Below are 47,637 nucleotides of genomic sequence, written 5' to 3' on the forward strand. Positions count from 1 at the left end.
GTGGAAGAGCTCCTGGGCGGGTTGAACTGAGCGACTGCTCGGCCTCCGGTAGTGGGATGGGAACAAGGTCGATCCGGGTGCGGGGGAAGTATGTGACAGCACCGCGGGCGCGGGGGAGCTTGCCGAACCCCGACCAGCTCGCGGACCTGGCAGCCTAGCTGCCGGCCGGTACCTGATCCTCCTCGGACAGCATCGCCCCGGCCGGGGGAGGCGAGAGTCGGGCGGAGCGGTCGAGCAGATACAGCGCGGCTACACATACCGCCCCGACGACGGTCAGGGCCACCCAGATCAGGGCACCCAACTGTGCGTCGCTGAGGATCCCGAACACAGCGCCGGTGCCGAGATTGCCGAGCAGAATGCCGATCCCGACCACCGTGTTGTAGAAGCCGTAATGGGTAGCTACGAGCCTGCTACCGGAGAGGGCGACGACCGTGTCCATCTCGAACGGAAACACCGCCGCGGTGCCGACGGCCAACAGTGCAGCGGTCAACACCAGCGCGCCCGCGGCGGCCCACCCTCCCAGCGCGGCCGGACTGGGCAGCACCATCAGCGGAAGGAAGGCCAGCGCCATGATCGCCATGCCGGCGACCAAGCTTCGCCCCGAACCCCACCTGCGGGAGAACCAGGACGTGATCCGCAACTGCCCAGCGATCGCCACCATCCCCGACACCACGAACAGCGAGGTCACCAGGGCGGTGTCGGACCGGTCGTCACCGACCACCACCGCGGCCTGCAGCGGCAGCGCCAGATAGATCTGGAACGAGAGCACATAGGACCCGATCATCGCCAGAGCGAACAACACGAAGGGCCGGTTGGCCACCACCACACGCCAATCCTCGAGCACCGACGTCTTGGCCGCGGCCGTCTCGGCCCGATGCGCGGGCAGCGCCCAGATCTGCACGATCGTCAGCACGGCGAAGACCGCGGCCGCCGCCAGCGAGGTGACCCGGAAATCGAGGGTGGTCAGGGCGAGCCCGATCAGGGGGCCCAGCAAGATCCCGGCCTGGTAGAACACGTTGAAGACCGCGAACGCCTCAACCCGCCGTGGCCCTGCGTCGGCGGCCAGATACGCCCGCACGGCGGGGTTGAACAATGCACCGGCGAACCCGGTGGCGACCGAGGCGAGCAGGATCGCCGGCAGTGATTCCACGGCCGCGAGTAGCACGAAACCGGCGACCCGCAGCAGGCAGCCGGCGACAATCAGGGGTTTGTACCCGAGCCGGTCGGCGAGGGTGCCGCCCACCAGGAACATCCCCTGCTGGGAAAAGTTCCGCATGCCCAGGACCAGCCCGACCGCCCACGCCGCCAGGCCCAGTGGGCCTGCCAGGTACCCGGCCAGATACGGCATCAGCATGTAGAAACCCACGTTGATGGAGAACTGGTTGACCATCAGGACCCGGCTGGGCCGGTCGAAGCTGCGGAACTGGGTCAAAAGGTTCTTCATGAAACGCTCTCTGTGGGATCGACCACGGTGGCGCACCGGGTCCAGGACTTCACGACGTGGTCGGTCGGGTGGTCGATGGTCGCCGGTTCGGTCGGTGGGTTCGCGTTCAGCAGGCCGTGCGCGGCGCAGTAGTCGTCGTTGTAGACGGTGTCGAAGTAGCGCTGCGGGCCGTCGGGGAAAATGGCCGCGACCCGGGTCTCCGGGGCGCTGGTGCGGGCGATCCACCCGGCCGCCAGTGCCACCGCCCCCACGCTCCACCCGCCGCTGGCGTGATGGGTGGCGGCCAGGGTGCGGCAGGACCAGACCGCTTCGGGCGGGGCCACCCAGTGCACCTCGTCGAAGGCGGGGTAGTCGACGTTGTCGGGATAGATGCTCGAGCCCAGCCCGCGCATGAGCCGGGTACTGGCGGGTTGCCCGAAGATCGTCGAGCCGACGGTGTCGACGCCGACCAGTTTGAGTTCCGGGCAGAACCGGCGCAGCACCCGGGCCACCCCGGCGGAGTGCCCGCCGGTGCCCACCGAGCAGACCAGTGTGTCTACCCGGCCGACCTGGGCGATCAGTTCCAGGGCGAGGGACTCGTACGCCTCGACGTTGTCCGGGTTGGTGTATTGATCCGGGCACCACGAGCCGGGGTGCGCGGTCAGAAGTTCGCGGACCTTGTCCCGGCGGGCCTGTTGCCAGCCGCCGGTCGGGTGCGGGTCGTTGACCAGTTCGACGGTGGCGCCGTAGGCGGCGAGCATCCGGTGCACGATCGGCTCTAGGCCGGGGTCGGTGACGAGGGTGACGGGATGGTGGTGGGTGATCCCGGCCAAGGCCAAGCCCAGGCCGAGGGTGCCGCTGGTGGATTCGATGATCATCGCGCCGGGGGCGAGGTCACGACGGGCCTTGGCCCTTTCGACCATGTGCAGGGCGGGACGGTCTTTCATCCCCCCCGGGTTGGAGCCTTCGAGTTTCGCCCAGAAGCCCCGCCCGGCCTCGGCGAACGGCTCACCGATCCACAGGACGGGGGTGTTGCCGACCATGGTGCTCGGTTGCGGGCAGCGGGTGGCGGTGATCGGCAGAGGGGTCGACGACGGTGGGGCGAGGGCGGAGGGAACAGCACTGTTCATGGAGATAATCCCTGTATCCGACTGCGGCTATGCAGTGCATGAGTGATGGGCAGCACGACGAGGGCCACGAGGAGGAAGTCCCCGGTTGGCCTGCGGGCTGCTGCTCAACACCTGTTGATACAGAGTTCGTTCAAAACGGTCCGGCCGTGCCGGATGGGAATGGGCAGATCCGGCGGAGCCCGCGGAGTTCGCGGCGCCGACATCAGCACCAGCACCACGGCCATAGCCATCGCCGCGACCGCGCCGACGGTCAGCGGGCGGAGCGGATTGTCCGAGCGGGGCATCGCTACGACGCTGTGAGCCTCGTGGGCCACATGGGTCGACCCGTTGTCGATGTGCGGCGTGCCCGGGAGTCTGCTCCTCTGCCGGCAGCCCCGACGAGGAGGAAATATGAACGTCTTCGCTCTGATGATCGTGGGCCAGAGAGATGCCACATTGGGCGATCGTGTGCGCCAGCAGATAGAGGGCAGCGGCGACCGCAACTACCGTCCGCATACGCGGGAGGCGTATCGCAAGAGCCGTCACAACTTCTCGACTGTAGCAGCCGTGACCTGGGCGTTGGTCCAAGTCGCAAGGGATGCCGGGGGTGTGGGGTGACGTGCTGCGAGAGCGTCAGCTGCCTTCGCCGGCGAGGGCGAAGAGGCCGTCGTCGGTCTGTTCCACCAGACCGTCGACCAGGAGTGAGTGGAGGGCGCGGTCCCGCTGTCCCGGATCGCTGAGCCAGACCTGATCGAGATGCACGCGTTCGACGGGGGCTGAACTGCCGCGGAGCACAGCCATCAGCCGACCTCGCACCTGACGGTCGGTGCCGGCAAACTTCTGCACCTTGCGCCGCTCACCCGTATGTGCGGGGCGGCCGGCTTCCACCCAGGCGCAGCGGGGCAGGGGGCATCTCGAACACTCCGGTGACCGTGCGGTGCACACGGTGGCTCCGAGTTCCATCAGCGCGGCCGAGAACGTTGCGGCTCGTGGACGGGTCCGGGGCAGCAGTTCCGAGACATCCGCGAGGTCCCGTGTGGTCGACGGATTTCCCGGCTCGGCGTTGCCGTGGACGGCGCGGGCGACGACGCGTCGAACGTTGGTGTCGACGACGGGCACGCGTTGTCCGTATGCGAAGCAGGCGACTGCGCGAGCCGTATAGGCGCCGATTCCAGGAAGGGCGAGAAGTGCGTCGACATCGCTCGGCACGATGTCACCGTGCTCGTCGGCGAGCACCCCGGCACACTGGTGAAGCCTCAGCGCCCGACGGGGATAGCCGAGCTTGCCCCAGGCCCGCAGGACGTCGGCCTGGCTCGATGCCGCCATGAGTGACGGCACGGGCCAGCGCTGCACCCATTCCTCCCAGAGGGGAGCGACCCGGACCACCGGGGTCTGCTGGAGCATGATCTCGCTCATGAGGATGTGCCACGCGCTCACGCCCTCGCGTCGCCACGGCAGATCGCGCGCCTCGGCGTCATACCATCTGATCAGCGCAGACGGATCTACCGACACTTTTCCTCACACGTCCTTTCGCTCTGTTGCGAACCGGATGTTCCGTTGCCGTCACGCTCCCGCCTGCTCGGCGTAACAAGCCGGGTGCACAATAGCCCTATGCCCAACTCGAACCCGATTTCTGCGTGGAAGTCCCTACGTCAGGGTAACGAGCGCTTCGTCAACGGAGTCTCTCTGCACCCGAGTCAGGGAATCGCCGATCGTGCCAAACTCGTCAACGAGCAGCACCCCACCGCGGTGCTGTTCGGATGCGGTGACTCTCGTGTGGCTGCCGAGATCATCTTCGATCAAGGTCTCGGTGACATGTTCGTCGTGCGGACGGCAGGCCACGTGCTCGACGATTCCGTCCTCGGTTCCATCGAGTACGCGGTGGAAATCCTCGATGTACCTCTCATCGTCGTCCTCGGACACGACGGTTGCGGCGCAGTGAAGGCAACCCTCGACGCGCTCGACAAGGGCGAGGTGCCGAACGGGTTCATCCGCAGCGTCGTCGAGCGGGTCGCGCCCTCGATCCTGATGGGCCGTCGGGAGGGTCTGACCACTGTCGACGAGCTCGAGGGCCGTCACGTGGTGGAGACGGGATCGCTACTGATGCAGCGGTCGCGCATCATCGCGGAACGCGTCGAGCGGGGTGCGTGCGCCATCGCCGGTGTCACCTACAAGCTGTCCGACGGTCATATGCACCTGCAGGGAGCGGTCGGGGAGATCGGTGAGCTCGGCGACTGACCGCGACACGCCGTACCCGCTGAGCGCTTGCCGCACAGCCGCGAACTACCGTTGACTTCGTGCTGGAACCGAATGGACCGTTGCCGCCCGAAATCTACTGGCGCCGCCGAGCGCTGGCGATCGGCTGTGTCGTCGTCGTGTTGCTGCTGCTGGTGTGGCTGATCAGCTCGATCGCGGGTGGGGACGACTCACCAGAGTCCGAAGCGGCCGCCGCCAGTTCGTCATTGACCACACCCGTGTCCATTTCGTCCACGGCCTCGGGTTCGTCGTCGGCCGGTGGAGGTAGCGGTTCCGGTGGCAGCGGTGGCGGCGGCGCTGCAGCGGCCGGTGATACCTCGGGCGAAAAGGGTTCGTCATCGAGCGGTGCAGGGTCGAGCACAACGACAGCGAGCGGTCAGCCGGTCGCGGCGGGGCAGTGCCCGGATCAGTCGCTGGCCATCAAGGTGGCCGCCGACAAGCCGACGTATGCGGCAGGCGAAGAGCCGAGTTTCACCACGGTGATCACCAACATCGGCACGGTCGCCTGCGAGCGCGATCTCGGGAGCAGCCTCCAGCAGGTTCTCGTCTACACCATTGACGGCAGCGGGCGGCTATGGTCCAACATCGACTGCTTCCCGCAGTCCGCACCCGATGTGCGCAACCTCGCTCCGGGCCAGCAGGCCCAGTTCACCGTCAAGTGGTCGGCCAGGACCTCGGCACCGGATTGTCTCACCCAGCCGGAACCGCGGCGGGATCCGGTGGGGCCGGGCGCGTACACGGTGGTGGGCCAGCTGGGCCAGCTCCGCAGCGCCCCCGAACCGTTCAACCTCGCCTGATTTACCGGGCTCAGTCGTAGGGGCCGGAGATCGACGTCTCGGCCAGCCGCGACAACCCCTCGCGAATGTGGCGGGCCCACAGCCCGCCGATGCCCTCCACCGACTGCAGATCGGATGCGGTGGCCGCGAGCAGCGACTGCAGGTTGCCGAACGAGCCGATGAGTCGGTGGATCTGACCGAACTGAAGTCGGGGCACGCGCGTCAGCACGCGGTAGCCGCGGGGATTCATCGGTGCTTCCAGCGCCTCGATGGTGCCGGGATATCCGAAAGCCCGCGCCAGTACGGTGAGGTCGAGCAGGTCGGCGTCGGTGATCCTGTCGAGGGCGGTGAGTGTCTTCTCGACATCGACCGCGGCGGCCGGACCGACCCCGGCGAGGTAGTCGCGGACGATGAGTTCCCGCGACTCGTCGTTGTCACCGACGAGTTCTTCGAGCTGAAGTGCGAGCTGGCGGCCGTCGGTGCCGAGCTCGAGGACGTCCTGCTCGATCTCGACCGACACCCGGCGCACCATTTCGAGTCGTTGCACCACGGTCAGGGCGTCGCGTAGCGTGACGAAGTCCTCGATTTCCACCACGGAGAGCTGCCGCGTCACCCCGTCGAGCCTGGCCTTGTACCGCTCGAGTGTGGCGACTGCCTGATTGGCGCGCGACAGGATGGTGGCCGATCCGTCGATCACGTGCCGAATGCCGCCGACGTAGACGCTGACGATGCTCATCGACTGGCTGACCGACACCACGGGATACCCGGTCTGCATCGCGGTCCGCTCGGCGGCGCGGTGCCGCGTGCCGGACTCGACGGTGGGAATCGTGTGGTCGGGAACCAGTTGGACGTTGGCACGCACGATCCGTGAGCCGTCGGTGGACAGGACCACGGCGCCGTCCATCTTCGACAGTTCCCGCAGGCGGGTGGGGGCGAACTCGACGTCGAGGACGAACCCGCCGTCGCAGATCTCTTCCATCTGCTCGTCGTAGCCGAGAACGATCAACGCGCCCGTTCGACCGCGCAGAATGCGCTCCAGACCGTCGCGCAGAGCGGTGCCGGGAGCCAGCCGGGCAATCGTCTCGCGCAGTGCAGACGACGACACGGCATCGTTCATCGCGCAATACTCCCGCTGAGGTAGAAGTCACTTCCTGGGGGACCGTGGTGAAATTCGGTTCGGACCCGCGTTTAGATTACCTAGCCATGAGTAGTACCTGGACGTTGCCCGACGACCTGACCCTGCCGAAGCCGGTCGATTCCTTCCCCGCTGCAGGTCAGCCGTTGCCGCAGCACTGGAATCGGTGCTTCGGGTGCGGCGAACAGTCGCCCGACGGCATGGCGATGGCCTTCACCGCGGGGGACGGTCTCGACGCGTGGTGCCGGATGGAGGTGGCCAAGCGCTATCAGGGTGGCCCCGGCGTGATCCACGGCGGCATCCTGTCGGCGGCGTTCGACGAGGCGCAGGGGATGGCCTGCCGGGCCGCGACCGACGGTCCCGTCGTGACGGGTCATCTCGAGATCGATTTCGCGCGGCCCATTCCACTCGGGTCGATCCTGGAATTCCACGCTCATATCGACGGCATGGTCCGGCGCAAGGTCTACACGAGTGCGGAGGCCCGGATCGTGGCAGGACCGGGCGCCGACCCGGACGTCGTGGTGGCTACCTCCCGCGGCCTGTTCCTCACCGTGACCGCGGAGCATTTCGTGAAGACCAACGCATTTGTGGACGGCGTCCCCGACTCGCCCACCGGAACGTCGTCCATCTGAGAATCAGACGCGCAGGGCCGCGATCGCGGACCCGAGATTCCCCACCTCGGTGACCTTCATTCCGGGCGGTGCCGCCCCGGAGTCCAGCGGCACCAATGCCTTGGTGAAGCCGAGCCGTGCGGCCTCGGCGAGGCGACGGCCCACACCGGGTACCCGCCGGACCTCCCCGGCCAGACCCACCTCGCCCAAGATCACGAGTCCGTCCGGGACGGGTTTGTCCTTCACCGCCGAGGCCACCGCGAGCGCCAGTGCGAGGTCGGCCGAGGGTTCTGTCATGCGCATTCCGCCGACGGTGGCCGCGTAGACGTCGTTCTTCGCGATGGGGACTCCGCAACGCCGGTCGAGCACGGCGAGGACCATGGCTACGCGGGCGCTGTCGAGACCGCTCACGGCCCGTCTCGGCGCCGGCATGGAGGTGGCTGCCACGAGCGCCTGGACCTCCCCCAGCAGCGGCCGTTTGCCGTCCATCATGACTGTGACCGCGGTTCCCGGTACCGCCTCCCCGCGGTGATGCAGGAACAACCCGGACGGGTCGCTGATGCCGGCGATGCCGTCTTCACGGAGTTCGAAACACCCGACCTCGTCGGCGGCGCCGAATCGGTTCTTCACACCGCGCACCATCCGGAGGGTGGAGTGCTTGTCACCTTCGAAGTGCAGGACCACGTCCACGAGGTGCTCGAGCGACCGCGGTCCGGCCACTGCGCCGTCCTTGGTGACGTGACCGATGAGCAACACAGGCACACCGCTGGCCTTGGCGAGCGAGGTGAGGGCGCTGGTGACCGCCCTCACCTGGGTGACGCCGCCGACAACCCCGTCGACATCGGCCGCGAGCATGGTCTGCACCGAGTCCACGATCAGCAACGTCGGACGCACCTGCTCCACGTGCCCGAGCACGGTCGCGAGATCCGATTCGGCAGCGAGATACACACGTTCGTGAACTGCCCCGGTCCGATCGGCACGCAGCCGTACCTGACCGGCCGATTCCTCGCCCGTGACGTACAGAGACCGGTCGTCGGGGCCCCGCCGCGCCCACTGGTGGACGACCTCGAGGAGCAGGGTGGACTTGCCGACTCCGGGTTCACCGGCGAGGAGCACGACGGAACCGGGTACGACGCCACCGCCGAGCACGCGGTCGAGTTCGCCGATTCCCGTCGGCTTGGCCTTGGTCGACGTGCTGTCTATCTGGGTGATCGGGGTTGCGGGCGTGGAGGGAAGTACCGCGCCCGTTCCGGCTTTCGCGAGAGACGCACCCGGACGGCTGGGGATGGATGCCAGCACGGGGGCCTCGTCCATCGAACCCCAGCTACCGCAGTCGGGGCACCGTCCCACCCACTTGGGGACGGTGCACTGACATGAGGAACAGCGGAAGTTGGACTTCGGTTTGGCCACCCGGTCAGCCTAGGGAGCGGGTCCGACAGGGCCCGCGGCGCGGACTAGTGTCCGCTGCCCTCGACCGGGGACTTGTCGGACACGTGGCGCTCGGTCTCGTGACCGGCGTCGACGGGGACCTGCACGGTGACGTCTCCGGCCTTCGCGAACGTGAAGGTGACGGGGAAGGTGAGCCCTGGGCGGACGCCTTCCTCGAGGTCGTTCAGGACCACCAGTGCGACGTCGGTGGGGGCGTCGGCCGGCTTGTCCTTCTCCTCGCGGGCTTCACCGGTTGCGGCGGCGTCCTGCTCCGGAGTGCCTGCAGTAAGGGAGGTTTGGGGTTTGATCTCCAACCCGCCGGCCGACTCGCCGATCTTCACGGACTTCGCGAAGTCCGTGCTGATCTTCGTCAGCTTGTCGGGGGTCGCCTCACTGTCGTTTATGACGGTGAAGGCGAGGACGGCGTTGCCGCCGGGCTCGATGCTGTACTCCTCGGAGTTGGGGTACACCACGTGCACGTTGCGCAGTGCCAGGTCCCCGAGGTCTGCGGTGTTGCCGTTGACGGCAGCGACCTGAGACGAGGTCTGGGTGATCTGGCCCGAACCGCATGCGGACAGCGTGAGGGCTGCGCCGGCGGCGAGAGCGACAGCGGTAGCGACTCGGCGAGTCGACTTGTCGAAAGCAGTCACGAGTTGTCCTCCATGGCGTCAGTGTCACACTCCACTAGGGAGAGTAGTAGTTGGCTCGCGCGGCGTGCTCGCTGGGTACTCACAATGGTTGTCTGCGTGCGGTTTCGGTGCTGCGGGACGGGCTGTTTCGGCCCTCCGGAATGCACGTATCGGGGGCCCTGTCAACCCCTGCGGTCAGGCAACCGTGCCCCTGACCTGCACCGTTGATGCGACCAACATCCGGTCACGTGTTAAACTCGTAAGATCGAAAGGGGCACGGGACAGATGATTTTTAAGGTCGGAGACACCGTCGTATACCCCCATCACGGTGCGGCGTTGATCGAAGCAATTGAAACCCGCACCATCAAGGGTGAGCAGAAGGAATACCTCGTTCTCAAGGTTGCTCAGGGCGATCTCACCGTTCGGGTTCCCGCAGACAATGCCGAGTATGTAGGCGTACGTGACGTAGTCGGTCAGGAAGGCCTCGACAAGGTCTTCCAGGTATTGCGGGCTCCGCACACGGAGGAACCCACCAACTGGTCTCGCCGTTACAAGGCGAATCTCGAAAAGCTGGCGTCCGGTGACGTCAACAAGGTCGCCGAGGTCGTTCGTGACCTGTGGCGCCGTGAGCAGGATCGTGGATTGTCTGCCGGTGAGAAGCGCATGCTTGCAAAGGCGCGTCAGATTCTCGTCGGCGAGCTCGCTCTGGCCGAGGGCACAGACAACGACAAAGCTAACACCATTCTCGACGAGGTCCTCGCGGCCGCGTCCTAGACAGTCGCGAATTCACAGTGGCCGAGCATTCTGGTCCTGTAGTCGCGCTGGTTCCCGCCGCTGGTCAGGGAGTGCGCTTGGGCGAAAATACGCCCAAGGCGTTCGTTGAACTCGGCGGGACGACCATGCTTCAACGCGCGGTCGACGGGCTTCTCCGGTCGGAGGCCGTCGACCGCGTCGTCGTCATCGTGCCGGAAGAACTCGTGGGTTCCACGCGGACCCTGCTCCCGGACACCGTGACAGTGGTAGCGGGTGGCAGCGAACGTACCGATTCGGTGCGAGCCGGGCTCGCTGCTGTGGAGGACGCCGAGTACGTGCTGGTACACGATGCTGCCCGGGCGCTCACGCCGCCGTCGCTGATCGCGAGGGTTGTGGCAGAGCTTCGCGCCGGGCGCAATGCGGTGATTCCCGTCCTGCCGGTATCGGACACCATCAAGACCGTCGACGTGCTCGGTGCCGTCACCGGGACACCCGAACGCTCCGAACTGCGAGCCGTACAGACGCCGCAGGGTTTCACCGCGGAGCTGCTCCGGCGGGCTTATGCCGACGCGGACGGCGTCGCCACCGACGACTCCGGTCTGGTCGAACGACTCGGCGAGCGGGTTCGGAGCATCGTCGGAGAACCCACAGCATTCAAGATCACCACGCCGCTGGACCTCGTGCTGGCCCGCGCACTGGTCGAAGAGGGAGCGGGCTAGTGCGGGTCGGAATCGGAACCGATGTCCATCCGATCGAAACCGGCCGGCCGTGCTGGATGGCCGGTCTGCTCTTCGAGGGTGAAGACGGCTGCGCAGGTCATTCGGACGGTGATGTGGCCGTACATGCGCTGTGCGACGCCCTGCTCTCCGCAGCGGGGCTGGGTGATCTCGGGTCCGTCTTCGGGACCGGCAGGCCCGAGTGGTCGGGTGTGAGCGGCGCCGCCATGCTCGCCGAGGTACGTCGCCTCCTGGAGGAAGAAGATTTCGGTGTGGTCAATGCCGCAGTCCAGGTGATCGGTAACCGTCCGAAGATCGGGCCGAGGCGCGCCGAAGCGCAAAAAGTCTTGAGCGACATTCTGGGCGCACCGGTTTCGGTGTCCGCGACCACCACGGACGGGCTCGGATTGACCGGCCGAGGCGAGGGGATCGCCGCGATGGCCACCGCGTTGGTCATCGCCGGTCATAGCGCCAGGTAGGATGGCTGGTCGTGACCCTGCGCCTGTTCGACACCGAGACGCGGGCCGTGCGCGACTTCGTTCCGCTGGCCCCTGGACATGCGTCGGTGTATTTGTGTGGTGCCACCGTTCAGGGTGAACCCCATATCGGTCACGTGCGCAGCGGCGTCGCGTTCGACGTGCTGAGGCGCTGGTTGCTCGCGCACGACTTCGACGTCGCGTTCGTCCGTAACGTCACCGACATCGACGACAAGATTCTGAACAAGGCTGCCGAGGCCGCGCGTCCGTGGTGGGAGTGGGCTTCGACGTTCGAGCGTTCCTTCGCCTGGGCGTATCAGCAATTGGGTGTGCTGCCGCCGTCCATCGAGCCGCGCGCCACCGGGCACGTCACCCAGATGGTCGAGATGATGCAGCGGCTCATCGACAACGGTCATGCGTATTCCGCCGGCGGTGACGTCTACTTCGATGTCCGCAGCTATCCCGAATACGGCAGCCTGTCCGGGCACAAACTCGACGATGTCCATCAGGGCGAGAGTGCCGGTGAGTGCAAACGAGATCCTCGCGACTTCACGTTGTGGAAGGCGGAGAAGCCGGGCGAACCTTCGTGGCCCACACCGTGGGGTCGCGGCCGCCCGGGCTGGCACCTCGAGTGCTCGGCGATGGCCGAGTTCTATCTGGGGGCGTCGTTCGACATCCACTGCGGTGGACTGGACCTGGTGTTCCCTCACCATGAGAACGAGATCGCGCAGGCCAAGGGAGCGGGTGACGGGTTCGCCCGGTATTGGCTGCACAATGGCTGGGTCACCATGGGTGGTGAGAAGATGTCGAAGTCGCTGGGCAATGTGCTGTCGGTCCCGAACGTGTTGAAGAGGGTCCGCCCGCAGGAGCTGCGGTACTACCTCGGCAGTGCTCACTATCGGTCCATGCTCGAGTACTCCGACACCGCACTCGACGAGGGTGCGGCGGCCTTCCGTCGGATCGAGTCGTTCATTCACCGGACCCGGGAGCGGGCCGGTGAGGTCACCGTCGGGCAGTGGACCGAAGCTTTCGCTCACGCGTTGGACGACGATCTCGCAGTGCCTGCGGCGCTCGCCGAGGTGCACGGCAGGGTGCGTGAGGGCAACATCGCGCTCGAGGCGGGTGAATTCGATACTGCACGCGAGATCGCGTCGCAGGTGCGGGCGATGCTGAAGATTCTCGGTGTCGACCCGCTGGATCCGCACTGGATTCAGGAGACCGCGGATGCGTCCGCGGCAAACGAGGCTCTGGACGTTCTGGTCCGGGCCGAACTCGAGCGCAGGCAGGTTGCCCGCGCCGAGAAGAACTGGGCGGTGGCCGACGAAGTGCGTGACCGGTTGATCCGGGCGGGCATAGAGGTAACCGATACCCCCAATGGGCCCGAGTGGTCTCTCAAGGCAGGACAGTAATGGCTGGAAATTCGAGCAGGCGCGGAGCGGTCCGCAAGGTCGGTACCAAGAAGGGGCAGGTCGCAGGTTCCGGCGGGAATCGCCGCAGAGGGCTGGAAGGCCGCGGTGCCACGCCGCCTGCCGAGGCTCGCACGAAGCATCCGGCGGCCAAGCGGGCTGCGCGTGCCACGCGAGAAGCGGAGAAGCAACAGCAGGGGCGTGGTCGGCAGACCGGGGGCCGCAAGGTCCTCGACGGTCCCGAAACAGTGCTCGGGCGCAATCCCGTCGTCGAGTGCTTGCGTGCCGGTGTTCCGGCAACAGCGCTGTACGTCGCGGTCGGCACCGATACCGACGATCGTCTGACGGAGTCCGTGCAGCGAGCAGCCGACGCGGGTATCTCGATTCTCGAGGTTCCCCGTACCGATCTCGATCGGCTCAGCGCCAACGGCATGCACCAGGGCATCGCGCTGCAGGTGCCGCCGTACCGGTACGCGCACCCCGATGATCTCATTGCCGAAGCGCGCAAGCATCAGGAGGCGCCGCTGCTGGTGGCTCTCGACAACATCACCGACCCCCGCAACCTCGGCGCTGTCGTGCGTTCGGTGGCTGCGTTCGGTGGACACGGTGTGGTCATCCCCGAGCGGCGCAGCGCTTCGGTCACCGCGGTGGCGTGGCGGACGAGTGCCGGTGCCGCCGCGCGGCTGCCGATCGCACGCGCAACCAATCTCACTCGCACACTGAAGGATTGGGCCTCCAAGGGTGTTCAGGTCGTAGGCCTCGATGCGGAGGGTGACACCACGCTCGACGAGTTCGACGGCAGCGGTCCGGTGGTGATCGTGGTCGGGTCGGAAGGGAAGGGTCTCTCGCGTCTGGTGCGTGAGAACTGCGACGCCATCCTCAGCATTCCGATGGCCGGACCGGTGGAGTCATTGAACGCCTCCGTCGCAGCCGGTGTCGTGCTGGCGGATATCGCCCGCCGCCGGCGCAGCTAGTCACCGCAGTCAGCCGGCGCGAACCCTTCGGTGGAAGCGGACGCGGTGCCCGGGTCGTAATTGGGCTACCGCAGAAACCGCCGCCGGGGAGATGACGGCGATCACCGGGTAGTCGCCCGTCACCGGGTGATCCGCGAGGAACAGGATCGGCTGCCCTTCCGACGTCACCTCGATCGCGCCCGGCACGATCCCGTCGCTCGTGTGTTCCCCGCCGATGGCGCGGTGCAGTGGTCCCGGGCCCAGGAGTCGCGCGCCCACTCGGTTGGTGTCCGGGCTCACCGTCCACGTTTCGTGGAGGAGGGCGTGCACGGATGCGGGTGTGAACCACCTGTCCTGCGGGCCCAGTCGCACCTCCATCTCGAACGGGTCGTCGGGGGGCGTGGGAGGGGGAGCGAACTCGTCCGCGGGCCAGTCGGCCGCCTCGGCGTTCACCAGAATTTCGTCGCCTTCCTTGACAGGCTCCGGACCGATCCCGGTCAGGGTGTCGGTCGACCGGCTGCCCATCACGACCGGCATGTCGATGCCGCCGCGCACGCCCAGGTAGGTGCGTACACCCTCGGTGGGGAAACCCATCTCGATCAGGTCTCCCGCCTCGAGGTGCAGCATCGTGTAGTCGGGCACTGCCTGCCCGTTGGCGGTGAGGGGCACCCGGGCGCCGGTGACGGCCACGGACAGCGCCCCGACTGCGCGGGCGGCGAATCCTCCCAAGGTGATCTCGAGTGTCGCGGCCCCGGGCTGGTTGCCCACCAGACGATTGGCGCAGTCGTGGGCAACGCGGTCGGCGGCACCGGACTCGCCGACGCCCTCGGATGCGTGTCCGGGACGTCCTCGGTCCTGAACAGTCGTAAGTGGTCCGCTGCGCACGATCTCGAGCCAAGCCATCGTCCGATTGTCTCGCACTGCCGCCACCGGGACCGCTGGTTCGGCCCTGTTCGCCCAGGTTCGCTGAACCGATGTCACAGTCGTCTAGTCAGAATGGACCGATGTCGCATTCGGCGGATTTACCGGGCCGTATCCGCCGCCGCCCGGCGTCTCGATGACCAAGACGTCACCGGGTCGAACGTCCACCGAGTCACAAGCGTTCATGTGGTGGGTGGTGCCGTCGACGCGCTCGACGCGGTTGCTGCCCAGGCCGCCGGGGGAGCCGCCGGCCATTCCGTAGGGCGGCACGCGCCGATGTCCGGACAGGGTGCTCACCGTCATCGGTTCCTGGAACCGCAGTCGCCGAGTCGCGCCGTCGCCGCCCCGCCAGCGGCCGTCCCCGCCGCTGCCGCGCCGGATCGAGAAGTCCTCGAGAAGAACCGGGAGGCGCCATTCGAGCACCTCGGGATCGGTGAGCCGGGAGTTGGTCATGTGCGTCTGTACCACCGACACTCCGTCGAAGCCGTCGCCCGCCCCCGAGCCGGAACCGAGCGTCTCGTAGTGCTGGTGCCGTTCGTTTCCGAACGTGACGTTGTTCATCGTCCCGGATCCTTCGGCCTGCACAGCGAGGGCGGCGAACAGCGCACCGGTCACCGCCTGCGAGGTCTCCACATTGCCGGCGACCACCGCGGCCGGATAAGTGGGCGCGAGCATCGAGCCCTCGGGGATGATGACGTGCAATGGACGAAGACAGCCGTCGTTGAGAGGGATGTCGTCCGCGACGAGGGTACGGAAGACGTACAGCACGGCGGCTGTCGCCACCGACGACGGTGCATTGAAATTCGAGTCGAGCTGTGGCGAGGTGCCACCGAAGTCGATTGTTGCCGAACGGTTCTCGCGATCAACCGTGATCTTCACGGCAATCACCGCCCCCGAGTCCATCTCGTATCGGTACGAGCCCTCGTCGAGGACGTCGAGCACCCGGCGGACGGATTCTTCCGCATTGTCCTGCACGTGCCGCATGTAGGCTTCCACGACGTCGAGGCCGAAGTGGTCGATCATCTTCCCGACCTCGGCGACTCCCTTGTTGTTGGCGGCGATCTGGGCGCGCAGGTCGGCGAGGTTGGTGTCCGGATTCCGTGACGGGTAGGGCGCGTCCGTCAGCAACCGCAGCGTCTCGGATTCCCGGAACCGCCCGTCCTCGACGAGTAGCCAGTTGTCGAACAGGACGCCTTCTTCGCGTATTTCCCGGCTGATCGCCGGCATCGACCCGGGGGTGAGCCCGCCGATCTCGGCATGGTGACCGCGGGATGCGACGTAGAACAGGATCTGGTTTCCATACTCGCCGAACACCGGTGTGATGACGGTGATGTCGGGAAGATGTGTTCCGCCGTGGTACGGGTCGTTGACGGCGTAGACGTCTCCGCGACGCATCGACCCGTCACGGCGGCGGACCACTTCCTTCACGCTTGCGCCCATCGAGCCGAGGTGCACGGGGATGTGCGGGGCATTGGCGATCAGGTTTCCGTCGGGATCGAAAAGGGCACAGGAGAAGTCGAGCCGTTCCTTGATGTTGACCGACTGCGCTGTCGATTCGAGGGCCGCCCCCATCTGTTCGGCGATCGACATGAACAGATTGTTGAAGATCTCGAGCATGACCGGATCCGCTTCGGTGCCGACCTTCGCATCTCCGGAGGCTGTGACCCGTTGGAGCAGGATGTGTCCGGCTGTCGTGAGCGTGCCCTGCCAGCCGTGGTCGACGACGGTGGTGGAGTTGGCCTCCGTGAGAATCGCGGGACCGGTGACGGTGTCGCCCGGTCGCATCAGTTCCCGCTCGTACAGCGGTGTCTCGTGCCAGGTTCCACGGGCGTACATCCGCACCGTGTCGATAGCCTTCGGTGTGGCGAGCGGCTCCGTCGGCGTGCCGGCCGCTGTCGGTGCGCCGACGCCGGACAGGTCCGGCTGATCGGTGAGACCGGTTGCCTCCACCGCGACCGCGTCGACGATCAGTGTGCGTTCCATCAGGAACGAGTACGTCCTGAGGTGAATCTCCTCGAACTGCGCGACCATGACGTCCAGATCGGTGAGGGCAACCGGAACGGTGGTGTCCGTGCCGTCGTAACGCAGGTGCGCATGACGCGACATCCGGATCCGCTCGGCCGCGATCCCCTCGTCGAGCAGTTCGGCGCGGGCGGCAGATTCCAGGGTTTCGGCCACCTCGGCCAGCCGGCGCATGTGAGCAGGCTCGAGCGGTGTGACCACCGATTGCTCGCGCATGGCAGTGGTGTCTGCCAACCCCATGCCGAGCGCCGACAGGACGCCGGCCATCGGCGGGACGAGCACGGTCCGGATGCCGAGCGACTCGGCGACCGCGCAGGCGTGCTGACCGCCGGCGCCGCCGAAGGTGGTCAGTGCGTATTCGGTGACGTCGTGGCCCTTCTGGACCGAGATGTGCTTGACAGCGTTGGCCATGTTCGCCACCGCGATCTGCAGGAAGCCCTCGGCCACCTGCTCGGGCGTGCGGTCGTCGTCGGTGGAGCGGCGGATCTCGGCGGCCAACTCGGCGAACCCGCCCCGCACGACGTCGCGGTCGAGCGGTCGGTCGTTGTCCGCGCCGAATACGTGGGGAAAGTGCTCGGGCTGGATGCGGCCGAGCATGACGTTGGCGTCCGTGACGGCCAGCGGCCCACCGCCCCGATAGCAGGCGGGTCCGGGGTCTGCGCCGGCCGAGTCCGGACCCACTCGGTACCGGCTGCCGTCGAAGTGGAGGATCGAGCCGCCGCCGGCGGCCACGGTATGGATGTCGAGCATCGGCGCCCGCAACCGGACCCCCGCCACCTGGGTGTCGAATACCCGCTCGAACTCGCCGGCGAAGTGGGACACGTCGGTGGAGGTGCCGCCCATGTCGAAGCCGATCACCTTGTCGAAACCCGCCAGCTGCGACATCCGCACCATGCCGACGATGCCGCCTGCCGGGCCGGACAGGATCGCATCCTTGCCCCGGAAGTGACCGGCCTCGGCGAGCCCGCCGTTGGACTGCATGAACATCAGCGGCACGCCCGGCAGTTGCTGTGCCACCTGGTCGACGTAGCGGCGCAGGACGGGGGAGAGGTAGGCGTCGACGACGGCCGTGTCGCCGCGAGGAACCAGCTTCATGAGCGGGCTCGCCACGCTCGACAGGGAGATCTGCGAGAACCCGATCTCCTGCGCGAGCTCACCGACGGCCGCTTCGTGCTCGGGGTACAGGTGGCTGTGCATGCACACGACCGCGAGTGCGTCGATGCCGTCTTCGTGCACGCGCCGCAACTCGGTGGCCAGCCGATCGAGATCGGGTGTGCGCAGAACGGTGCCGTCGGCGGCGATGCGTTCGTCGACCTCGATCACCCGCTCGTACAGCAGTTCGGGAAGGACGATGTGCCGATCGAAGATGCGGGGCCGATTCTGGTAGCCGATGCGCAGGGCATCACCGAACCCCTTGGTGATGACCAGGACCGTGCGTGCTCCGGCGCGTTCGAGCAAGGCGTTCGTGGCCACGGTGGTGCCCATCCGCACCTGCCTCACCTGATCGGCGGTTACCGCCTCGTCTGCGGCGAGGCCGAGCAGGGCCCGGATTCCGGCGACGGCGGCGTCGGAATAGCGGGACGGGTTCTCGGACAGCAACTTGTGGGTGACGAGCGTGCCGTCGGGTCGGCGACCGACGACGTCGGTGAAGGTGCCGCCGCGGTCTACCCAGAATTCCCAGCCCACACCAGCCACCAGTTCTCCCTTGTCCGAGTGATCGGCGTCAATCCTAGGCAGTCGGTCGTGTGGTTGCCGGGACGGTGATCCGGCCCGCGTTCTTTCGTCTCGTCGATCCGGTCAACCGGCAGATCAGGTAGATCACGAAGGAGATCGTGGTGACGAAACTCGATACGGGTATGCCGGGTGCGAGGGACAGCAGGATGCCGCCGACGGCGGAGAGTTCCGCGAACACGATCGCCAGGATCGTTGCCTTCAGCGGGCTCGCGGTGACGTAGGCGGCGGCCGCGGCCGGGGTGATGAGCAGGGCCATCACCAGCAGTGCCCCCACGATCTGCACACCGAGAGCGGCGGTGACGCCGACCAGCACGGCGAACACGATCGACAGCGCACGCACCGGAACGCCGCGGGCCACGGCGACGTCGGGATCGGTGCTCGCGAACAGCAGTGGACGATAGATCGCGACGAGGACTCCGATCACCACCACCGCGCAGAGCAGCAGCAGTTGGAGACCGGTGCTGCCCGGTGCAACGATCTGCCCGATCAGCAGGGAGAAACTGGTCCCGGTCCGGCCTTCGTACGACCAGATGAACAGCACGGAGAGGCCGAGTCCGAAGGCCATGATCACGCCGATCACCGAATCCCGGTCGCGGGCTTTCGCTCCCAACAAGCCGAACAGCACCGCCGCGACGACCGAACCGGCGATCGCGCCGAGCCCCACACTGACACCGACGAGCAGGGCCGCCGACGCACCGGTCAGGGAGAGTTCGCTGGTGCCGTGCACGGCGAACGACATCTGCCTGCTCACGATCAGCGGGCCGATCGCGCCGGCCAACAGCCCGAGGATGGCGCCGGCGATCAACGCCTGCTGGACGAAGTCGTACTGCAGAAGGTCGAGGGTGGCCGAGACGTCGAACATGCGGGACATCGCGTCGGTGAACTTGTTGCTCATGCGTGGTCCTCGCCTGTGTGGTGCACGCCTTCACCGGGGCGCAGTCCGCCTGCGCTGCCGAGGGCGTCGATGGCGTCACCGCTCCCGATCACGACGAGCCGGCCACGTACCTTCAGCACCTCGACGTCGGTGCGGTACAACTCGGACAGCGCCTCCGACGTCATGACGTCTCCGGGTGTGCCGATGCGGAATTGTCCGTCGACGAGATACAGCACCCGGTCCACCAACGGCAGAATCGGATTGATCTCGTGGGTGACGAACAGCACGGCGGTGTCGTGGGTGCGGCGTCGTCGGTCGATGAGACTCGAGACGCGGCTCTGGTTGGCCAGGTCGAGGCTGAGCAGCGGCTCGTCACACAGCAGGACCTGTGGGTCACCGACGAGTGCCTGCGCGATTCGGAGCCGTTGCTGTTCGCCGCCGGACATCGACCCGATGGGCGCGTCGGCGTACCTTTCTGCGCCCACCTGGGCGATCGCGTCGTCCACGATGGCGCGCCTGCGTTTGCGCCGCAGGAAGCCCGTGCCCCACTGGTGCCCGTCGACGCCGAGACCGACGAGGTCCCGGCCGCGCAGTGGTAGCCCCTCGTCGAGCGATTTCTGCTGAGGGATGTATCCGACGTGCGAATTGCCCGCGCGGGCAGGCATTCCTGCGATCTCCGCGGTGCCCGCACTGAGGGCGAGCTGGCCGAGAAGCACTTTGAGTAGCGACGTCTTGCCTGAACCGTTGGGCCCGAGTACGGCGACGAATTCGCCGGGTTCCACAGTGAGGTCGAGGTCTTGCCAGAGCGTGCGCTCGCCGAAGGACAGCCGCGCCCCCGTCAGTTGCACTGCGGGGACGCGGCCGCTTCCGCTGTTTGTCGAAGTATGTTCTGTCACAAGTTGATCGGTTCTATTGCAGCGCCGAGGCGAGCGCTTCGGCCGTATCGGTCTGCCATTGAATGTAGTCCAGCCCCTCGGGCAGGGTCTCGGTCACCTCGACGACGGGGATGCCGGCCGTCTCCGCTGTGGCCCGGATGTCCTGGGTGACCCTGTCCTGTGTCTGGGCGTTGTACACGAGCGCGGTGACCTGCTTGTCGGTGAGCAGCTGCCGAGTGGCGGCGATCGCGGCGGGTGCGGGATCGTTGCCGTTCTCGATGGCATCGGTGAAGTCTTCGGGTGTCACATCGTGCAGTCCGGCGGCCTGGACGAGGTAGTAGGCGATGGGCTCGGTCTGCGCGACGGGGGCATCCCGATGCGTCGCGGCGATGGTGTCGGTGATGGCCGAGATCTGCTGGAGCCGACCGGAGAAGGTATCTGCGTTGGCCCGGTAGGTATCGGCGTTTTCGGGGTCGAGGTCGCCGAGTTCGTCCGCGACTGCCTGCGCCACGGCCTCCACGGTGTGGACGTCGAACCAGACGTGCTCGTTCACGCTTCCGTGTGAGTGACCCTCGTGTGCGTCACCGTTGGCGGTGTCCTCTTCGCGCTCGCCGCTCCCGTGGAGTTCGAAGGCATTGACGGTGAGCTGTTCGCCGTTGCCGGTGCCGACGATGTCGTCGACGAACTGGTCGTATCCACCACCGTTGTAGACGATGAGGGAGGCGTCCGTCAGCTCGGCGGCGTCGGCAGGGCTGGCTTCGAAGGAGTGCGGGTCGGAGGACGGCTCGGTGATGATGGAGGTCACGTCGATCTTGTCTCCGGCGACGGCCTGCGCGACGCTGCCCCACACGTTCGTCGACGCGACAACGGTGAGGGTGCCGTCCCCGCCCGCGTCGGAGCTGCAGGCGGTGAGGCCGAGGGCCGCTGCGGCGGAGAATCCCGCTACCGCGGCAGCGATGCGAAAGGTCGGGGAAGCGCGCACGGAAAACTCCTGACAGAGACGAGAACTAAATGCTATTGGAAACCGTTACCGTTGCACTTTAGCGGATAGGGCCTGGTAGTGCACTTTCGGTGCTGGCCCCCCACGCCTCGAGGCGCGACAAGTACTACCGTCCCCCGTATGCCCCGGTCCCGACAGCCTCGTCGCCAGGCGACACTGGCCTCACTCGCGGCCGAGCTCAAAGTCTCGCGAACGACGGTGTCCAACGCCTACAACCGGCCCGACCAATTGTCCACCGAACTACGTGAGCGGGTGCTGGAGGCGGCCAAGCGCCGCGGCTATCCCGGACCCGACCCGGTGGCTCGATCGCTGCGCACGCGCAGGGCAGGCGCGGTGGGTCTCCTGCTCACCGAGGCTCTCGGCTACTCGTTCCGGGACCCCGCCGCGATGAGCTTCCTGTCCGGCCTCGCGGAGTCGTGCGAAGCCGCCGGACAGGGACTGCTCCTCATCCCCGCCGGGCCGGGCCGAGACGACGTCGAGGCTGCGGCGGTGGTTCAGCAGGCAGGCGTCGACGGATTCGTGGTCTATTCCGTAGCCGACGACGATCCGTATCTCGCGGCCGTCTGTGAGCGGCACCTGCCCGTGGTCGTCTGCGATCAGCCTCGGGAGATTTCCGGGGTCTCGATCGTGGGAATCGACGACCGCGGCGCCATGCGGAATCTGGCGGACCATCTGATCGAACTCGGCCACCGTGACATCGGTGTGCTGAGCATGCGATTGGGGCGCGATCGTTCGAACGGGGTGGTCGATGCCCGTCGGCTGCACTCACCGCGCTTCCACGTGCAGCGCGAGCGCATCGGCGGGGTGTGCGACGCGATGGCCGACGCGGGACTCGATCCCCGGACGCTGACCGTCGTGGAACGGTTCGAGCACTCCGGCATCTCGGGTCATTCCGCAGCGGCCGAGGCGCTGGCGGTGAATCCGCGGATCACCGCGCTGGTGTGTACCACCGACGTCCTGGCCCTCGGCGCCCTGGACTGGGCGCGCCGGCAGGGCATCGACGTCCCCGGCCGTGTGACGATCACAGGCTTCGACGGAATCGACGAAGCGTTGCGTGAAGGCCTGACCACGGTCCGGCAGCCCCAGGAGGAGAAAGGGCGCCGGGCCGGCGCACTGCTGATGTCGCCGTCGCACTCCGGTGTCCCCGCCGTCGAAATGCTCGAGACCGAACTGCTGCGCGGTTCGACGTCCGGTCCGGTCGGCCGGTCCTGAGGCGTCCTACGCGAGGAGCTGGGCGCACCGAAGCAGGCCCAGGTGACTGTAGGCCTGCGGGTGGTTGCCCAGCGAGCGCTCCGCCAGGGGGTCGTATTCCTCGCTGAGAAGTCCGGTGGGACCGGCGGCGTCGACCAGCTGTGCGAAGAGGGCCTCCGCCTGCGAGCGCTGGCCGATCAGCAGGTACGCCTCCACGAGCCACGCCGCGCAGAGGTGAAAGCCGCCCTCGGTTCCGGGCAGGCCGTCGTCGTGGTGGTACCGGTACACCGTGGAACCACTGCGCAATTCCGCCTCGGTGGCGGTCACGGTGGCGGCGAACCGCTCATCGGACGGCTCGATCAGACCCGACAACCCGATGTGCAGGGTGGCCGCGTCGAGGTCGGTGCCGTCGTAGGCGGCGGTGAACGAGCGGATCTCGTCCTTCCAGCCCTTTTCGCGGACCTCTTCGGCGATCTCGTCGCGCAACGTGGTCCATCCCGGTTCGATGTCGCGGCCGAAGTGCTTCGCCAGCGACACCGCGCGATCCACGGTGACCCAGCCCATCACCTTCGAGTACACGTGGTGGCGAGGGTTGTCGCGGATCTCCCAGATACCGTGGTCGGGTTCGAACCAGCGCCGCTCGACGGCCTCGACCATCGCGCACACCAATTCCCAGTCGCGGTCGCTGAGCGCCGGCGTTATGCCCTGCTTCTCTCGGGCATGGGTGAGATCGCAGATCAGTTCCACGATGGGCCCGAACACGTCCAGCTGCACTTGCTGGTTGGCGGCATTGCCGATGCGGACCGGACGTGAGCCGGCGTACCCGGGCAGCGAGTCGATCACGGCCTCCGGGGGAAGGCCGCCGCCGTGCAGTGTGTAGAGCGGGTGCAGCCGTTCGGGCCCGGGCAGCGTCTCCAGAACGTCGTGGACCCAGTTGAGGTAGCCCTCGGCTTCGCCGAGCGATCCCAGGCTGACGAGGGCGGACGCGGTCAGCGCCGCGTCGCGTAGCCAGCAGTAGCGATAGTCCCAGTTACGGACGCCGCCGACTTCCTCGGGCAGCGAGGTGGTGGCGGCCGCCATGATCGAACCCGAGTCGGCGTGCACGAGACCCCGCAGCGTCAGCGCGGACCGCTTCATGAGATCGGGCTTGAGGGTGGGCAGGGTGAGGGTCTTCGTCCAGTCGGACCAGTACGATTCCGCTTCGGCGCGTCGCTGCGGCTCCGGGACCGCCGAAGGCTCGATATCCTCTGTGCCGCAACGCAATTCCAGGACGATGTCGCCGTCCGATGGGTCGACGACGGCGGTGGCGGTCTGCTGATTGCCGTCCGTCGTGATGTCCCATTCGACACCCGGCGCGCGGAGCACATACGGCTCGTTGGTGCCGTGCACGCGCAGCCCCTCGGGCACTACCTCGAGCTGCACCTGGCCCTGTCCGAACTCCGGCCTGGGCGCGAAGGTGAGAACAGCGGCGGCCTGACCGCTGATCACCCGGGTGAAGTCGGTGCGGCCGACCCGGACGTCGTGCGGCAGGTAGTCGGTGACGGCGAGGCTGGCCCACCGCGTCTGCACGGTCATGGTGCTGTCGATGTACCGCTGGCTCAGCGGCAGCGCTTTCCGCTGCGGGCCGACACTGAAATGCCCGGCCGCCCGGCCGCCGAGAAGATGAGCGAAGACGGCGGCGGAGTCGGGCTCGGGGTGGCACAACCAGGTCAGTGTCGCCTTCGGGGTCACCAGGGCCACGGTGCGCGGGCTCGCGAGCATGGTGAGCCGCTCGATGGGCGGGGCGTGCGCACCGGACAGCCACGTGCGGCGCTCGTCGAGGAGGAAGGCAAGGGCGGCCGCCACGTGCTCGGTGGTGTCCACCCGGAACTCGGCAAGGCTGTCGCCGGGGCCCACCTTCACTCCCACATCGGGACCGTGCAGACGGCTGAACGCCTTCTCGTCGGTGACGTCGTCCCCGACGAAGACCGCGGCGGTAGCGGCTTCCTGATGGCGGATGAGGTCGAGTGCGTGTCCCTTGTCGGTGGCGACAACCGCGAGTTCGATCACCGACTTGCCCTCGGTGACCTGCACGCCCACCCACTGCGCGGAGTCGGCGCGGACGGCATTCAGTGCCCGCTCGCCGTGGTCGGCGTCGGCGTTGCGGATATGCAGGGCGGCGCTCGCCGGCTTGACCTCCACGGACGTCCCCGGATACAGCGCCGCTACGCGGTGCAGTTCCTCGGTGATCGCGACGAGCAGATTCCTGGCGTCGGCGTCGATCGCGTGGATGAACCCGATGTCGAATTCCGAGCCGTGGCTACCGACGAGCTGCACCTCGGCCGGTAGTCGCGACAGCGCGGCAAGGTCTTTGAGAGCGCGCCCCGAGATCACCGCCGCCGTCGTGCTCGCCAGCCCGGCCAGTCCGCGGAGTGCACGCACCGATTCCGCATGCGGCAGCGCCTTCTCGGGGTCGGAAACGATGGGAGCCATCGTGCCGTCGTAGTCGGAGGCAACGAGCAGTCGAGGTTCACGTGCGACTCGGCTCAGGGCGCGGCGGAGTTCGATGGGCAGATCTTGGGCGCTCACGGGTTCAAATCTAGGTGATGCCCGCCCGGCGAGCGCACCTTCCCTGGGGTTAGGTGAACTCCACCTCATGGCCCGGCTTGCGGCTGCCGTCGCCGAGCAGCAGTTCGACGGTGAGTTCGAGCCGCTTGGCCACGTCGGTCGCGGATGAACGCCGTGTGAGCCAGGCCACCAGGTTCGACAACCAGACGTCGGAGATGACACGTGCGATGGCCAACTGATCCGGTGTGGGCTCGGTATCCGTCATGGCGCGTGCGAACAACCGGTCCATCAGCTTGCCCACCTGATCGACCTCCGCCGCCGCGGAGGCGTCGGCGAACATGAACGCCCGGGTCATGGCCTCTGCCAGGAGCGGATCACGCTGCATGGCACGAGTGATCTGGCTCAGGATCAGCTGCATCCGCTCGAGCGGATTGCGGCCGGGTGGGTTCTTTCCACGCGAATCGATCTTCTCGAACTCGCGGGCCAATGCAGACACCAGCAGGTGCACCTTGGACGGGAAGTAGCGGTACAGCGTTCCTACCGCCACGTCGGCGCGTTCGGCGACCGCGCGCATCTGGACGGCTTCGTATCCACCCTTGGAGGCGAGGGCCAGGGTGGCGTCGAGGATCCGCTTACGGCGTTCTTTTTGCGCGTTGGAACTGAGATCGTCGTCGCCCAGCGTCGCCGCAGCGACGGCTGAGGACCGAGATCGGGAGCTGGTCGTCATACCTGTTTTCCTTCGCGCCTTGACTCATGGCCAGTGTCATATTAGAACACGTTCTAGACATGTGTGTCATTTACGAGAGGCGGAAACCCGTTGTGAGTATCGCCACCACCGAAGAGCAGAGGGCCGCGGCGGGTTCGGTCCGGGCGTGGGCGCGCTCCACGAACCCATTGGAGACAGTACGGCAGGGACCAGCGGATTCATGGCGGGCCTCCTGGCCGTCGTTCGCTTCGCTCGGGATTTTTTCGGTCGCCGTGCCCGAAGAGGTCGGCGGCTCGGGCGCGGAAATCGTGGATCTCGCCGCCATGCTCGAGCAGTCCGCGACCGAACTCGTCGCGGGGCCGGTTCTCTCGACTGCGCTGGCGGCTCTCGTCGTCGGACGCAGCCTCGGCGCCGCGGCGAAACAGTGGGCAGCGGATCTCGCCGAGGGTGCGATCCCGTGCGCGGTGACGCTCGGTGACCATCCGGTCGGCGCGACGCTCGACACCGACGGCGGCCTGGTGCTCACCGGTGACGCCGGATTCGCGATCGGCGCCGACACGGGGGTGTCGGTGTTGCTGGCCGCAGAGACCGGTGACGGCGTGGTGTGGTGCCTGGTCGACGGGCAGATCAGTGGACTCGAACTACGTGCCGCCGACACGATCGACAAGAGCCGGCCCCTCGCGACTGTGCGCTGCGACGGTGTGGCGGTGGCACCCGACCGGGTGATCGCCGGAGTCCGGGACGGGCTGGTGCGCGATCTCGCAGCGACGCTCGCCGCGGCGGAGGCTTCCGGGGTCGCGAACTGGTGCCTGCGCACGGCGGTCGAATACGCCAAGATTCGTGAGCAATTCGGTAAGCCCATCGGTTCTTTCCAGGCCGTCAAGCACCTGTGTGCCGAGATGCTGTGCCGCGTCGAACAGGCCGGTGCCGCCGCATGGGACGCCGCCGTGGCTGCCGAGATGGCATGGGATGCGGACGGCGGCGAATCGGCCATCGCCTCGGCCGTCGCGGCCTCGGTGACGCTCGACGCGGCCGTCGAGACCGCCAAGGACTGTATCCAGGTTCTGGGCGGCATCGGGTTCACCTGGGAGCACGATGCGCACTTCTACCTGCGCCGGGCCACCTCCCTACGACAGCTGCTGGGCGGTTCCACCCGTTGGCGGGCCCGGGTGGCCGACCTGACCCGTGGCGGGGTCCGGCGGCATCTGTCCGTCGACCTGTCGCATCTCGATGACGAGCGGGCGAAGATCCGCACCGAGGTCGCGGAATTGGTGGCGCGACCCGAATCGGAGCGCCGGACGGCTCTCGCGCAGTCGGGATATCTGGCACCACACTGGCCCGAGCCGTACGGACGGGGCGCGCGGGCCGCCGAGCAGATTCTGATCGAGGAGGAGCTGGCCGCGGTGGGCGTCGGCAGGCCCGACCTCGTCATCGGATGGTGGGCGATTCCCACGATCCTCGAGCACGGAGGTCCCGAGCAGATCGAGCGGTTCGTGATGCCCACACTGCGCGGCGAGATCGACTGGTGCCAGCTGTTCAGCGAGCCCGGCGCCGGTTCGGACCTCGCGGCACTGCGCACGTCGGCGGAGAAGGTGGACGGCGGCTGGAAACTGCAGGGCCAGAAGGTGTGGACTTCCCGCGCGCAGGAGGCCGACTGGGCCATCTGCCTGGCCCGCACCGACCGGGAGGCACCGAAACACAAGGGCATCACGTATTTCCTGGTGGACATGACGTCGCCGGGCATCACGATCTCCCCGCTCAGGGAGATCACCGGGGACGCGCTGTTCAACGAGGTCTACCTCGAGGACGTGTTCGTGCCCGACGACCTGGTGGTCGGGGGTATCGGGGACGGCTGGAAACTGGCCCGCACCACCCTTGCCAACGAGCGGGTGGCGATGGGCGGCGGCTCGTCGCTGGGTCGGGCCATGGAGGACCTGATCGCGCTCGCGGGAGAGTCGGACCCGGTCACCGACGACAAGCTGGGTCGCCTGATCGGCACCGCTCTGGTCGGCTCGCTGCTCGAACTGCGCACCACCCTGCGTCAACTGGAGGGTCAGGATCCGGGTGCGGAGTCGAGTGTCCGCAAGCTGGTGGGCGTCCGCCAGCGCCAGGACGTGGCGGAATTCGCGATGGAACTCAGCGGCGTCGACGGCTGGGTGGAGGGTCCGTTGTCGCGGGAATTCCTCAACACCCGCTGCCTGTCCATCGCGGGTGGGACCACGCAGATTCTGCTGACCGTCGCGGCCGAACGGATTCTGGGGCTGCCGCGCGGCTGATCCGATCGCTCGGTCTTCCGCGCGGTCCCCGATGGTGATACAACTAGAACACGTTCTAATCGAAAGTGGGATTGTCAGCGTGGACTTCACCCGAGACGAAACGCAGGAGGCCGTGGCGCAGGTGGCTGCCGGACTCCTGGCCCGTGACCTGGAGGGCGACGCTCTCTGGGCCGCATTCGCGAACGCCGATCTGCTGACCCTCGCCCTGCCGGAACGACTCGGCGGCGAGGGCTTGTCGGTCACGGACGTGGGCGCCCTGCTCACCGAGGTGGGACGAAAGGCCGCGGTCGTTCCCGCCCTCGCGACCCTCGGCTTCGGTGTCCTGCCGATCGTGGCGTTGGGTGACGAGTCGCAGCAGGACGACCTCCTCACCGGCCTCGCCTCGGGGCGCACGTTCACCGCGGCTCTCGCCGAACCCGGTGCACAGTTCCCGGAACGGCCCTCTGCGACGGCGACCGTGGACGGCAATGCCCGTTCCGTCACCGGGCGCTTCGTCGCCGTCCCGTTCGCCGAGACCGCCTATCGCATCCTGGTTCCGACCGACATCGGTGTGGTGCTTGTCGATCCGGCCGCCGACGGCGTCACGATCACGCGCACTCCCTCGGCGTCCGGAAGCCCGGAGTTCGCCGTCGCGCTCGACGGTGCGCGCGGTGACCTCCTCGCGGATGGCCCGGACGCCGTGCCGACGCTGTACCGCATCGCGCTGGCGTCGATCGGGGCGGTCGCGGACGGACTCCTCTCGGGCGCAACGGTGCTCGCGGGAGAACATCTCGCGACGCGGCACCAGTTCGGAAAGCCGCTCGCTACGTTCCAGGCCGTGTCCCAGCAGATCGCCGACGTGTACGTCACCTCGCGGACGCTGCACGTGGCGGCGCTGGCCGCGTCCTGGCGTGTGTCCGAAGGCCTCGACGCCCGAGACGATCTCGACGTGATGGCGTACTGGATCGCTGCCGAGGTGCCCGCTGCCATGCAGGTGCTGCACCATCTTCACGGCGGCATCGGCGTCGACATCACCTATCCGCTGCACCGTTACTACTCGACTGCCAAGGACCTCGCCCGACTCGTGGGCGGCGCCTCGTACCGACTCGACCTCGTGGGGGCCCGGTGTTCATCGATCTGACCGACGAGCAGCGAGAGCTGCAAGCGGAACTCCGACGCTATTTCTCCGGACTGATCTCTCCGGCGGAAGCCCGGATCATGCGCACCGAGCGCCACGGGCCCACCTATCGCGAGGTGATTCGCCGGATGGGCAAGGACGGCTGGCTCGGCGTGGGCTGGCCGGTGGAATTCGGGGGCCGCGGTTTCGGCGAGATCGAGCAGCAGATCTTCGTCAACGAGGCTGTGCGAGCCGACATTCCGTTGCCGTCGGTGACGTTGCAGACTGTGGGCCCCACCCTGCAGACCTACGGAACCGAGGAGCAGAAGCGCACCTTCCTGCCTGCCATCCTGGCGGGCGAGGTGCACTTCGCCATCGGGTACACCGAGCCCGAGGCCGGCACCGACCTCGCGGCGTTGCGGACCACCGCGGTGCGCGACGGCGACGAGTACGTCGTCAACGGCCAGAAGATCTTCACCACCGGGGGGCACGACGCCGACTACATCTGGCTGGCAGTGCGTACCGGCTCGGCGGATTCGCGTCACCGCGGCATCTCGATCCTCATCGCGGACACCAAGGACCCCGGGTACAGCTGGACACCGATCATCACCTGCGACGGAGCCCATCACGTCAACGCCACTTACTACTCCGACGTTCGGGTTCCCGCGAACATGCTTGTGGGCGAGGAGAATCAGGGTTGGCGCCTGATCACGACCCAGCTCAACCACGAACGGGTCATGCTCGGCCCGGCAGGCAGGGTGGGCGGACTCTACGACCGCATCCGCGCCTGGGCGTCCGCCCATGATCTGCTCGAGGAGCCGGACGTGCGGCGCGCCCTGGGCGAGATCCACGCGACGTATCGGTTGAACGAATTGCTGAACTGGCAGGTGGCGTCGAGTGACGCGGACGCCGTCGACATCGCGGACGCCTCGGCCACCAAGGTCTTTGCCACCGAACGTATTCAACGTGTCGGCCGGCTCGCGGAGGAGATCGTGGGCCGGTACGGCGACCCCTCCGATCCGGCCACCGCCGACCTCATGACGTGGCTCGACATGCAGGTCAAGCGGAACCTGGTGATCACCTTCGGTGGCGGTGTCAACGAGGTCATGCGCGAGTTGATCGCGACGGCCGGCTTGAAGCTCCCCCGAGTACCACGTTAGGAGAACCGCGCCACCATGAGTTCCGAACAGATACTCGCTGCCGCGGACGATGTCCGGGCCGGGGGTCCGAGCACACCCCGACCCGGACGGGACCCGATCAACCTGCCGATGATCCGCAACTGGGTGGAGGCGATCGGCGACGAGAACCCCATCTACGTCGACGAATCGGCGGCGCGCGCCGCCGGGCACGACGGCATCGTCGCGCCACCCGCCATGTCCCAGGTGTGGACGATGCAGGGGCTCGGTGCCACCCGGCAGGCCGACGACCCGCTTCGCAGGATGACGGAGATTCTGGACGAGGCGGGGTTCACATCCGTCGTGGCCACCAACTGTGATCAGACCTATCACCGCTATGTGAAGCTCGGCGAAGAGGTGGTCGTCAGCGTGACCCTCGAGGACGTGGTGGGGCCCAAGAAGACCGGACTCGGCGAGGGATGGTTCTTCACTACCCGCAGTTCCTGGACCGTCAAGCATGACGACGGCACCGACGAGCCCGTCGCCGACATGCTGTTCCGCATCCTCAAGTTCGCGCCGAAACCCGCTGAACCGCCCGAATCCACTGAACCGATGTCACAGTCGTCTGGTCGGACTGCACCGATGTCACATTCGGCGAACGCTCGGGCGACGCCGATCGACGATCTGGACCCCAGCAGGATGATGCGGCCCAGCGTCTCGCAGGACACGCAGTTCTTCTGGGACGGCGTCGCCGCGCACGAATTGCGGATCCAGAAGCGTGCGGACGGCACGCTGCAGCACCCGCCCGTGCCGGCGCTGTGGAAGGACAAGTCGGAGACCACAGATTACGTGGTGGCCTCGGGCCGAGGCACGGTATTCAGCTTTGTCGTGCATCACGCACCGAAGGTTCCGGGCCGTTCGCTGCCGTTCGTGGTGGCACTCGTCGAACTCGAGGAAGGCGTCCGCATGCTCGGTGAGCTCCGCGGCGTAGAACTGTCCGAGGTGAAGGTCGGGATGCCGGTGGAGGCGATCTTCCTCGACCTGCCCGGCGACGACGAGACGGGTGGGACGCCGTGGACGCTGCACGCCTGGCAGCCGGCAACGAAGGAGCAGTCATGACGTCCACGCTCACCGTCGAGGTCGGCACGACACTGCCCGAACTGTCGATCTACGCCGACCCCACGTTCGTCGTGTCGACCGCGCTGGCCACCCGCGACTTCCAGGACGTTCACCACGACCGGGACCTGGCGCAGCAACGCGGATCGAAGGACATTTTCGTCAACATCCTCACCGACACCGGGCTGGTGCAGCGGTTCGTGACGGACTGGGCGGGACCGCGTGCCGTCCTCGGTTCGATCGGGCTGCGACTCGGTGTCCCGTGGTACGCCTACGACACCCTGACCCTGAGCGGCACGGTGGCGTCGGTGGACGCCGGCGTCGTGACCGTCGACGTGGTCGGCAGGAACGCTCTCGGAAACCACATCACGGCAAAGGTGACCCTGCGCCTCACGAACGGAGCGAGTGCATGAGTGGGTTGTCGGGCAGGGCGGTCATCGCCGGAATCGGTGCCACCGACTTCTCCAAGGATTCGGGCCGCAGTGAGCTTCGGCTGGCAGCCGAGGCCGTGACCGCAGCAGTCGCCGACGCCGGACTCACGCCGTCGGATGTCGATGGACTGACGTCGTTCACGATGGACACCAACACCGAGGCGGCCGTGGCCCGCGCTGCGGGCATTCCGAATCTGAAGTTTTTCAGCCGCATCCACTTCGGTGGCGGTGCGGCATGCGCGACGGTCCAGCAGGCGGCCATGGCGGTGGCGACCGGTGTCGCCGATGTGGTGGTCGCCTACCGGGCCTTCAACGAACGCTCCGGAATGCGTTACGGCCAGGTCAATTCCGGGCTGGTGCAGCAGGTCAACTCGTCGGGTACCGACAATGCGTTCTCCTATCCACACGGGCTGTCGACGCCCGCCGCGTTCGTCGCGATGGTCGCCCGCCGCTACATGCACGAATATGGAGCTACCAGTGAGGATTTCGGCCGGATCGCCGTGACCGATCGCAAGCACGCCGCCGTAAACCCCGATGCCTTCTTCTATGGCAAGCCGATCACCCTGGAAGACCACCAGAGGTCGAGGTTCATCGCCGAACCGCTGCATCTGCTGGACTGCTGCCAGGAGTCGGACGGCGGCATCGCGATCGTGGTGACCTCGCCGGAGCGGGCGAAGGACCTGAAGCAGAAGCCCGTGGTGATCGCCGCGGCCGCTCAGGGGAGCGGCAGCGACCAGTACATCATGACCAGCTACTACCGTCCCGAACTCGCGGGGCTGCCGGAGATGGAACTGGTGGGCCGTCAACTGTGGGACCAGGCGGGTCTCGGACCGCAGGACATGGACATGGCGGTTCTCTACGACCACTTCACACCATACGTATTGATGCAGCTCGAGGAGCTCGGGTTCTGCGGCCGTGGCGAGGCCAAGGACTTCATCGCCGACGGCGCCATCGAGCTGGGCGGCCGGCTGCCGCTCAACACGCACGGCGGGCAGCTGGGTGAGGCCTACATCCACGGCATGAACGGCATCGCCGAGGGCGTCCGCCAGATTCGTGGCACGTCCGTGAATCAGGTGCCCGGCGCGCGGAACGTCGTCGTCACGGCGGGGACGGGCGTCCCGACGTCGGGTCTGGTGCTGACGGACTGAGCGTGCTCAGACGCCGGCCATCCTTCTCCTGCCCACGCGCGCAATGCGGTTCGCGACGTACTCGGCGTCGCGGCCCACTCCGCCGGTAAGCATCGACGCGAACGACTGCAGGAACGGGAGCCCCACGAAGTACAGTCCCGGATGGTCCATGGACACACCTCGCTTCTGGCTCGGCCACCCGTCCGCACCGGTTACGGAAAGGTCGATCCACGAGATGTCTTTACCGAAACCGGTACACCAGATCACGTTCCGAACGTCGAGTGTCGTCCCGTCGGCAAGCACAGGCATCCCGGACCGGACGTTCGTGACCTTGTCCGGAACGTATCGCACACCGGCAGCTGCAAGATCGGCCCGTCTGACCCGCAGAAGCGGACCCCCGCCCGAACGGACATGGCTTCGCACCTTCCGGCCGATCGGCGTGCGCTCGGTGAGGACGTGATGGGCGAGCCACCACATGATCGGGACGACGATGTGCGCGGCGCGACCTTCGATATCGAACGGGGCCTCGCCGCGAACAGGCCCGCATATCGTCGTCGGATGCTCTGCCGATACCTCGAGTGCGATATCGGCACCGGAATGGCTGCATCCGACCACCAGGACCGGACCGTCCTGCAGTTGGCCGGGATTGCGGTAGTCGCTGGAATGGAGTTGGCGGATCCGAGAGTCGAGTTGCTCGGCGAAGTCGGGAAGGACGGGTGTCTGCCAGGTTCCGGTCGCGACGACCACGTTGTGGGTCAGGTACGTGTCCGCACCGGCGGTCACGGCATAGCCGTCGCCGCGCCGGGACAATCCGTCTGCCGTGACGCCGGTCCGCACCGGTAACGAGAATCGCGCCGCGTACTCCTCGAAGTAGGCGGCTACCTGGTCTTTGCCCGGCCACGACCAGTCCTTCGCGGGCATACCCCAGCCAGGTAGTCCGTCGTACTTGGCCGGGGTGTAGAGGCGCAGTGAATCGAAGCGTTGTCGCCACACGTCTCCCACGCGATCGTGGGCGTCGAGGATCACGAACCGCACGCCCAACCGGGCGAGGTGGTATCCCGTGGCGAGTCCGGCCTGACCGGCGCCGATCACGACGGTGTCGAATTGTTCGGTAGTCATTGTTCGTGCCTTCCCCGTCTGCGGATGTGGTCATCGAAGACGTTAGGAGGCCGCTGACTCCTTCGCTTCGGCCGAATCATGCACGGTCCCTGTGGGAATGGGTATTACTATGTAGACGGTTCGACCACGTGGTGCTCGTACGCATACGCGGTGGCGGCCGAGCGTGAGGAGATGCCCAATTTCAGGAAAATGTTGCTCAGGTGACGGGCGACTGTTTTCTCGCTGAGGACGAGTTCGTCGGCCACGACGCGGTTGCTCTTACCCGCAGCGACGAGGCGGAGCACGTCCAGCTCGCGTGGCGTAAGCGGGCCGGTCGGTGCGATCCGTGGCCGGTGCGTCGACTCGACCCGTGTGAGGTCTGGGATGGCGCCCAGTTGGCGATAGACGGCGGCGCACTGGCCGAACTCGATGGACGCGGTGTCTTCGTCGCCCAGTGCGCGGCAGGTCAGACCGATCAACTCGCGCGCGCGAGCTTCTTCGTACGGGGCTCCGATCTCCCTCCATCGCGCCGACGCGTCGCGCAGCGTGGTGAGTGCTTCCGGCGTCCGGGCCTCGGCGAGCAGAACCGATCCTGAGGTGTGTGCTGCCAACGCGTGCATGTAGGGGACATCGAACACGGCTCCGAGCTCACACAGTTCGTCGGCGGCGTTGCGGGCAGCGGCCACATCTCCTGCCGACAGTCCGATTTCCGCGCACGCCGGAAGGAGTCGCGCACGCAGGGCAGGTTCGGCCGCGGCGTCGATCTCGCGACTGATGGACGCGAGGGCGCTGCCGATTCGTCCCTGAACCATCCGGAGCAGCGAAAGTCCAGGTTGCGGGAGCCGTCCCCAGCGATTGGCCTCGAGGTAGCACTGCTCGGCGTGGGCGAATTCACCGCGCAGACGATGAAGCTCGCCGAGGACGTAGCTCGCCGACCCGACAGCGGGATGTTCGGTGGGATGGGAGAGACGCTCATGTGCGCAGCGCGCGGCGTCCATGGCCTCGGGCCAGCACCCCTGTAGTTGAAGAATCTCGGCTCGGTGGACAAGACACTGACCCCGGTAGGGGACGAGGTCGGGTTGCGTCGAGCACCACTGCGTCAGGGCCGCAGTCCATTCGCGGGAGCGGCGCAGGTCGAAGATCGCCTGGCACTGTTCGATCACCGCGCAGTACACGATTCCGGTGACGACGGGAGATACGTCCGTGGCCGTCGCACACACCATCGCCTCATCGAAGGCCCTCACGCCCTCCGCGTGGCGCCCCAGCAAGATCAGCCCTTGGCCGGTGCCGAGCAGGCCCAGCGATGTCAGATCCGGGTCTTCGAATCGCTCCCCGATCTCGGTTACTTCACGGAACGTGTCGTGCGCGAGAACGCCGTCACCGTCGGTAAGCCGTCCCAGCCCACGGGGGATGAGGAGGTATCCCTGTTCCGGACAGTCCGTGTTCGCGGTGTCGAGTAGCCGGCCGGCTTTGCCCATCCATCCGCTGGCGCGGGCTAGTTGTCCCCGGAGCATCAACCCCATACCAAGCCAGAATGCGCACCGCGCCGCACGTATTCGGTTTCCGAGGGCACCCCACTCGCGTTGGGCGCGTGTCCATGCGTCGACACTCGCTTCGTCCTCGCCGATCAGGTACGCCGCCGTGGCGAGGCACTCGAGGTCTTCGGGACAGAGCGGTGCGCACCCATCGGCACGCAGCAGCGATGAGTAGGCCGCGCGCCAGTTTCGACGAATGAAGAATGCGTGCCCATTCCGGATCGCAGACACCGCTTCGGGCATCGTCCTCACCTACCGGGACCTTCGTCCGCTGACAACCCCTGATATCTCAGATTACCGCCGTGGAAACCCGACCGATGATTCACGGCGCCGCGGGATGTCTGTACCGGTGCAGGACGTCCCGAGGTGGAGGTGCAGACGCCATGACACAAACATTTGCGACCGTCGACGAGTACATCGATTCGTTCCCGGACGAAACCCGACCGGTTCTCGAGGAACTGCGACAGACAGTCCGGCGGGCAGCCCCCGAGGCGATCGAAACGATCAGTTACGGCATGCCCACCCTGATGCTGAACGGCAGTTACCTGGTGTACTTCGCGGGATGGAAACACCACGTGAGTGTGTATCCGGTCCCCGCCTTCGACGGGTCGCTGGAGACGGAACTCGCGCCGTACCGAGCTGCGAAAGGCACGGTGAGATTTCCCCTGGGAAAGCCGCTACCGAACGACGTCGTCGAACGACTTCTCACCCATCTCGTCGCGCGCCGGCTCTCGAAGATCGCGCCCGAATATGCCGGATGATCTGCAGTTCGTGCGGAGTAAATGGGATGACGTCGGTGCGAGCCGCGAGTATTGTCGGTGGCCGCTGTCACACTGTGGCCCAGACGCCACAACGAGGGTCCGCATGCCGAAGGACGGGAACTTCTGATGGTCGACGCGATCACAGCAGAGGGTCTGGTGAAGCGATACGGAAAAGTCACGGCGCTGGGCGGGGTCGATCTCGCGGTCCCGGCCGGCTCGGTGATGGCACTTCTCGGCCCGAACGGTGCAGGCAAGACGACCGCGGTCCGGGTGTTCACGACATTGCTCATTCCCGACGAGGGACACGCCCGGGTCGCCGGACTCGACGTGGTCGAGGATGCGCGGCTGTTGCGGTCCCGCATCGGCGCGTCGGGGCAGTACGCGGCCGTCGACGAATACCTGACCGGGTTCGAGAACCTCGAGATGGTGGGCCGGTTGTATCACCTCGGCGCGAAGCGGAGCAGAGCTCGGGCCCGCGAACTACTCGACCAGTTCGATCTGGTCGAGGCGGGTGACCGTCCCGTGAAGGGCTACTCCGGCGGTATGCGACGCCGGCTCGACCTGGCCGGGGCGTTGGTGGCGGAACCGGAGGTTCTGTTCCTTGACGAACCGACCACAGGTCTGGACCCCCGTGCCCGGCTGGCCCTGTGGGACGTGATCGACGCCCTCGTCGCCCGGGGCACCACGCTGTTGCTCACCACGCAGTACATGGAAGAGGCCGAGCGTCTGGCGGATCAGATCGCGGTGATCGACCACGGTTCGGTGATCGCGCGCGGAACCGCCGACGAGTTGAAGGACCGTGTCGGCGGTGAACGCATCGAGTTGAGCGTCCGGGAGGGAATCGATCTCGAGGTCGTGCGGGACGAGTTGGCTTCGCTCGCCTCCGGCGAAGTCCAGATCGAGCGGAACGTCCGCCGGGTGACGGTCCCGGTGACCGGCGGTGCCGACACTCTCGTCGAGGCACTCGGGCGACTCTCGCACCGAGGGGTGAAGGTGTACGACGTGGGACTGCGCAGACCCACGCTCGACGACGTCTTCCTCACCTTGACCGGGCACGAGGCCGAAGAGGAGCGCATCTCATGAGTGCACCCCAAACCCAGGCCGTCCACACGGCAATCTCCGACGGGCTCACCATCGCCAAGCGCAACATGATCAAGATCAAGCGGGTGCCGGATCTGATCGTCTTCACTACGCTCTCGCCGATCATGTTCGTGTTGCTGTTCGCGTACGTCTTCGGTAGTGCCATTCAAGTCCCGGGCATGTCGTATCGAGAGTTCCTGATTGCGGGAATCTTCACGCAGACAGTGATCTTCGGGGCCACGTGGACCGGACTCGGCATGGTGGAGGATCTGCAGAAGGGGATCATCGACCGGTTCCGGTCCCTGCCCATGGCGCCGTCCGCCGTTCTTCTGGGGCGGACGTCCACCGATGTACTGATCAATATCGTCAGCCTGGTGGTGATGTCGCTGACGGGTCTGATCATCGGCTGGCGTATCCATTCGAGCCTCGCCGAAGCGCTTCTCGGCTACGCCCTGCTCCTTCTGTTCGCTTATGCGTTGTCGTGGGTGATGGCCGTGGTCGGGCTGTGGATCCGGACGCCCGAGGTGTTCAACAATGCCAGCTTCATCGTGATCTTTCCGCTGTCGTTCATCGCCAACACGTTCGTGGAAACCACCAACCTGCCGGGGCCGCTGAAGGTGATCGCGGAATGGAATCCGGTCTCCGCGCTCACGCAGGCGGTGCGGGAACTGTTCGGAAACACCAATCCGGCCATGACCGTTCCCGACGCATGGCCGCTGCAGAACCCGATCCTCGCCTCGCTGGGGTGGACCGCGTTGCTTCTCATCGTGTTCGTGCCGTTCGCCATCTATCGGTACAAGAAGGCTGTGAGCCGCTAGTCGACAAGTGGGGGCGGTACTGAGTGACACGAACTTTCATTCGTATTACCGGGCAAATCGGTCGAGGGCCGGCAACCGCCTGATCCTTTTCCTGCGACTCCTACCGCCGCGCTGAGACTAGTGATACCGTGCTCGCATTATGAGTATCAAGCCGATAGGTTCACTGATGATGAGTGCGCTCGTCGGACCGTCGGTGGAAGGGGACACGACCGACGGAGTGATCCTCGACGCGACGCTCCGCTGCCTCGGTCGCCACGGTCTCGAGCGCATGACGGTGGGGGATGTGGCGACCGAGGCAGGAGTGGGGCGAGCCACGGTATTCCGGCGTTTCGAGACAAAGGACGAACTCGTGCGCCGGGCGTTCGCGTGGGAACTCGCGAGGCTGGCCGAGCGGTTCCACGCGGCCACAGACTCGATCGAGGATCCGCTCGAGCGGACCATCGAATGGATTGTGCAGTCGGTGCATGTCGTGCGCACCCATCCGGTTGCCCGGCGGTTCGTCGAGGACGATGCCGCGCTCCCCACGCTCCGCGATCCGCAGGTCACCCAGATTCTGCTCGCCTCGGTCGGTCACTATCTCGACATCACGGTGCGCCCGGCAGAAAACGACTTCGACACCGACACCGTCGCGGAGATGATCGTCCGGTTCTTCTGCAGCGTATGGATGACTCCCGATCTCGGCACGGCAACTGCCGACGACGCCGGAGTCCGCAGAATCGCCCGGGCGATGCTGTCCTTCCTTTCCGTCCCGCAGACACCTGCCGACGACAACTGACGCACGACCCACCGACCGTGCTGCGGTCGAGATCGAGGAGCGCGAATAATGGAAACTGATCCTGTTCAACATGTTTCACCGAGCATCGAGGACGACGTTCCTGTTGCCGATCGGACGTTCGTCCATTTGCTGGCCGAGCGCCGGATGTGGCCGCTGTTCCTGTTCCGGGCGATGGCGCTGCAGGGCACGCATCCAACCATCATGGTTGCACTCGAACAACACTCGAAGGGATTCGCCGAGCCGGCGGTACGGGCGGCGAACACCTTGGCCTACACCTATCGAATCTACTTCGGCGAGAACGTAGCCGAATCCGCACGCGAACTCCGGGAAATGCACCGGCCCATCACAGGCGACGACTACGACGGCCATAAGTACCACGCCTGGAACCGCGACGTGTGGACCTGGGTGCACCTCACGACAGTGGAAGCGCTGCTGTACGCCATCACCGTGTGCTTCGGGGAACAGCCGGCCGCCGCGTCCGAGGCGTTCTACCAGGAAAGCCGCCGCCTGGGAATGCTGTACGGGGTGCGGGACAAGGACATGCCGGCCGACATCGCCGGGCTCCGAGAATACGTCGACACGGGGGTTCGCGAGAAGCTCGCGATGTCCCAGGGCACTCGCCGACTCCATCAGCTCGTCGACGAGCAGGCGGTCCTTCCCCTGCTGAGTCCCGCACTGGCGGCACTGCCGCGTCCGCTGCAGGTCCTGACCGACCGACTCACCTCCCGGCCGATGCACACACTGATGTTCGGCACCTTTCCCGAACCTGTCCGGCAGCTCTGGGGCGTCGAATGGTCACGATTCCGCCAGGCCGAGTTCACCGCGTTGCTCGCCGTCATGCGGACCGGGTCCCGCCTTCTTCCAGAACGCGTCCGCATGGTTCCCGAGGCCCTGGACGCGCTGCGCGGCTGAGCCCGTCATTCCTGTCCGTCCCGAATAGCCACACCGTCGACCACAGATCTTGGAGTTCAGGTGTCGAATAGCTTCACCGCCGCGTCGTCCATCGCGCGGTCGCTCGGTCAGGCCGTTGCCGCGGTATCCGCATGGGTGCCGACCCGCGGCCCGACGAGATCCGATGACGTCACGGCCGAGTTCGTCACCGCACACCTGGGCGGGAACGTGCCGGGCGCGCAGTGCGAGGCGGTGGTATCACTCGACGGTACGACCGGCACCACGGACCGTCGCAGGCTCGCGCTGGAATGGAACACGGATGGTGCTGCCGCGGGACTACCGGCCTCGGTGTTCGTGAAGAGCACCCCGCTGACCATGAAGAACAGGCTGATGGTGGCGCCACTCGACATGTCGGCCAACGAAGTTCGCTTCTATCGCGACATTCGGCCGAACCTGAACGGCCACGCCCCGAAGTCGTGGTTCACCTACTCGGGTCCGGGCGCTCGCCACATCCTGATTCTCGAAGACCTGGTCGATCGCGGGTGCCGCCCCTATGCGCTCACCGACGACTGCTCGGTCGAGCATGCCCGCGCGGTTCTCGTCGCCCAGGCCTCGTTGCACGCGGCCATGTGGGCCAGTCCGCGATTGAGCACCGATCTCCGCTGGGTCAAACGCTGGAGCGAGCGTCCCGGCTATGCCGCGCTGATCCACATGTACCGCCGCAGCAGACGGAGATACATCGAGGACGGCGGTCCGCGCCTGACCCGTGAGGCTCGCCGGTTGGCCGCGGCGCTCGACCGCCACGACTGGGCCCTCTACCGGGAAATGGAACGCGGTCCGCTGACGGTGCTCCACGGTGACCCCCATTTCGGCAACACCTATGCGCTGCCCAACGGCGAAGCGGGCCTGCTCGATTGGCAAGTCGTCTGGCAGGGACCCGGATTGCGGGACGTGACCTACTTCCTGCTTTCCGCCCTCGAACCCGCGGTCCGGCGTGCCCACGAACGAGAACTGTTGCAGGCCTACCTCGATGCCCTCGCCGAAGCGGGCATCGACCCACCGAGCCTCGACGAGGCATACGATCGGTACTGCCTCTTCGCGGCGGAAACCTTCGATGCAGGTTGCCTGCTGGCAACGTGGCCCGGACTGCAAGCGCCCGAGAACGTCGAAGCAGTCATGTCCCGTGGCCTCGCTGCGCTCGAGGATCTCGACAGCGCCGACGCGGTCGAACGAGCGGCGGCGCGTTCATGACAGAGAACGGCACAGTCCAGGTGTCTTCATCGGAGTGGAAGCCGGATTCGGTCGCAGGTGCGGGACGGATGGTGGACCGACCTGGCCGCGGACTGAGCGATCAGGTGGTGATCGCGCGAATGATCGATTCCGTACGCACGCTCGGGCGGGTCATCCGACTGGGCGCCAGGGCTACCGGCCTCATGCTGGTCGACATTGCGCGAGGGCGATTTCCCATGCGCGAAGCACTGGTTCAGGCTTGGTTCTTCGTTTCGGTGTCGGCAATCCCGGCGATTCTGATTGCGCTGCCTCTCGGTGTGGTGATCGCCGTGCAGGTCGGCAGCATGACGGAGAACGTCGGTGCCAACTCCATGGCCGGCGCAGTCGGCGGAATGGGCGTGATGCAGCAGATCGCCCCCTTGGCGGCCGCCCTGCTGGTCGGAGGTGCGGGCGGATCTGCGATCGCAGCCGACCTGGCCTCGCGCACCATCCGTGAGGAGATCGACGCGTTGCGCACGATGGGCATCGATCCGCACCGGCGACTCGTCGCCCCTCGAATTCTGGCGATGGTCGTCGTCGCACCCATGCTGTCGGTGCTGATCATCCTGATGAGCATCCTCGCGAGTTTCGCAGTGGCCTCCCTGGGACAGGGTGTGGCTCCCGGTTCGTACTGGTTGTCCTTCGGTAGTTTCGCGTCGGTCACCGACCTGTTCGTCTGTCTCGGGAAGGCCGCCACGTTCGGCTACCTGGTGTCGGTGATCGCCGCACACCGGGGACTCGAAGCCAAGGGTGGCCCGAAAGGGGTGGCGGACAGCGTCAACGCCGCCGTCGTACTCGGCATTCTCGCCTGCATGGTCACGAATCTCGTGATCACCCAGCTCGTCCTGATGTTCGTTCCCTCGAGGTTCCTGTGATGAGCTACCAGCTGCGCCCCGGGCCCGTCGACCAGCCCGCCGACTACCGCCCCAAGGGATTCGGGTGGACGCGTCACGCCGAGCGCGTGTGGCGTCCGATCGAAGAACTCGGAAACCAAGTGCATTTCGTGTGGTCGGCGTTCTTGGGCATCGGCCATGCTCTGCGCCGGAACCGGAAGCAGGCGGTCAACATCTTCACCGACCTGACGTGGGGGAACGGTCGGTCGATCGTCGTCGGAGGCGGTGTCGCGCCGGTCCTTGCGATCATGGGCGTGGTCGCGGGCGGGATGATCGGCATCGTCGGATTCGCCGTGCTGGACATGCTCGGGATCGGCCCGTTGGCCGGAGTGATGTCGGCGTTGGCCAATCCGCGTGAACTGGCCCCGCTGGTCGCCGCCATCGGGTTCGCCGCGCAGGCCGGATGCCGCATCACCGCGGAGATCGGGGCGATGCGGATCTCCGAGGAGATCGACGCACTCGAAGCGCAAGCGATCTCCCCGATCCCGTATGTCGTCTCCACAAGAGTCGTCGCCGCTGTGGCCGCAGTGATCCCGTCCTACCTCATCGCCCTGGCGTTGGGATTCGCGACCACCGGAGCCACCGTCACCCTCGTCGAAGGACAGGCCTCGGGCGCATACGATCACTACTTCCGAATGTTCACCGAGCCAATCGATCTGGTCTATTCACTGATCAAGGTCGTGGTGTTCGTCATCGTGGTCACTCTCGTCCACGCTTATCAGGGTTTTCATGCGAGTGGGGGGCCCGAAGGGGTCGGTATCGCGTCCGGTCGCGCAATCCGTGCCAGTCTGGTGCTGATCGTGATGACGGACATGGTGCTGACTCTCTGCATGTGGGGTCTCAACTCGACGATCAGTTTCTCGGGGTGAGTAACGAAGTGAGCAGAGCACTACAGTTCTCGGGCCACGGACCGAGCAGGCGCGGTGTGAGGGTGCGCGGCCTCGCCGTGATCGTCGTCGCCGTCCTGGTCGCCGGCGCATCGTGGCGACTTACGCAACCCGATCAGGACGGTCACGTCCAGTTTGCTGTGCAGGCAGCGAATATCGGCGACGGTGTGTCCGATGCGACCACTGTTCGGTTGCGGGGCATGCCGATCGGCACGGTGACCGACGTAGAAGCGAAAGGCCCTCACCGGCAGCTGATAACCCTGAGTGTCGGTGCGGAGCGCGTGGGTGAACTGTCGACCTCCATGCAGACGCGCTTCGTCTCGTCGAACATATTCGGATCGACGGCCCTCGAACTCATTCCGATGCCTGGCGGAGAGCCAGTCGGCCCCGACACGGTCCTGGACATGGGCGACGTCGGTGACTACACCGTCACCACGATCCTGCGCGACTCGGGCCGCCTGGTCCTGGACGTCGTGACAGCGAAACTTTCGGATTCGATCGACAGTTCCGCCGCGCTGACCCAGCAGATGGCACCGATGCTCGCGTCTGCGCTCCTCGTGATGCGGACTGTCGCTCGGGCGCGGAACGTGCCGCTGCGCGACCTGTTGCCGAACCTCGCGGACGTCACCGAAGGCGTGTCGGTGTTCACACCGTCCGCGCTCGGGACGATGCATGCGATCGCAGCCGTCGAGGAGTTGGACGACGATTTCAGGACACGCCAGGCCAGCGAGACGATCACCGAGGTGTCGAATCTCGTGTTCGCGCTGTCCGGTGACCTGGTCGGCGCTCTCGGACCGATGTCGGGTGCGGTCGACATGCTGCTCGATCTATTGATTCCCATGAATAGGTCGATCAGAAACGTGACACCGGAACAGGTGGGGCAACTCGTCGACGGCGTGGACGGTGCGCTGTATCACCGCGACGACAAGGTCGTGTTGGGAGTCGACGTGCTGGTCGAGACATTCCCGGCATTCCGGGTTCCGCTGGCGGCGACAGCCGGGGGTGCGCGATGAGGACACCACGTCAAGCCGCCGTCAGGCTCGCACTGCTGGCGGCCGTAGTCGGGCTGATCATCGTCCTGATCGTTCAGGCGATCGAGCGCCCGGTAGCCGGTTCGACCACGACCTACCAGGCCCGGTTCGGTGACGTCTTCGGTCTGAAGGAGAACGCGGACGTGCGAGTTCGCGGTGTCCAGGTCGGGAAGGTCACGGATATCGGACTGTCGGAGGAGGGCCAGGCGGTCGTGGAGTTCACAGTCCTCGACGGGTACCGGTTACGTGAGCCCGACCTGATCGCGGTCAAGTTTCAGAACCTCACCGGCCAGCGTTATCTGGCGCTCGAAAAGAGTGAGGAGGAGGGTCCGGAACTGGACCCCGACGAGATGGTGACCCATACAGTGGATTCGTTCGACATCACCACGGTGTTCAACGGTTTGAGGCCGCTGTTGAGGGAAGCAGATCCTGCCGTGTACAACCGGCTGGCCACGAACGTGACCGCCTTGATCGAGGGCAGCGAGGACAGAGTCACACCGGTCATGCGCGACATCGCGGCCCTGGCGTCATTCGCCGATGACCGGAGCGCACTGATGAGCACCATCGTGGGCAACCTCGAATCGCTGTCGGACCAATTGCAGGGCAGGTCCGGGAATCTCGAGAACATCCTGCGGGTGTTCCACTCGATCTTCACGCCTCTGGTGACCCGGATGGGCGAGTTCCTCGTCCTGGTGGAGAAAGGTGCGGTGGAGATGACCCAAATATCTCACACGGTCGATGCCCTGTCCCGGCTGCTGCTGGGCGCGACGGACAGCAACGACGAGTTCACCCGTCGTGTCGGTGAGGTGATCCCCGATCCCTCGACTGCCGTGCGCACCTTATCGGTTCTACCCGGCATCTTCGAAGGATTGAATACCCTCATTCCGACAACCGATCCGGAAAGGCAGTGCAGTAATGGCACCGTCGCCCTGCCTGTTACCGCCGACGTGCTGCTGAACGGCCGACAACTGACCGTCTGCAACGGGGGTGCGTGATGCTGGCGAGACGATGGATCGAGAGGTTCGATTTCGGGCCGGAAGAAGCGAATCCACGGACGCAGCTGTTGTGGGCGATCGTCGCTATCGTGGTGATCACCCTCGTTCTCGGCATCGTGGTGTCTGTCTACACGCGGCCACCAGGCTATTCCTCCTACCATCTGGAGCTTCCGGAATCGGGTGGTCTCGCCGCGGGTGACGACGTCCGAATCGCAGGCGTTCCGGTCGGCAAAATCGAAGCGCTGCACCTTGCCGAGGATCACGTCGACGTCGAATTCACCGTCGGCTCGACGCACAGGTTGGGCGACCAGACCTCGGTGTCGGTCAGAATGCTCACCCCCATCGGCGGTCTGTACCTCGCCGTGCATCCCGACGGGCAGAAGCCGCTGGACGGCGGCATTCCGGCCGAACGAGCCACGCTGCCGTTCCTGGTCAACGACCTCTTCGAGGATGCGGACGCAGTGGTGGAGGAACTCGACACCGAAGCACTGCGGATGGCTCTCACCAGGACCGCCTCGACGTTGGCGGACTCGCCGGAGGCGATCCGTAGCACGGTGACGGATCTCGAAACGGTGGTGACGGTATTCGCGCAGCAGAAGGATCAGATCGAGGATCTGGTCGCATTGTCGAACGAATACCTCCGGACCGCGAACGACAACCAGGATCTGGCTGTCGAGATCATTCGGGGCTACTCGGTGCTCGGCCCGCAGATCATCGCTGCGCAGGACAACGTTCAGACATTCGCCGACAAGATCGCGGCGCTCACCGGGTTACTGTTCGACTTTCTCAGTGGTCCGTACGCCGAGAAGATCGAGCCGCTGTTGCCGCCTCTCGAAGACACCCGCGAGGCGAGTGGGGAACTGCTGGAGTCCGTCGATTCGGTGATGACGTCGATGACCTCGACGTTGACGGGACTTGCGGCAATCGCGGGTCCCGAGGGTCAAATGCTGATCGATCAGAGCGGGCTGACGGTCCAGCGACCCGACGTCTGTCTCCCGATGCCGGGAACACGGTGCTGACGTGTCAACACAGTCCACGATAAGACGACGATGGCTGATCGTGTCGATCGCGACGGTCGTCGCGGTGGCCCTCGCGGGGGCGACGGCGTTCCGGCCATCGATCGGTAGCGAAACACATACTCTCTGCGCTCGTTTCGAGAACTCCTTCGGCCTGTATGCGGGGTCGCCCGTGACCATCCGCGGCATCACGATCGGAACCGTGCAGAGCGTCGAGCCCGACGGAGGCGGTGTGCGGGTCGATATGGACACCGACGAACGGGCGTTGCCGGCCGACGTGGGGGCGGTGATCACCAACGCGTCGATCCTGACCGATCGACGGGTGGAACTCGTCGACGCCGATCCCCTTCCCGGCCCGGTCCTGTCGCGCGAGAACTGTATCGACGAGTCCCGGACCCGCGTTCCCGTCAGCGTGTCCGACGCACTCGGATCGTTCACCGAGTTGGTCCGCCAGATCACCGAACGTGGGCCCGACGGGACCGCGCCCCTCGAATCGACACTTCTGGACGCGGGTCGCGAGTTCGATGGACTCGGCCCCGCGCTCAACAAGGAACTGCGCTCGCTGGCCGACCTCTTGTCCTCGCCGGACAATTTCATGGATCAGCTCGGTAAACTGCTCGACAATTCGGCCGAGCTGAGCACTTTCGTTACCGACGAATGGCCGGATATCAAGGTTACGATGCAGACGTTCGCACCCGGCCTGCATTCGATTCAGCAGATGCTCGTCGTCGCGAAAATTCTGGTCGAAAAGCTCTCCAAGGCGGTCGGACCGTTGGATCGGCTCTTCAACGAACACTTCCCGTACCTGATGGAGACGCTGAATTCGACCCTTCCCGTGGCGACAATGGTGCGGACCAGGACGGAGGACTCCCACGACCTGCTCATGAAGATCCCAGGTGTGATCGAGATGTTGCGCACCATGGTCGAATCCCGACCCGGTTCGCTGGCCGTCGAATTCGCTCCACCGCGGACGGAGGTCCGCACTCCGAACGCGGCGCAGCTGTGCGCTGCAGTGGCTCAGGCAGATCCGGACGGCTGCACGGTGGTGACCGATCGGTCGGTGTCCGTCCCGCTTCCGCAACTGATGCTGTCGACGATCGGAGCGACCCCGTGACCTCAACGACTGCGCGCATACGCACGCTGCTCGGGATCTTGTTGGCCGCGACGATGATTCTGCTCTGTGGATGTGGTTTCAATCCGAGCAACTACTCCATGCCGGGTGCGGGAGTGCAAGGGCCGACGTATCGGCTGAACCTCGAGTTCGATTCGTTGCTGAGCCTGCCCGCCGGCGCGGAGGTGCGCAGCGGCGGCATTTCCGTCGGCTCCCTGGACTCGATCAGCCTCGGGCCGCGCAGCGCCACGGCGCACATCGACGTCGACGACTCGGTCCGCATCCTGGCCGGGACCCGGGCCGAACTGCGGCAGACGACCGTGATGGGCGACATCTACATCGCGCTGCTCGCGCCGACGGCCGAAGACGCTGCCCCGTTGCAGAACGGCGACACCATCCCTCTTGCCGACACCGACACCGGCCCCCAGATCGAGGAGATGCTCGAGCGGATCGCCACCTTTGTGAACGGCGGCAGCATGACTCGGTTGCAGGACTCGATCGGCAGGATCAACGAAGTTCTTCCCGAGGATCCGGCACAGACGCGCGACCTCGCGGCCGACATTTCGACGGACATGAGTGACGCGGCAGCGAACCTGGACGACATCGATCGCATCGTCGTCGCCACCGGCGAATTGTCGGAGCGTCTGCACGGCATGCGGAACGAGGTCGGATTCATCTTCTCCGATGTGGCACGGCGCCGCCTGGACAGGGTGCCGTACTTCATGGAGGCCGTGCTCAATACCGTCATCGACGTCAACAAGTTGACCAACGGTCT

Annotated in this window: 45 protein-coding genes; 29 read left to right on the plus strand and 16 right to left on the minus strand. The window is 66.3% G+C overall.

Annotated features, from left to right (window positions below; translation table 11 throughout):
* Positions 1 to 154 precede the first annotated feature (154 nt).
* The 3 genes from WAW17_RS03465 to WAW17_RS03475 all read right to left on the minus strand — a co-directional run bounded on the left by WAW17_RS03465 (position 155) and on the right by WAW17_RS03475 (position 2,837).
* Positions 155 to 1,444 (minus strand): MFS transporter, encoded by a 1,290-nt coding sequence (locus WAW17_RS03465; protein WP_422331615.1) that lies wholly within the window; start codon positions 1,442 to 1,444, stop codon positions 155 to 157.
* Positions 1,441 to 2,553: a PLP-dependent cysteine synthase family protein gene (locus WAW17_RS03470; RefSeq protein WP_422331616.1), complete on the minus strand. Its 1,113-nt coding sequence runs from the start codon at positions 2,551 to 2,553 to the stop codon at positions 1,441 to 1,443. The genes WAW17_RS03465 and WAW17_RS03470 overlap by 4 nt, the downstream gene beginning before the upstream one ends.
* Positions 2,554 to 2,657: 104 nt before the next feature.
* On the minus strand, positions 2,658 to 2,837 hold the full coding sequence (locus tag WAW17_RS03475) for a hypothetical protein (RefSeq protein WP_422331617.1): 180 nt from the start codon (positions 2,835 to 2,837) through the stop codon (positions 2,658 to 2,660).
* Positions 2,838 to 2,943: 106 nt separating this feature from the next.
* On the opposite strand from WAW17_RS03475, the gene WAW17_RS03480 reads away from it, so the two are divergent.
* Complete coding sequence (locus WAW17_RS03480; protein ID WP_422331618.1) at positions 2,944 to 3,150, plus strand: hypothetical protein; 207 nt, start codon at positions 2,944 to 2,946, stop codon at positions 3,148 to 3,150.
* A gap of 15 nt (positions 3,151 to 3,165) precedes the next feature.
* On the opposite strand, the gene WAW17_RS03485 is transcribed toward WAW17_RS03480, so the two are convergent.
* Positions 3,166 to 4,044: an A/G-specific adenine glycosylase gene (locus WAW17_RS03485; protein ID WP_422331619.1), complete on the minus strand. Its 879-nt coding sequence runs from the start codon at positions 4,042 to 4,044 to the stop codon at positions 3,166 to 3,168.
* Positions 4,045 to 4,143: 99 nt separating this feature from the next.
* On the opposite strand from WAW17_RS03485, the gene WAW17_RS03490 reads away from it, so the two are divergent.
* Positions 4,144 to 4,770, plus strand: coding sequence for a carbonic anhydrase (locus WAW17_RS03490; protein ID WP_422331620.1), 627 nt, complete (start codon positions 4,144 to 4,146; stop codon positions 4,768 to 4,770).
* Between the two features lie 59 nt (positions 4,771 to 4,829).
* The gene (locus WAW17_RS03495) at positions 4,830 to 5,585 is read left to right on the plus strand and encodes a hypothetical protein (protein WP_422331621.1); all 756 of its coding nucleotides are present in this window, start codon (positions 4,830 to 4,832) and stop codon (positions 5,583 to 5,585) included.
* Between the two features lie 10 nt (positions 5,586 to 5,595).
* Here WAW17_RS03495 and disA read toward each other — a convergent pair whose 3' ends face one another.
* On the minus strand, positions 5,596 to 6,681 hold the full coding sequence (disA, locus tag WAW17_RS03500; protein ID WP_422331622.1) for a DNA integrity scanning diadenylate cyclase DisA: 1,086 nt from the start codon (positions 6,679 to 6,681) through the stop codon (positions 5,596 to 5,598).
* Positions 6,682 to 6,767: 86 nt separating this feature from the next.
* On the opposite strand from disA, the gene WAW17_RS03505 reads away from it, so the two are divergent.
* Complete coding sequence (locus tag WAW17_RS03505) at positions 6,768 to 7,331, plus strand: PaaI family thioesterase (protein ID WP_422331623.1); 564 nt, start codon at positions 6,768 to 6,770, stop codon at positions 7,329 to 7,331.
* A 3-nt stretch (positions 7,332 to 7,334) separates the two neighbouring features.
* Here the strand turns inward: WAW17_RS03505 and radA are convergent, their stop codons facing one another.
* Positions 7,335 to 8,720, minus strand: a complete 1,386-nt coding sequence (radA, locus tag WAW17_RS03510) for a DNA repair protein RadA (RefSeq protein ID WP_422331624.1) — start codon at positions 8,718 to 8,720, stop codon at positions 7,335 to 7,337.
* Between the two features lie 44 nt (positions 8,721 to 8,764).
* Positions 8,765 to 9,388, minus strand: coding sequence for a hypothetical protein (locus WAW17_RS03515; RefSeq protein ID WP_422331625.1), 624 nt, complete (start codon positions 9,386 to 9,388; stop codon positions 8,765 to 8,767).
* 264 nt (positions 9,389 to 9,652) lie between these two features.
* Here WAW17_RS03515 and carD point away from each other — a divergent pair, with 264 nt between their 5' ends.
* From carD to rlmB, 5 genes are read left to right on the plus strand one after another with little or no spacing between them, the layout of a single operon-like run.
* Complete coding sequence (carD, locus tag WAW17_RS03520) at positions 9,653 to 10,141, plus strand: RNA polymerase-binding transcription factor CarD (RefSeq protein WP_422331626.1); 489 nt, start codon at positions 9,653 to 9,655, stop codon at positions 10,139 to 10,141.
* Between the two features lie 17 nt (positions 10,142 to 10,158).
* The gene (ispD, locus tag WAW17_RS03525; RefSeq protein WP_422331627.1) at positions 10,159 to 10,839 is read left to right on the plus strand and encodes a 2-C-methyl-D-erythritol 4-phosphate cytidylyltransferase; all 681 of its coding nucleotides are present in this window, start codon (positions 10,159 to 10,161) and stop codon (positions 10,837 to 10,839) included.
* Entirely contained in the window at positions 10,839 to 11,315 is a 477-nt protein-coding gene (ispF, locus tag WAW17_RS03530; protein WP_422331628.1) for a 2-C-methyl-D-erythritol 2,4-cyclodiphosphate synthase, read from the plus strand. The genes ispD and ispF overlap by 1 nt, the downstream gene beginning before the upstream one ends.
* A gap of 11 nt (positions 11,316 to 11,326) precedes the next feature.
* Entirely contained in the window at positions 11,327 to 12,721 is a 1,395-nt protein-coding gene (gene cysS / locus WAW17_RS03535) for a cysteine--tRNA ligase (RefSeq protein ID WP_422331629.1), read from the plus strand.
* Complete coding sequence (gene rlmB, locus WAW17_RS03540; protein WP_422331630.1) at positions 12,721 to 13,692, plus strand: 23S rRNA (guanosine(2251)-2'-O)-methyltransferase RlmB; 972 nt, start codon at positions 12,721 to 12,723, stop codon at positions 13,690 to 13,692. Before cysS ends, rlmB begins: the two co-directional genes overlap by 1 nt.
* 9 nt (positions 13,693 to 13,701) lie before the next feature.
* On the opposite strand, the gene WAW17_RS03545 is transcribed toward rlmB, so the two are convergent.
* The 5 genes from WAW17_RS03545 to WAW17_RS03565 form a co-directional block, all read right to left on the minus strand.
* Positions 13,702 to 14,574, minus strand: a complete 873-nt coding sequence (locus tag WAW17_RS03545) for a biotin-dependent carboxyltransferase family protein (RefSeq protein WP_422331631.1) — start codon at positions 14,572 to 14,574, stop codon at positions 13,702 to 13,704.
* 84 nt (positions 14,575 to 14,658) lie between these two features.
* On the minus strand, positions 14,659 to 18,309 hold the full coding sequence (locus WAW17_RS03550) for a hydantoinase B/oxoprolinase family protein (RefSeq protein ID WP_422331632.1): 3,651 nt from the start codon (positions 18,307 to 18,309) through the stop codon (positions 14,659 to 14,661).
* Between the two features lie 34 nt (positions 18,310 to 18,343).
* Entirely contained in the window at positions 18,344 to 19,243 is a 900-nt protein-coding gene (locus WAW17_RS03555; RefSeq protein ID WP_422331633.1) for a metal ABC transporter permease, read from the minus strand.
* Positions 19,240 to 20,118 (minus strand): metal ABC transporter ATP-binding protein, encoded by an 879-nt coding sequence (locus tag WAW17_RS03560; protein WP_422331634.1) that lies wholly within the window; start codon positions 20,116 to 20,118, stop codon positions 19,240 to 19,242. Before WAW17_RS03560 ends, WAW17_RS03555 begins: the two co-directional genes overlap by 4 nt.
* Before the next feature lie 13 nt (positions 20,119 to 20,131).
* On the minus strand, positions 20,132 to 21,079 hold the full coding sequence (locus tag WAW17_RS03565; RefSeq protein ID WP_422331635.1) for a metal ABC transporter solute-binding protein, Zn/Mn family: 948 nt from the start codon (positions 21,077 to 21,079) through the stop codon (positions 20,132 to 20,134).
* 138 nt (positions 21,080 to 21,217) lie between these two features.
* Here WAW17_RS03565 and WAW17_RS03570 point away from each other — a divergent pair, with 138 nt between their 5' ends.
* Entirely contained in the window at positions 21,218 to 22,309 is a 1,092-nt protein-coding gene (locus tag WAW17_RS03570) for a LacI family DNA-binding transcriptional regulator (RefSeq protein WP_422331636.1), read from the plus strand.
* A gap of 6 nt (positions 22,310 to 22,315) precedes the next feature.
* On the opposite strand, the gene otsB is transcribed toward WAW17_RS03570, so the two are convergent.
* Positions 22,316 to 24,856 carry a trehalose-phosphatase gene (gene otsB, locus WAW17_RS03575; protein WP_422331637.1) on the minus strand — a complete coding sequence of 847 codons (2,541 nt, stop codon included), beginning with the start codon at positions 24,854 to 24,856 and terminating at the stop codon, positions 22,316 to 22,318.
* 49 nt (positions 24,857 to 24,905) lie between these two features.
* Entirely contained in the window at positions 24,906 to 25,562 is a 657-nt protein-coding gene (kstR, locus tag WAW17_RS03580; protein WP_422331638.1) for a cholesterol catabolism transcriptional regulator KstR, read from the minus strand.
* A gap of 92 nt (positions 25,563 to 25,654) precedes the next feature.
* On the opposite strand from kstR, the gene WAW17_RS03585 reads away from it, so the two are divergent.
* The 6 genes from WAW17_RS03585 to WAW17_RS03610 all read left to right on the plus strand — a co-directional run bounded on the left by WAW17_RS03585 (position 25,655) and on the right by WAW17_RS03610 (position 32,723).
* On the plus strand, positions 25,655 to 27,817 hold the full coding sequence (locus WAW17_RS03585; protein ID WP_422331639.1) for an acyl-CoA dehydrogenase: 2,163 nt from the start codon (positions 25,655 to 25,657) through the stop codon (positions 27,815 to 27,817).
* Positions 27,818 to 27,896: 79 nt separating this feature from the next.
* Positions 27,897 to 28,937: an acyl-CoA dehydrogenase family protein gene (locus WAW17_RS03590; RefSeq protein WP_422331640.1), complete on the plus strand. Its 1,041-nt coding sequence runs from the start codon at positions 27,897 to 27,899 to the stop codon at positions 28,935 to 28,937.
* The gene (locus tag WAW17_RS03595) at positions 28,922 to 30,073 is read left to right on the plus strand and encodes an acyl-CoA dehydrogenase family protein (RefSeq protein ID WP_422331641.1); all 1,152 of its coding nucleotides are present in this window, start codon (positions 28,922 to 28,924) and stop codon (positions 30,071 to 30,073) included. The genes WAW17_RS03590 and WAW17_RS03595 overlap by 16 nt, the downstream gene beginning before the upstream one ends.
* 15 nt (positions 30,074 to 30,088) lie before the next feature.
* On the plus strand, positions 30,089 to 31,147 hold the full coding sequence (locus tag WAW17_RS03600) for a bifunctional MaoC family dehydratase N-terminal/OB-fold nucleic acid binding domain-containing protein (RefSeq protein ID WP_422331642.1): 1,059 nt from the start codon (positions 30,089 to 30,091) through the stop codon (positions 31,145 to 31,147).
* Complete coding sequence (locus WAW17_RS03605) at positions 31,144 to 31,557, plus strand: MaoC family dehydratase (protein ID WP_422331643.1); 414 nt, start codon at positions 31,144 to 31,146, stop codon at positions 31,555 to 31,557. The genes WAW17_RS03600 and WAW17_RS03605 overlap by 4 nt, the downstream gene beginning before the upstream one ends.
* Positions 31,554 to 32,723: a lipid-transfer protein gene (locus WAW17_RS03610; protein WP_422331644.1), complete on the plus strand. Its 1,170-nt coding sequence runs from the start codon at positions 31,554 to 31,556 to the stop codon at positions 32,721 to 32,723. The genes WAW17_RS03605 and WAW17_RS03610 overlap by 4 nt, the downstream gene beginning before the upstream one ends.
* Positions 32,724 to 32,729: 6 nt before the next feature.
* Here the strand turns inward: WAW17_RS03610 and WAW17_RS03615 are convergent, their stop codons facing one another.
* Both WAW17_RS03615 and WAW17_RS03620 read right to left on the minus strand, forming a co-directional pair.
* Entirely contained in the window at positions 32,730 to 33,821 is a 1,092-nt protein-coding gene (locus WAW17_RS03615; protein ID WP_422331645.1) for a flavin-containing monooxygenase, read from the minus strand.
* 107 nt (positions 33,822 to 33,928) lie between these two features.
* Entirely contained in the window at positions 33,929 to 35,578 is a 1,650-nt protein-coding gene (locus tag WAW17_RS03620; protein ID WP_422331646.1) for a LuxR C-terminal-related transcriptional regulator, read from the minus strand.
* Between the two features lie 140 nt (positions 35,579 to 35,718).
* On the opposite strand from WAW17_RS03620, the gene WAW17_RS03625 reads away from it, so the two are divergent.
* The 13 genes from WAW17_RS03625 to WAW17_RS03685 all read left to right on the plus strand — a co-directional run.
* Positions 35,719 to 36,096: an iron chaperone gene (locus WAW17_RS03625; protein WP_422331647.1), complete on the plus strand. Its 378-nt coding sequence runs from the start codon at positions 35,719 to 35,721 to the stop codon at positions 36,094 to 36,096.
* Between the two features lie 126 nt (positions 36,097 to 36,222).
* The gene (locus WAW17_RS03630; RefSeq protein WP_422331659.1) at positions 36,223 to 37,179 is read left to right on the plus strand and encodes an ATP-binding cassette domain-containing protein; all 957 of its coding nucleotides are present in this window, start codon (positions 36,223 to 36,225) and stop codon (positions 37,177 to 37,179) included.
* A complete protein-coding gene (locus tag WAW17_RS03635) occupies positions 37,176 to 37,994 on the plus strand; it encodes an ABC transporter permease (RefSeq protein WP_422331648.1) in 819 nt (272 codons plus the stop codon). Before WAW17_RS03630 ends, WAW17_RS03635 begins: the two co-directional genes overlap by 4 nt.
* Positions 37,995 to 38,133: 139 nt before the next feature.
* Entirely contained in the window at positions 38,134 to 38,769 is a 636-nt protein-coding gene (locus tag WAW17_RS03640; protein WP_422331649.1) for a TetR/AcrR family transcriptional regulator, read from the plus strand.
* 48 nt (positions 38,770 to 38,817) lie between these two features.
* Positions 38,818 to 39,681, plus strand: a complete 864-nt coding sequence (locus WAW17_RS03645) for an oxygenase MpaB family protein (protein WP_422331650.1) — start codon at positions 38,818 to 38,820, stop codon at positions 39,679 to 39,681.
* 60 nt (positions 39,682 to 39,741) lie between these two features.
* Positions 39,742 to 40,911, plus strand: a complete 1,170-nt coding sequence (locus tag WAW17_RS03650) for a hypothetical protein (RefSeq protein ID WP_422331651.1) — start codon at positions 39,742 to 39,744, stop codon at positions 40,909 to 40,911.
* Positions 40,912 to 40,979: 68 nt separating this feature from the next.
* The gene (locus WAW17_RS03655) at positions 40,980 to 41,804 is read left to right on the plus strand and encodes an MlaE family ABC transporter permease (RefSeq protein ID WP_422331652.1); all 825 of its coding nucleotides are present in this window, start codon (positions 40,980 to 40,982) and stop codon (positions 41,802 to 41,804) included.
* Positions 41,804 to 42,691: an ABC transporter permease gene (locus tag WAW17_RS03660; RefSeq protein ID WP_422331653.1), complete on the plus strand. Its 888-nt coding sequence runs from the start codon at positions 41,804 to 41,806 to the stop codon at positions 42,689 to 42,691. The genes WAW17_RS03655 and WAW17_RS03660 overlap by 1 nt, the downstream gene beginning before the upstream one ends.
* An 8-nt stretch (positions 42,692 to 42,699) precedes the next feature.
* Positions 42,700 to 43,722 carry an MlaD family protein gene (locus tag WAW17_RS03665; protein WP_422331654.1) on the plus strand — a complete coding sequence of 341 codons (1,023 nt, stop codon included), beginning with the start codon at positions 42,700 to 42,702 and terminating at the stop codon, positions 43,720 to 43,722.
* Positions 43,719 to 44,735 carry an MlaD family protein gene (locus WAW17_RS03670; protein WP_422331655.1) on the plus strand — a complete coding sequence of 339 codons (1,017 nt, stop codon included), beginning with the start codon at positions 43,719 to 43,721 and terminating at the stop codon, positions 44,733 to 44,735. Before WAW17_RS03665 ends, WAW17_RS03670 begins: the two co-directional genes overlap by 4 nt.
* Positions 44,735 to 45,754, plus strand: coding sequence for an MlaD family protein (locus WAW17_RS03675; RefSeq protein ID WP_422331656.1), 1,020 nt, complete (start codon positions 44,735 to 44,737; stop codon positions 45,752 to 45,754). Before WAW17_RS03670 ends, WAW17_RS03675 begins: the two co-directional genes overlap by 1 nt.
* 40 nt (positions 45,755 to 45,794) lie before the next feature.
* On the plus strand, positions 45,795 to 46,865 hold the full coding sequence (locus tag WAW17_RS03680) for an MCE family protein (protein ID WP_422331657.1): 1,071 nt from the start codon (positions 45,795 to 45,797) through the stop codon (positions 46,863 to 46,865).
* Positions 46,862 to 47,637: MlaD family protein (locus WAW17_RS03685; protein ID WP_422331658.1), on the plus strand; the 776-nt coding region annotated here is incomplete at its 3' end. The genes WAW17_RS03680 and WAW17_RS03685, both read left to right, overlap by 4 nt.

The sequence above is a fragment of the Rhodococcus sp. (in: high G+C Gram-positive bacteria) genome (genome assembly GCF_049286785.1).
In the GTDB taxonomy this organism is placed as follows: Bacteria; Actinomycetota; Actinomycetes; order Mycobacteriales; family Mycobacteriaceae; genus Rhodococcus_F.

Bases quoted from the DNA above. Each gene is read 5' to 3' on its own strand.
- WAW17_RS03465 (WP_422331615.1), bottom strand. From the start codon at position 1,444: ATGAAGAACCTTTTGACCCAGTTCCGCAGCTTCGACCGGCCCAGCCGG.
- WAW17_RS03470 (WP_422331616.1), bottom strand. From the start codon at position 2,553: ATGAACAGTGCTGTTCCCTCCGCCCTCGCCCCACCGTCGTCGACCCCT.
- WAW17_RS03475 (WP_422331617.1), bottom strand. From the start codon at position 2,837: ATGCCCCGCTCGGACAATCCGCTCCGCCCGCTGACCGTCGGCGCGGTC.
- WAW17_RS03480 (WP_422331618.1), top strand. From the start codon at position 2,944: ATGAACGTCTTCGCTCTGATGATCGTGGGCCAGAGAGATGCCACATTG.
- WAW17_RS03490 (WP_422331620.1), top strand. From the start codon at position 4,144: ATGCCCAACTCGAACCCGATTTCTGCGTGGAAGTCCCTACGTCAGGGT.
- disA (WP_422331622.1), bottom strand. From the start codon at position 6,681: ATGAACGATGCCGTGTCGTCGTCTGCACTGCGCGAGACGATTGCCCGG.
- WAW17_RS03505 (WP_422331623.1), top strand. From the start codon at position 6,768: ATGAGTAGTACCTGGACGTTGCCCGACGACCTGACCCTGCCGAAGCCG.
- carD (WP_422331626.1), top strand. From the start codon at position 9,653: ATGATTTTTAAGGTCGGAGACACCGTCGTATACCCCCATCACGGTGCG.
- rlmB (WP_422331630.1), top strand. From the start codon at position 12,721: ATGGCTGGAAATTCGAGCAGGCGCGGAGCGGTCCGCAAGGTCGGTACC.
- WAW17_RS03545 (WP_422331631.1), bottom strand. From the start codon at position 14,574: ATGGCTTGGCTCGAGATCGTGCGCAGCGGACCACTTACGACTGTTCAG.
- WAW17_RS03555 (WP_422331633.1), bottom strand. From the start codon at position 19,243: ATGAGCAACAAGTTCACCGACGCGATGTCCCGCATGTTCGACGTCTCG.
- WAW17_RS03570 (WP_422331636.1), top strand. From the start codon at position 21,218: ATGCCCCGGTCCCGACAGCCTCGTCGCCAGGCGACACTGGCCTCACTC.
- kstR (WP_422331638.1), bottom strand. From the start codon at position 25,562: ATGACGACCAGCTCCCGATCTCGGTCCTCAGCCGTCGCTGCGGCGACG.
- WAW17_RS03600 (WP_422331642.1), top strand. From the start codon at position 30,089: ATGAGTTCCGAACAGATACTCGCTGCCGCGGACGATGTCCGGGCCGGG.
- WAW17_RS03605 (WP_422331643.1), top strand. From the start codon at position 31,144: ATGACGTCCACGCTCACCGTCGAGGTCGGCACGACACTGCCCGAACTG.
- WAW17_RS03610 (WP_422331644.1), top strand. From the start codon at position 31,554: ATGAGTGGGTTGTCGGGCAGGGCGGTCATCGCCGGAATCGGTGCCACC.
- WAW17_RS03615 (WP_422331645.1), bottom strand. From the start codon at position 33,821: ATGACTACCGAACAATTCGACACCGTCGTGATCGGCGCCGGTCAGGCC.
- WAW17_RS03620 (WP_422331646.1), bottom strand. From the start codon at position 35,578: ATGCCCGAAGCGGTGTCTGCGATCCGGAATGGGCACGCATTCTTCATT.
- WAW17_RS03625 (WP_422331647.1), top strand. From the start codon at position 35,719: ATGACACAAACATTTGCGACCGTCGACGAGTACATCGATTCGTTCCCG.
- WAW17_RS03630 (WP_422331659.1), top strand. From the start codon at position 36,223: ATGGTCGACGCGATCACAGCAGAGGGTCTGGTGAAGCGATACGGAAAA.
- WAW17_RS03635 (WP_422331648.1), top strand. From the start codon at position 37,176: ATGAGTGCACCCCAAACCCAGGCCGTCCACACGGCAATCTCCGACGGG.
- WAW17_RS03640 (WP_422331649.1), top strand. From the start codon at position 38,134: ATGAGTATCAAGCCGATAGGTTCACTGATGATGAGTGCGCTCGTCGGA.
- WAW17_RS03645 (WP_422331650.1), top strand. From the start codon at position 38,818: ATGGAAACTGATCCTGTTCAACATGTTTCACCGAGCATCGAGGACGAC.
- WAW17_RS03655 (WP_422331652.1), top strand. From the start codon at position 40,980: ATGGTGGACCGACCTGGCCGCGGACTGAGCGATCAGGTGGTGATCGCG.
- WAW17_RS03660 (WP_422331653.1), top strand. From the start codon at position 41,804: ATGAGCTACCAGCTGCGCCCCGGGCCCGTCGACCAGCCCGCCGACTAC.
- WAW17_RS03670 (WP_422331655.1), top strand. From the start codon at position 43,719: ATGAGGACACCACGTCAAGCCGCCGTCAGGCTCGCACTGCTGGCGGCC.
- WAW17_RS03675 (WP_422331656.1), top strand. From the start codon at position 44,735: ATGCTGGCGAGACGATGGATCGAGAGGTTCGATTTCGGGCCGGAAGAA.